38 protein-coding genes and 3 tRNA genes are annotated in these 44081 nt (G+C 41.3%); 17 read left to right on the top strand and 24 right to left on the bottom strand.

Annotated features, from left to right (window positions below; genetic code table 11):
* Positions 1 to 10: 10 nt before the first annotated feature.
* Both H5232_RS03400 and H5232_RS03405 read right to left on the bottom strand, forming a co-directional pair.
* Positions 11 to 643, bottom strand: a complete 633-nt coding sequence (locus H5232_RS03400) for an OmpA family protein (protein WP_149983073.1) — start codon at positions 641 to 643, stop codon at positions 11 to 13.
* 77 nt (positions 644 to 720) lie between these two features.
* On the bottom strand, positions 721 to 1515 hold the full coding sequence (locus H5232_RS03405) for an ABC transporter substrate-binding protein (protein WP_182830562.1): 795 nt from the start codon (positions 1513 to 1515) through the stop codon (positions 721 to 723).
* A 122-nt stretch (positions 1516 to 1637) separates the two neighbouring features.
* On the opposite strand from H5232_RS03405, the gene chrA reads away from it, so the two are divergent.
* The gene (chrA, locus tag H5232_RS03410; RefSeq protein WP_182719104.1) at positions 1638 to 2786 is read left to right on the top strand and encodes a chromate efflux transporter; all 1149 of its coding nucleotides are present in this window, start codon (positions 1638 to 1640) and stop codon (positions 2784 to 2786) included.
* On the opposite strand, the gene H5232_RS03415 is transcribed toward chrA, so the two are convergent.
* The 3 genes from H5232_RS03415 to speA all read right to left on the bottom strand — a co-directional run bounded on the left by H5232_RS03415 (position 2749) and on the right by speA (position 6972).
* Positions 2749 to 4008 carry a mechanosensitive ion channel family protein gene (locus H5232_RS03415; protein WP_145241985.1) on the bottom strand — a complete coding sequence of 420 codons (1260 nt, stop codon included), beginning with the start codon at positions 4006 to 4008 and terminating at the stop codon, positions 2749 to 2751. The two genes, chrA and H5232_RS03415, sit on opposite strands and share 38 nt — an antisense overlap.
* Before the next feature lie 140 nt (positions 4009 to 4148).
* Entirely contained in the window at positions 4149 to 5030 is an 882-nt protein-coding gene (locus tag H5232_RS03420; protein WP_182719103.1) for an acyltransferase, read from the bottom strand.
* Positions 5031 to 5094: 64 nt separating this feature from the next.
* Positions 5095 to 6972 (bottom strand): biosynthetic arginine decarboxylase, encoded by a 1878-nt coding sequence (gene speA / locus H5232_RS03425; protein WP_145241988.1) that lies wholly within the window; start codon positions 6970 to 6972, stop codon positions 5095 to 5097.
* 203 nt (positions 6973 to 7175) lie between these two features.
* Between speA and speE the strand changes: the two genes are divergently transcribed.
* A complete protein-coding gene (speE, locus tag H5232_RS03430) occupies positions 7176 to 8039 on the top strand; it encodes a polyamine aminopropyltransferase (protein WP_145241990.1) in 864 nt (287 codons plus the stop codon).
* Positions 8040 to 8315: 276 nt separating this feature from the next.
* Here the strand turns inward: speE and H5232_RS03435 are convergent, their stop codons facing one another.
* From H5232_RS03435 to H5232_RS03445, 3 genes are all read right to left on the bottom strand, one after another.
* Complete coding sequence (locus H5232_RS03435) at positions 8316 to 9917, bottom strand: methyl-accepting chemotaxis protein (RefSeq protein ID WP_182768060.1); 1602 nt, start codon at positions 9915 to 9917, stop codon at positions 8316 to 8318.
* Between the two features lie 67 nt (positions 9918 to 9984).
* Entirely contained in the window at positions 9985 to 11208 is a 1224-nt protein-coding gene (locus H5232_RS03440; RefSeq protein ID WP_182719107.1) for a hypothetical protein, read from the bottom strand.
* Positions 11201 to 11830 carry a methylamine utilization protein gene (locus H5232_RS03445; protein ID WP_182719100.1) on the bottom strand — a complete coding sequence of 210 codons (630 nt, stop codon included), beginning with the start codon at positions 11828 to 11830 and terminating at the stop codon, positions 11201 to 11203. Before H5232_RS03445 ends, H5232_RS03440 begins: the two co-directional genes overlap by 8 nt.
* Positions 11831 to 12040: 210 nt before the next feature.
* Here H5232_RS03445 and H5232_RS03450 point away from each other — a divergent pair, with 210 nt between their 5' ends.
* The 3 genes from H5232_RS03450 (at position 12041) to H5232_RS03460 (ending at position 18777) form a co-directional block, all read left to right on the top strand.
* Positions 12041 to 14083: a glycoside hydrolase family 97 protein gene (locus H5232_RS03450; protein ID WP_182830563.1), complete on the top strand. Its 2043-nt coding sequence runs from the start codon at positions 12041 to 12043 to the stop codon at positions 14081 to 14083.
* Positions 14084 to 14588: 505 nt separating this feature from the next.
* Positions 14589 to 17597, top strand: a complete 3009-nt coding sequence (locus H5232_RS03455) for a LodA/GoxA family CTQ-dependent oxidase (protein ID WP_182830564.1) — start codon at positions 14589 to 14591, stop codon at positions 17595 to 17597.
* A 4-nt stretch (positions 17598 to 17601) separates the two neighbouring features.
* Positions 17602 to 18777, top strand: coding sequence for a tryptophan 7-halogenase (locus tag H5232_RS03460; RefSeq protein WP_182768063.1), 1176 nt, complete (start codon positions 17602 to 17604; stop codon positions 18775 to 18777).
* On the opposite strand, the gene envZ is transcribed toward H5232_RS03460, so the two are convergent.
* A complete protein-coding gene (gene envZ / locus H5232_RS03465) occupies positions 18774 to 20078 on the bottom strand; it encodes a two-component system sensor histidine kinase EnvZ (protein WP_145242002.1) in 1305 nt (434 codons plus the stop codon). The two genes, H5232_RS03460 and envZ, sit on opposite strands and share 4 nt — an antisense overlap.
* Positions 20079 to 20083: 5 nt before the next feature.
* Positions 20084 to 20803 (bottom strand): two-component system response regulator OmpR, encoded by a 720-nt coding sequence (gene ompR / locus H5232_RS03470; protein WP_182819956.1) that lies wholly within the window; start codon positions 20801 to 20803, stop codon positions 20084 to 20086.
* 196 nt (positions 20804 to 20999) lie between these two features.
* Between ompR and greB the strand changes: the two genes are divergently transcribed.
* The 4 genes from greB to H5232_RS03490 all read left to right on the top strand — a co-directional run bounded on the left by greB (position 21000) and on the right by H5232_RS03490 (position 25061).
* Positions 21000 to 21479 (top strand): transcription elongation factor GreB, encoded by a 480-nt coding sequence (gene greB, locus H5232_RS03475; protein WP_149983060.1) that lies wholly within the window; start codon positions 21000 to 21002, stop codon positions 21477 to 21479.
* Between the two features lie 144 nt (positions 21480 to 21623).
* Positions 21624 to 21932, top strand: coding sequence for a hypothetical protein (locus H5232_RS03480; protein WP_145242531.1), 309 nt, complete (start codon positions 21624 to 21626; stop codon positions 21930 to 21932).
* 50 nt (positions 21933 to 21982) lie between these two features.
* Positions 21983 to 22564, top strand: coding sequence for a CBS domain-containing protein (locus tag H5232_RS03485; RefSeq protein ID WP_145242533.1), 582 nt, complete (start codon positions 21983 to 21985; stop codon positions 22562 to 22564).
* A gap of 163 nt (positions 22565 to 22727) precedes the next feature.
* Entirely contained in the window at positions 22728 to 25061 is a 2334-nt protein-coding gene (locus tag H5232_RS03490) for a Tex family protein (protein WP_145242535.1), read from the top strand.
* A 64-nt stretch (positions 25062 to 25125) separates the two neighbouring features.
* Here H5232_RS03490 and H5232_RS03495 read toward each other — a convergent pair whose 3' ends face one another.
* The 5 genes from H5232_RS03495 to bioH form a co-directional block, all read right to left on the bottom strand.
* Positions 25126 to 25911: an outer membrane beta-barrel protein gene (locus tag H5232_RS03495; RefSeq protein WP_182740428.1), complete on the bottom strand. Its 786-nt coding sequence runs from the start codon at positions 25909 to 25911 to the stop codon at positions 25126 to 25128.
* A 68-nt stretch (positions 25912 to 25979) separates the two neighbouring features.
* Positions 25980 to 26708, bottom strand: a complete 729-nt coding sequence (locus H5232_RS03500; protein ID WP_182830565.1) for a hypothetical protein — start codon at positions 26706 to 26708, stop codon at positions 25980 to 25982.
* 160 nt (positions 26709 to 26868) lie between these two features.
* The gene (locus H5232_RS03505; RefSeq protein ID WP_182762152.1) at positions 26869 to 27747 is read right to left on the bottom strand and encodes a putative metalloprotease CJM1_0395 family protein; all 879 of its coding nucleotides are present in this window, start codon (positions 27745 to 27747) and stop codon (positions 26869 to 26871) included.
* A gap of 6 nt (positions 27748 to 27753) precedes the next feature.
* Entirely contained in the window at positions 27754 to 28062 is a 309-nt protein-coding gene (locus H5232_RS03510; protein ID WP_145242541.1) for a hypothetical protein, read from the bottom strand.
* A 100-nt stretch (positions 28063 to 28162) separates the two neighbouring features.
* Entirely contained in the window at positions 28163 to 28900 is a 738-nt protein-coding gene (gene bioH, locus H5232_RS03515) for a pimeloyl-ACP methyl ester esterase BioH (RefSeq protein ID WP_182719091.1), read from the bottom strand.
* Positions 28901 to 28958: 58 nt separating this feature from the next.
* On the opposite strand from bioH, the gene H5232_RS03520 reads away from it, so the two are divergent.
* Positions 28959 to 29660 (top strand): ComF family protein, encoded by a 702-nt coding sequence (locus H5232_RS03520; protein WP_182719106.1) that lies wholly within the window; start codon positions 28959 to 28961, stop codon positions 29658 to 29660.
* A 16-nt stretch (positions 29661 to 29676) separates the two neighbouring features.
* Here H5232_RS03520 and H5232_RS03525 read toward each other — a convergent pair whose 3' ends face one another.
* Positions 29677 to 32229, bottom strand: coding sequence for a M14 metallopeptidase family protein (locus tag H5232_RS03525; RefSeq protein WP_182762154.1), 2553 nt, complete (start codon positions 32227 to 32229; stop codon positions 29677 to 29679).
* Between the two features lie 145 nt (positions 32230 to 32374).
* On the opposite strand from H5232_RS03525, the gene nfuA reads away from it, so the two are divergent.
* Positions 32375 to 32950, top strand: coding sequence for a Fe-S biogenesis protein NfuA (gene nfuA / locus H5232_RS03530; RefSeq protein WP_145242549.1), 576 nt, complete (start codon positions 32375 to 32377; stop codon positions 32948 to 32950).
* A 12-nt stretch (positions 32951 to 32962) separates the two neighbouring features.
* Positions 32963 to 33235 carry a hypothetical protein gene (locus tag H5232_RS03535; protein ID WP_145242551.1) on the top strand — a complete coding sequence of 91 codons (273 nt, stop codon included), beginning with the start codon at positions 32963 to 32965 and terminating at the stop codon, positions 33233 to 33235.
* A 374-nt stretch (positions 33236 to 33609) separates the two neighbouring features.
* On the opposite strand, the gene H5232_RS03540 is transcribed toward H5232_RS03535, so the two are convergent.
* The 5 genes from H5232_RS03540 to nudE form a co-directional block, all read right to left on the bottom strand.
* A tRNA-Met gene (locus tag H5232_RS03540) sits at positions 33610 to 33686 on the bottom strand.
* A gap of 66 nt (positions 33687 to 33752) precedes the next feature.
* A tRNA-Met gene (locus H5232_RS03545) sits at positions 33753 to 33829 on the bottom strand.
* A gap of 158 nt (positions 33830 to 33987) precedes the next feature.
* Positions 33988 to 34064: transfer RNA gene (locus tag H5232_RS03550), tRNA-Met, on the bottom strand.
* Positions 34065 to 34206: 142 nt separating this feature from the next.
* Positions 34207 to 35004 carry a 3'(2'),5'-bisphosphate nucleotidase CysQ gene (cysQ, locus tag H5232_RS03555; protein ID WP_145242561.1) on the bottom strand — a complete coding sequence of 266 codons (798 nt, stop codon included), beginning with the start codon at positions 35002 to 35004 and terminating at the stop codon, positions 34207 to 34209.
* Positions 34997 to 35569, bottom strand: coding sequence for an ADP compounds hydrolase NudE (gene nudE / locus H5232_RS03560; protein ID WP_179959231.1), 573 nt, complete (start codon positions 35567 to 35569; stop codon positions 34997 to 34999). Before nudE ends, cysQ begins: the two co-directional genes overlap by 8 nt.
* Before the next feature lie 61 nt (positions 35570 to 35630).
* Between nudE and yrfG the strand changes: the two genes are divergently transcribed.
* Positions 35631 to 36281, top strand: coding sequence for a GMP/IMP nucleotidase (gene yrfG, locus H5232_RS03565; RefSeq protein WP_145242565.1), 651 nt, complete (start codon positions 35631 to 35633; stop codon positions 36279 to 36281).
* Here yrfG and H5232_RS03570 read toward each other — a convergent pair.
* The 3 genes from H5232_RS03570 to H5232_RS03580 form a co-directional block, all read right to left on the bottom strand.
* On the bottom strand, positions 36278 to 36901 hold the full coding sequence (locus tag H5232_RS03570; protein WP_149983053.1) for a dUTP diphosphatase: 624 nt from the start codon (positions 36899 to 36901) through the stop codon (positions 36278 to 36280). The two genes, yrfG and H5232_RS03570, sit on opposite strands and share 4 nt — an antisense overlap.
* A gap of 182 nt (positions 36902 to 37083) precedes the next feature.
* Positions 37084 to 37452, bottom strand: a complete 369-nt coding sequence (locus H5232_RS03575; RefSeq protein WP_145242569.1) for a YacL family protein — start codon at positions 37450 to 37452, stop codon at positions 37084 to 37086.
* A gap of 111 nt (positions 37453 to 37563) precedes the next feature.
* Positions 37564 to 37788 carry a hypothetical protein gene (locus tag H5232_RS03580; RefSeq protein WP_145242571.1) on the bottom strand — a complete coding sequence of 75 codons (225 nt, stop codon included), beginning with the start codon at positions 37786 to 37788 and terminating at the stop codon, positions 37564 to 37566.
* A 327-nt stretch (positions 37789 to 38115) separates the two neighbouring features.
* Between H5232_RS03580 and uvrD the strand changes: the two genes are divergently transcribed.
* The 4 genes from uvrD to H5232_RS03600 form a co-directional block, all read left to right on the top strand.
* Positions 38116 to 40281 (top strand): DNA helicase II, encoded by a 2166-nt coding sequence (gene uvrD, locus H5232_RS03585; protein ID WP_145242582.1) that lies wholly within the window; start codon positions 38116 to 38118, stop codon positions 40279 to 40281.
* Positions 40259 to 42352: a GNAT family N-acetyltransferase gene (locus tag H5232_RS03590; RefSeq protein ID WP_182762156.1), complete on the top strand. Its 2094-nt coding sequence runs from the start codon at positions 40259 to 40261 to the stop codon at positions 42350 to 42352. Before uvrD ends, H5232_RS03590 begins: the two co-directional genes overlap by 23 nt.
* A 73-nt stretch (positions 42353 to 42425) precedes the next feature.
* Entirely contained in the window at positions 42426 to 43430 is a 1005-nt protein-coding gene (locus tag H5232_RS03595; protein ID WP_259399237.1) for an ABC transporter substrate-binding protein, read from the top strand.
* Positions 43431 to 43496: 66 nt separating this feature from the next.
* Positions 43497 to 44081: chemotaxis protein (locus H5232_RS03600; protein ID WP_182830566.1), on the top strand; the 585-nt coding region annotated here is incomplete at its 3' end.

Raw genomic sequence — 44081 nt, forward strand, 5'->3', positions numbered from 1 at the left:
AGATAAAACATTAACCTTTAGTATTTGGTACAATTTGAACTTCCACGCGGCGGTTTTGCGCGCGGCCGTTGGCGCTGTCATTGCTGGCAATTGGGCGAGTTTCGCCGTAACCACGTGTACTAATGCGCCCAGCTAGAATTTGCTGATTCACTAAGTAACCTTTCACACTCTGCGCACGCTGTTGCGATAACGTCATGTTGTAGCTATCTTTACCTGTGCTATCGGTATGGCCTTCAATACTTAAATAAGTTTTTTCGTACTTATTCATCACTTTAGCAATAGCATCAAGGGTGTTATGAAAGCCAGATGAAATATACGATTGATCGGTGGCAAAAGTTATATTAGCTGGCATCACTAAACGTAAGTTATCGCCTTCACGCACAACTTCAACACCGGAGCCGGCTAACTCATCACGAAAAGCCGCTTCTTGTTTATCCATATAGTCACCAACCGCAGCGCCGGCTAGCGCGCCAATAGCGGCACCAATGAAGATACGTTTATCATCATGATCTCCGGTTGCCTTACCAAGTACTGCGCCTGTAGCTGCACCAATACCAGCTCCCATTCCTGTGTTGGTGGTCTCACAACCCGTTAATAATAATCCAACAATAGTCGCTGTTAGTAATGGTTTGGTTAAAGTCATGGTATTTCCTTGGTTATTAATTCTTTCATTAACAGCTAGTATGCAAACATTGTAATGAACGAAATATGAAGAAGATGTTAAAAGCTCAGCGCTTGCTCGTTAAGAGGAGGAAGTTCATAGGGAGCAATTAATGTATTTAGCTGACCAGTGGCAGCCATTGTTTTCATTAGCGCATCAACCTGCTGCGCTAATGGGGTTACTGAAAACTGTTTACTTAAAGCGAGATAACCATAGATTGTATCATTAAAACGATACTGCATTTTAACCAGTTTATTGGCTGGCTGATTCAGCACACTCATAGCATGATCCGCGGTATCTTCAACGGCAATAACTAAATCTGCACGCCCTTTCAATAATAGGTTAATAGCTGTGCTTTCTGTTAAAACAGCTATTTTAGTCAGTTCATCGTCTTCATCAAAACGTTTAAAATGTACGGCACCTCGCATAATCGCAATTTTTTTACCATATAAATCGTCATAGTTGTTGATTTGTAATTGGCTATCTTCGCGTGCATAAAATACAAATGACGAGGTTAAAACCATATAAGGTGGGGTTACAAATTGCATTACTTGCTGACGCATAGGTGTGAGGATCAAACCTCCCATCGCATTAACTTCGCCTTGCTCTAACATTCTTACACAGCGTGAAAATGGGCAACCAACCAGCTCTAACTTAAAAGGAAGTTGCTTTTTCATCTCCCGAAAAATATCAACAATCGCGCCTGATACTTCACCATTTTGATTAATTTGGCTATACGGTGGTGCATGATCCACGGCTAACGATATTTTTTGCACAGCCGCATTAGGTTCATTTGCAGCATAGGCATAGTTTATAAAGGCAAAAATTATAAAAATATAAACAATAAATCGCATAACTACTTAACTTTAACAAAGCCTTTTTTACATTGTAGACAGGTACAAAGATTAAAAACCATAAAATTGTCACGAAATTTTGTCATACTAAGCTGTTACGGCAATAAGAAACGAGAGAATTCATGTTACTAGCTATTTTTAAGCAGTTTTTTTTACTTGGTTGCATGAGCTTTGGCGGGCCAGCTGCACATTTAGGTTATTTTAAACGTCATTTTGTTGATAACTTGCAATGGCTCAATGCTCAACGTTATGCACAACTAATCAGTCTTAGTCAGGCTCTGCCTGGACCTGGGTCTAGCCAAGTGGGTTTTGCCATTGGTGTGGAGCGAGCAGGCGTATTAGGCGGTATTGCTGCTTTTGTTGGCTTTACCTTACCTTCCTTTTTGATCATGGCTTTATTAGCGATTAGCGCCCACCAATTTGATGCTATTTACTTTGCAATAGTTGCCGGTTTAAAACTATTTGCCGTAGTAATTGTGGCCGATGCTACGCTGAGTATGGCAAAAAGCTTTTGTACTAGCTGGGTACTCAAAGCGCTTGCTATGTTAAGTACCTTAGTGCTGATCTTATTACCGAGCCTGAGCAGTCAAATATTGGTTCTATTAGCAGCCGCTGCTATTGGCGCAATATGGCCATTGCTTAATCTAGCTCAAAGTAATCAAACAGCAACTAAGCAGCGCACAGTTAACTGGCCTGCATTCATTCTATTTGCACTATTATTGCTAGTGAGCTTTGTCCCACTAGGTTCTCAATTTGCAGATTTTGCACCCTTTTATCAAGCTGGGGCTATGGTTTTTGGCGGCGGTCATGTGGTATTGCCGATACTTCAAGCTGGCTTACCAAGTTTAAACACTGAGCAATTTTTATCAGCTTACGCCAGCGCACAAGCGGTGCCTGGGCCAATGTTCACCATTGCTAGTTATTTAGGCGCAGAGCTTAATAGCGAGCAGCCGCTTGTTGGTGCGGTGATTGCAACCTTACTGATTTTTACTCCTGGTTTTTTATTAATGTTAGCATTTCAAAAAAGCTGGCTGCAATTATCCGAACGCCCCCGCTTTGCCAGCTGTATTGCCGCGCTTAATGCCGCTGTGGTGGGTTTTTTAGCGGCTGCATTGTATTCACCAATTTGGACATCCGCAGTTCACAACATTTGGCATATTGTGATTGTTGTTGCAGCTTTTGCATGGCTAAGGTTAGCAAAGCCACCTATTTGGTGGCTATTAATCGTATTTGTTAGCCTTGGCCTACTTCAGTATTATTTGCCACTTTAATGGTAGGTTTAATAGCGGTTGGGGTGATTGCTGCAGGACTAAATTGCCCCGAGACACTTTGATAAGCGCGTAGGTCAAAAATAGGTAATACCGCAAGTAGATGATCCATGATCTCTGCTTGCAGATGCTCGTACGATATCCAGCGCTTATCTTCACTAAAACAATAAAACTCTATCGGTAAGCCATGATTTAACGGTTGTAACTCCCGCACCATTAATGTCAGTGACGTGTTTATTTTACTGTGCTGCTTTAAATATCCTTCAGCATAACGACGAAATAACCCTAAATTTGATACCGGATCAGGTAAGGTATTCATCTTAATATATTCTTTTAACGCGATAGTTTGAGAAATCGTTTTAGTCAGCTCGTCATCAGCTAAACGAATGCTATTCATATCTATATTGAGTGAGCGCTTGATCCGACGACCTCCAGATTCTTGCATACCACGCCAGTTTTTAAATGAGCCGGCCACCAGCATATAAGTGGGGATAGTGGTGATAGTGTTATCCCAGTTTCGTACTTTTACGGTATTTAACCCAAGGTCAATTACTTCGCCGTCAGCACCATAGTTATCTACTTGGATCCAATCACCATAGGTTACTAAACGATTTGCTGCAATTTGAATGCTGGCTACAAAGCCTAATATAGTGTCTTTGAATACTAACAAGGTCACCGCTGCAATTGCCCCGAAGCCTGAAAGAATATAGGTTGGCGATTTTTCCAGTACGATACTGACAATCAAAATCACACAAATCATAAAGGTAATAAGTTTTACTACTTGGATCAGCCCTTGAATCGGCACTTCGCGAGCAAACTCTAGTTGGTTATAAATGCCACCTGCAATACTTACTATGCTGCTGATGATAAAGCCAACATGAATAATTAATAAAGTTTGACCAATCGTCTTCAGCACTTCAGCAGCAAATTCAGTAACTGGATAAACACTATCAAATGTTGCTAAGAATAATACACAGCACAACATCCCGGCAAAACGACGGTTAAGTTTTGTCAGCATAGGCGCCAACAGCCCAATTCGCTCAGGAGAAAGTTTAGTCACCACCTTTTGAATACCTGGTAGCATTAAACGGCGGGTAAATAAATACACCACTAACAGCGAGAACACACCAATTGCAGTGGCTGTAAGAGAACTGAATAATACTGTGTCAGGCATACCCTGAAACCAAGGCTGCACAAATTGCTGTAAATGAGTTGGAGTCGTCATGATAATTCTAATTCCTTGCTGCGGGAGGCTCAATAACAGTCATTTTAGCTATATTGATTGTTGCTTAACACTGTAACAAACCCAAAACCAATACAAGCTTAACAGTACTGATTTGGGCCGTTACCTATTAGCATTTGCGACTATGACTTAAGTTTTTGCTCAAACTCGCTAAGCTGTTGTTCTTTCTCTTGCCATAAGCGATTTAATTCTGATTGAAAACGTACTCTAAATTCAGAATCTCCCGTGTAATCACCTATCAACTCTTGGCTTACCGGCATCACTTCTACATGAATATTAATTTGTTTTACTCGTCCACTGGCAAAATCCATAAAGGTAGGAATGCCCTCAGGATACTGAATAGTGACATTTACCACTTTAGAGATTTGCTCACCCATAGCTTGCATCACAAACGCCACCCCACCCGCTTTAGGTTTGAGTAAATGAGGAAACGGGCTATTTTGACGCGAATGTTTTTGCGCTGTAAAGCGAGTACCTTCAACGAAGTTAACCACACTCACCGGCATTTCTTTGAACTTTTCACAGGCTTTACGGGTTGTTTCTAAATCTTTACCACGTAATTTAGGATTCTTTTTTAATTGGCTTTTGCTGGTACGAGTCATAAAAGGGAAGTCGAGCGCCCACCAACATAGCCCCAGAACAGGAACGTATATCAATTCTTTTTTCAAAAAGAAGTTTAAAAATGGAATTTTACGATTAAACACACGCTGTAAAACTAAAATGTCCACCCAGCTCTGATGATTGGCAATCACTAAGTACCAGTCTTTTAGTTTGAGCTCTTCAAGGCCGGTTACACTTAGTTTGGTTGGTGTTAATAACTTTTGATTTAACGTATTAAACGTAACCCAAATAGAGGCGCACTGCTTAGCTGTCCAACTCATTAACTTTTGTAACGGTTTGATAGGGATAAGTTTAATTAGGCCACAAATAAAAATGGGAACAAACCAAATTAGTGTATTTATGGTGTAAAAGAAAATACTAAAAACACAACGGATCCAAGACATTACTACTTAATTCCTTTCATTAAAACTGTTCGGCAATTTAGAATGCAATACAAGAGTATCGCAATTAATCTTCAAAATATGTATACCCTTCAAGGCCCGCATTTAGCTCAGCTAAATACTGCTGCTTAATAGAGTCACTAATGTCGAGTTGCTGTACTGTGGTAGCAAAGTTATCCGAGAAAATATCGCTATCATAATCAACAAACTTTAATACATCCTTAACGCTATCACCCTTGATCGCATTGGTTAGTTGATAACCTTGTTCGGTGAGCTCTACATGGACTGAATCAGTATCACCAAATAAGTTATGTAGATCACCTAAAATCTCCTGGTAAGCTCCCACCATAAACATCGCAATGTGGTATTGTTGCCCAGGTACATATTGTGGAATAGGTAAGCTTGTTTCGATCCCTGCTCCCTCAACATATTCACGAATTTGCCCATCTGAGTCACAGGTAATATCTTGAATGATAGCGCGTTGCGTTAACGGCTTATCAAGGTTTTCAATCGGCATTACCGGGAATAATTGCTGGATCCCCCAGACATCAGGCAATGACTGAAACAATGAAAAATTCACAAATAATTTGTCGGCTAATTTTTCGTTTAAATCATCCAGTACTTCACGGTGAGCACGCGCATTGCTTAATGACGCTCGCACGCGATGCAAAATAGTAAAATACAGCTGCTCTATTTTCGCCCACTCCAACATACTTACTAAACCATGTACGTATTGGTCGTGCGCTTCACTAAATAAGTGCATTGCATCATGGTAAATTTCTAATGCCATACGCGGGTTTAAACGCTGTAAACATTGCCACATTTCATCTAACACTAACGCACTATTTGGCTCAGGTGCACTAGGGTTGCTGTGATTTGGTGCTTGCTCAACATCAATCACATCGGTGATCAACACTGCGTGGTGAGCAGTTAACGCACGGCCTGATTCAGTAATAATAGCCGGATGCGCTAAGTCATGCTGTTCGCACACTTCAGCAAACGCATTCACCACATTACGAGCATATTCCTCTACTGTGTAGTTCATTGAACAGGCACTGCGCGAGCCAGAACCTTCGTAATCAACGCCTAAACCACCACCTACATCAACGGTATTTAATGGCACACCTAACTGGCTTAATTCTGCAAAGTGGCGTGAACATTCACGTAAAGCACGATGAATATCGCGAATATTGGCAATTTGTGAGCCTATATGAAAATGCACCATTTGCATTAAATGCAACTTATTGTGTTTTTTGAGTACTTCAACGGCCGTTAATACTTGCCCAGCTGTTAAGCCAAATTTACCTTTTTCGCCACCGGTATTTTGCCACTTCCCTTTACCCACTGAGTTTAAACGGATGCGAATACCAATGGCAGGCTCGATGCCTAGATCTTCAATCTCGGCTAATAACGTTGTTAACTCAGATAGCTTTTCAACTACGATTTTAACTTTATGGCCCATCGCTTGGCCAATACATGCTAAACGTAAAAACTCACTGTCTTTGTATCCATTACAAACAATAGTGATCGGTTGTTTTGCCACACCTAAAATCGCCATTAACTCAGGTTTTGAACCGGCTTCTAAACCGACTAAGCCGCTCGGGTGCGCCAATAACTTACTTACTACTGAACGCTGCTGATTTACTTTGATCGGATATACGCAAGTATATTGACCTTGGTAGGCACGGGCATTGCGCGCGCTACTAAATGCGCTGGTCATAGTATCTACACGATTTTGCAAGATATCGGTAAAGCGTACTAATACTGGTAACGTTAAACCCTGCTTTTTAAATTGTTCCGTTAACTCGGTTAATGAAATAGCGGCTTTCGTTTGATCGCCATCTGGGAAAGCAACCAGCTCACCTTGGCTATTAATATCAAAGTAACCATCGCTCCAATGAGCAACGTTATATGTAGAGCGTGCTGTATCTAAACCCCAAGTCATGGCAAATTCTTCTATAGTTAACAAGTTTCGCGGAATCACGCATTTTAGTACGTCATAACTCTCTACGCTAACAAAAAATGACCTTTAAGCCAAAGCTAAGATAAAATATATTCGCTATACTGATAAAATTTCATTGAGCAAAACGCCAAGCACTGGCAGAATTGCCCCTTTTTCATACTCAACTCAAAAGTGTAACTAGCGACATGGCAAATTTAGATCAAAGTAAATGGTTTACAGAAATCAGTGAACGTGACGGCAGTGCGTTTTCTATGCGCATCAACAAAAAGCTAGAAGAACAGCAATCGCCTTTTCAAAAAGTCGAAATGTACGAGACAACAGACTTCGGTAATCTAATGATTATTGACGGTTGTACTATGGTAACTAGCCGTGAAAACTTTTTTTACCATGAAATGATCAGCCACCCTGCACTACTTGCACACCCAAACCCAAAAAATGTAGTTATTATTGGTGGTGGTGACTGCGGCACTTTACGTGAGGTACTCAAGCACCCGGGCGTTGAGTCTGTTACACAAATCGATATCGATGAAGTAGTGACGCAAATGTCACTTAAATACTTCCCTGAGTTATGTGAAGCAAACCAAGATCCTCGCGCTACAGTAATGTTTGACGACGGTATTAAATACATGCGTGAAGCTGCAGCAGAATCAATCGATATCGTGATTGTTGATGGCACTGATCCAGTCGGTCCAGGTGAAGGTTTGTTTAACCATGCCTTTTACACGAGCTGTTTAAATGCACTACGCCCTGGCGGCATTATGGTACAACAAAGTGAATCACCGCTTATGCATATGCCATTACTGGTTGAAATGCGCGATGCGATGACTGATGTAGGCTTTAACGACTTACAAACACTGCCATTCCCACAACCTATTTACCCAAGTGGCTTATGGTCAGTAACACTTGCTCGTAAAGATGAAGCATTCGCTGGTTTTAGAGAAGACGCAGCAGCAGAGCTTGCGCAAACTACAGAGTATTACAATAATGGTATTCACCATGGCGCATTAGCAACACCAAACTTTATGAAGCGCGCTTTCGAAAAAAAGTAAACGTTATACCAATCGTTTTAAGTTACTGACCATTTATAGCGACAGAAAAATACAGTGGTAACAAGGCAGAGATTTTGACATGTAGTTGTTCTCGGCAATTGCTCCTGCATTGCTCTACCTCTTGCATCCATGCAGTCGTACATGAAAAATTACTAACGCAGTTAGCGCTTTATTTAGCGCGCTAGAATGGTTAAATATTTAAGTCGATTGGTATTAGATACTAACAACGCAAAAAAGGGTTCTATCGAACCCTTTTTTATTGCCTACAGCAAACAATTAAACTTTAAAGCGCTGCAATAGGCGGTTTAATTCATCGGTTAATTGATTCATTCTTACCGCGACTTCTTCGGTTGAACGTGCCAGCTCGCCACCTTGCATGGTTTGCTCGTTCAATGACGATAAATTATGACTTATTTCTTCCGCTACTGCGGTTTGCTCATCGGTAGCTTGGGCTGTTTGCATAGCCATATCATTCACTTTTACTGATGACTCTTGCATCGCATTAAGCACATCATTGGTTTGCGTAAACGAGGCTACGGCTTCATCTGCAAAGCGTTTGCCACCATTAATTGCCGTTAAAGACTGCTCGACACTATTGGCAAACTGCTCAACCATTTTTTGAATATCGTTGGTACTTTCTTGAGTGCGCGTTGCCAAGGTGCGTACTTCATCGGCGACCACCGCAAACCCCCGCCCTTGTTCGCCAGCACGCGCCGCTTCGATAGCAGCATTTAACGCAAGTAGATTAGTTTGCTCTGCAATCGCGCGGATCACTTCCAGCACTTTAGCTATATTATCAGAGCTTTGTTGCAGTTCGGTTGATTTGTTACTGGCATGTTCCATATTTTCAGATAGCGCGACTATTTTATCACTCGAATTAGCCACAGCCGTTAAACCTTGCTTAGCCAGGTGCTGTGAGTTATCGGCTTCTTTTGATGACTGCTGCGCCACATTAGCTACTTCGCGACTAGCAACACTCATTTGATGAACCGCACTGACAATTGATTCAGATGCTTGGCTGAGTTTTTGAGTGATCTGATTATTTTGATTTGCGAACTGGCTTAAATCAGTTCCTAAATGGTTAAGCTCATTAGATTGGCCTAAAATATCACGGATCAATTGCTGCAAATTATCTAAAAAGCGATTAAATGCCGTTGCCAGCTCGGCAAATTCATCTTGGCTTTTTACCACAATACGCTCTGTTAAATTACCATCACCAGAGGCAATATCATTAATTCTCGCAGTCACGTAATGCATTTGCTTCGTTAACTGACGTGGGATCATATAACTGAACCAAGCTGAAATGGCTAACAGCACCACCACCATAGTCAGTAAAAACAGTTTCGTTGTGGTTATCTTCTCTAGCAGCTTTTGTTTTTCTTGTTTAGACGTCAATTCAGCTTGTTCACCTGCTTTATCTAAAATATCGCGCAGCGCTGCAAACTCAGTATTAGCCTGCTGATTTTTTTGCTTGTTTTGTGGGTCATTGATATACGCGTTTGATGCTGATAACCATTTTTCAAAGGCACTATCAAAGCCAGTAAACTGCGCCGTTACTTGCGGGTAGGCTGATAAAAAATGTAAATATTGATTAAAACGATCGGTCACTTGCTGTGCGTTTTCTTGATGATCTTGCAGTTCTTCGGCATTACCTATCTTATTGGTTACTAGGTGTAGTTCAGCTACTTTGGCTTGGTAAAGATCACGGTCACCATTAACCACTACTGAAATAGCATTTAAAAATCGCTCAGATTGTGCTTCTAACGCATCTTTTTGTAAGTTAATTAAGTGAGTATAGCCTGCTATCAGTACTATTATCGCAATCCCAAGTAACACAATTGGCAGCGAGCTCTTGATTCGAATACTCTGTAAGTTCATTTTTCACCTTTGCATAAAATACAACATCAGCCACAACTTAATATAGTTCAAACTATCTGAATTACCATTAAAAGCGCCACTGAACATTTAAGCTAATTTGTTGCTGTGATAGGTTTTTGGGATTATTCATCGCCATGCGATTATCTGCTTGGCTATGTAATGCTGAGCCCTCAATCCCTAGTTGCCACTGCGGCGTTAATTGATAGCGCCAGGTCGCGGTTATACCTTCACCTTCACTGGCATTAGGATCAAATTGCCAGTCGTCATGATCGGTTACCTCAAAATAATCATAACGCATTGAAATACGATGCTTGGCCATTTTATGACTTACTAATATAAAGTGACTATAGAAGCTATTATTTACACCGCGTTTAGCACCCATAGCGGTAGTGCCCGACATCATTTGCGCAATTAAGCGCGTATTCGCAGTAAATTTATATAGCCACGCGACGCTGCTAAAACGAGTATCCCATGCATATTGCCCAGTACTTCTATTTAGTGCTGCAGGGTCGCCATTATTATCGTAATAATAAAAACGAAATTGTGATTTTTTTAAATAATCCCAGTGAATTCCTGCATAATAACCAAAGCGCCCATCAACCTCCTCAAAGGGCAAGACCTGATTTGCCTGATACTGAAGTTCGGTGCTATTAAATGAAGCGATTGGCGCAAACGCAATACTTTCATTAAAGGTCGTTTGGCGGTCATGCACTGCAAAGCCACGCCAAGCTAATAATGTGCCTGCAGGATCATTACCTTTAAATGTAGCGCCAACCAATGCAAAGCTATGGGTACTGTTAAAGCTGCGCCCTGGCCGCTTGATAGTGGCCTCAACCCCAACGGTACGTACCTCTTCACCTATCCATGAGTTTATTGCTGAGTTAGTGTAATTATATGGTGAAAGCCAGCCCATATCTGGATTTTCTAATGATAATAACGGGTAAAAACCACCTACCCGCAGATGCCATTTATAGTTACTCGCTGTTAGCGGCTTATATTGCAAATATGCTTGGCTAAAACCTAAAGTCGGCTGCGGATCTTGATAAGCATTAATAACCCCATGTGCTGACCAAGCGGTGGTTAAATCAGTCCTAAAATCAACGACTCCCTGAGAAAGCACAATGCCATCATTGTCACTATCGTATCGGTATAGCCCTACGCTACCTTGTTGCCAACTTACGTATTGATCACCCTGAACTGCACTTAGTTGCACTAAGCCCTTTACTTGTGCAAAAGCATTGCACGTTAATGTTAGCCCCACTACACCTAGGTAAAAGCAAGCTTTATTCATAGTCGTCAAATTCATCAACACCCACCGCAACACGAGAAATAATCGCCTGTTTTATTTGATAAACAACCGGCGCACTAGTTAGTGCAATGGCTTTGCTTTCAGTTTTGCTGATGTCACTAAATTCGGAGTGCCAAATATTGAGTGTAAAATCTCCGGCCTCAAGCGCCAGCTCAATTTGTCCTTTATCATTGGTCATTGCGTAATACGGACTATCAACCACCACAATATACCCCAACATCCAATCATGAATATTACAGCCTAATTCAACTACGCCCGTTTGCTCAAAACTGATCGGATCCTGTGGTTGCTCTCGGTATAGCTTTAGCTCAAACGATTTAGCTTTGGAAAACGAATACACGTGGTGCATGATTGAATCTGCATTTGGAAACTCAACTTGAGCATTTTGTGGTACCACCAACACATGGGGAATAAACTGCCGGTCTTTTTGAGTCATTATAAAGGGTGTAGTTGGCGCGGGGAATTCAACACTTTTATCCGCAGGCGTTAACCAGACGACGGCATTAGCGAGCGGTTTTTGCTGTTGATCATTAATGGTGATAATACCAGCGTAACTATTAAAAACCATTAAACACAATGAAAGAATGAAGGTCTGCTTTAACATTTTAATATCTTCTTATTTAACTTCATTCATTATAAACCAATTAGATTAATCTTTTGTTAATTATATTCTGTTAAAAATATCTCGTTAATTATTTTTCAATATTTAACCTAAGCTAACTAATGAGCTGAATACGTATGCAGTCATCTCGTAATCTAGGCCCTTGCGCTTTATGCTAAATGCTTCAATTAGGTTACACCTCAAGGAACAGCTATGCGATTACCTTTGCTACTTCTGCTTGGACTTTCAAGTGCTTGTTTTGCTAAAGACGCGACGATTCAATCCCCGAACGGAAATATAACAATAACCATTTCGGATCAGCAAGCTACACCAAGTTATAAAATCAGCTTTAACGGCAAAGATGTTATTGAAAATTCAGCTCTTGGCTTCGAATTTAAACAACAAGCCGCCTTTGCTGAAGGTTTTACAATCACCGACGTTAACAACTCCCAACATAACAGCCAATGGCAGCAACCTTGGGGTGAACGCCAAACTATTATAGATAAACATAATGAGCTCGCGGTTACGTTTAAAAAGCCAGCGCCACAAGGCGGCACTTACACGGTTCGTTTTCGAGCTTTTAATGATGGCGTCGGTTTTCGTTACGAATTACCTAAACAAGCTGGATTTGAAAATATTGAAATCACTAAGGAGCTAACCGAATTTGCAATTAGTGGTGCGGATAAAGCCACCGCATGGTGGATCCCAGCTCGTGGTTGGAACCGTTATGAATATGTTTATAACACCACTCCACTGCAACAAGCTGCTCTTGCGCATACTCCATTTACCTTTAAAAACGCTGATGGCGTCCATGTGAGCATTAACGAAGCTGCATTAGTTGATTATGCAGGGATGGTGCTCAATCAACGTCGCCCAGGGACTTTACAAGCCGACTTAACGCCTTGGTCTGATGGTGTTGCGGTTAAAAAACATGGCGCATTTAATACTCCGTGGCGCACCATTCAAATTGGTGACAAAGCCGTTGATTTGATCAACTCAGATATTATTTTAAACCTCAACGAACCAAATAAACTCGGTGATGTATCGTGGGTTAAACCAGGTAAATATGTCGGTATTTGGTGGGGCATGCATATCAATGAGAACACTTGGGGCAGCGGTGAAAAGCACGGTGCGACCACCAAAGAAACCAAGCGCTACATGGATTTTGCAGCTAAATACGGTTTTGATGGGGTACTTGTCGAGGGCTGGAATATTGGCTGGGATGGCGACTGGTTCTTCAATGGTGATGTTTTTAGTTTTACCAAACCTTACCCTGACTTTGATATTGCAGAGCTAACTCGCTATGGCAAAGAAAAAGGCGTACAGCTGATTGGCCACCACGAAACGTCTGGCAACGTAACCAACTACCGCAACCAGATGGAAGACGCCTACGCACTGTACGAAAAATCTAACGTTAGCCAAGTAAAAACAGGTTACGTAGCAGATGGCGGCAACATCAAACGCATTGATGAAAACGGCATTGCTCGCCATGAGTGGCACGATGGCCAATTTATGGTTAATGAATACCTACACAGCGTGCAACTGGCTGCAAAACATAAAATCAGTATTAACACCCATGAACCGATAAAAGACACAGGTCTGCGCCGTACTTATCCGAACTGGATAGCCCGCGAAGGTGCTCGCGGCCAAGAGTTTAATGCATGGGGCACACCGCCAAATCCACCAGAGCATATTCCAATGCTCGCCTTTACCCGTATGTTAGCTGGGCCAATGGACTTTACACCCGGCATTTTTGATATGAGTTTTAATGGATTAGGTGGTGATACAAATCGTCCACAAACCACACTTGCGAAACAACTCGCGTTATATGTCGTAATGTATAGTCCAATCCAAATGGCCGCTGATCTTCCGCGTAACTATTTAGCCAAACCGGACGCATTTAAATTTATTCAAGACGTACCAACAGATTGGCAACAAAGTATCGCACTAGCGGGTGAGGTTGGCGATTACGTGGTGTTTGCTCGCAAAGAGCGTAAGCGTGATAACTACTCTGGTAACGACTGGTTTTTAGGAGCAGTAACCGATGAGCAAGCTCGCAGCATAGAGATAAAACTCGACTTCTTAGAGCAAGGTAAAAAGTTTGAGGCACAAATTTATCGTGATGGTAATAATGCGCAGTGGAAAAACAACCCATACGATTTAAAAATCGAAAAGCGCATAGTCACAGCTGCTGATAAGTTAACGCTTAAACTTGCCACCAGCGGCGGCACAGCAATTAGATTTAAAGCTTTATAATAGCGCGAAGTCGATAGTGAAAATAGGAGGCGCGAGTTTCTCTCGCGTCTTCTTTTTGATAAACAATCGGCAAATAAAGAACCTCCAATTCATAATGTTAACGTATGAGTTAGCCCTTAAAATAATTGTTCAATGCTACAGTTCATGACCTCATTAAACTGTTGGCATCATCATTACTGCAACCAAAAGCAACTATGCTTATATTGATGGCGCTGTTGTATCACCCCCTGAAAATACCTAACACATCCTATAAATAGCACGTGAAATACCGTGTAATAGTTTTATTTCCATTATTGCTCTACTTTTACAGATTAAAAAGTTAGTTAATTAGTAACAGTAGGAATACCAAGCATGGCTGTGAGCCATATATTTAATAATTTTGAAAAATTACGCAGCACTAATAAACAACTAAATGTGCAGTCAGCTCAATAATAGTGAACTTGCTTAAAAGGACTTTTAGAGCTAATACCTCTAGAGCCGCTTCAATACTATAAGGAATATAATAATGGCTAAGAAACCCAAAAATCGCAGTATTAAAACGCTAGCAACTGCTAACAATGTGCCATGTTGGTCAAATGACAAAGATGTTGAACTAGCCTGCCAGCGGTTAACTGAAATGTTTGTTGGCCTTGGTCAAGTGCCGCGTATAGACAAAGGTCAACAGCCAGCACAACGAGCTGTATTTAGAAAGCAACATGGCATCGCTTACGGCCACTTTATTATCAATCCAGATATAGACCCACAATTTAAAATTGGCATTTTTGCAGGCAAAGAATACGAATGTGCAGTGCGCTTTTCAAGTGATACGTTACCATCATCACCAGATTTACACAGCACATTAGGATTGGCAGTGAAGCTCTTTGGAGTAGATGGGCCAAAGCTAATTGGCGAAGGTGATACCGCAGATTTTATTTTTCAAAATATGGATCGGTTTTTCACCAAAAATGCGCAACAGATGTGCCAATTCACCACTGCAGGCGTGATCGATAAAAACTATGATGCCTATTTAAATAATCCAAAACACATACAAACAGCCAATATTTTACAGGCTATGCAAAAAGTTGAAGCAAGCTGTTTAAGCGCTAATTATTGGGCAATATTACCGTTCAAATTAGGCGAACAACAGATTGTAAAATATCGCTTAGTGCCTGAAGGCAGTGAACTTGGCGCACCAAGTATCGATAATAATTACCTCGCTTTAGATTTGCAGCGACGTTTACGTCAAGGCAGTGCAACATTTCGCTTTGAAGTACAATTAAGAACAAACCCAAAAACAATGCCACTTGATGATGCACAAGCCGTATGGAGCTGTGAAGAAAGCCCATACGTATGTATTGCGCGGCTGCATTTAGCACAACAAAATATTACCGCGATTGGTCAAGCTGAGCTTGGTAATAACTTAGCGTTTAATATTTGGCGTACTTTAGCCGCCCATGAGCCTCTAGGTAGCATTGCATTGGCTCGAAAGTCAGCCTATGCGGCCAGTGCTCATGCCCGACATACAGCCAACGGTCAGCAGCTACAAGAGCCTAAACAGTTAAGTGAATTTAAGCCACAGCAAGATCAAGATACTGACTCTGAGTGTATTGTTTATGCCGGTATTTATCCGCCTATTGGTGTAATGCGCGTGGGTAATAGTAAAAAAGGCTACTTTATTGGCCCGCAACAACCGCAGCCCATAGCTCATACTGATGAATACAGTTACCGAGATAAAACAGGTGCATTAAAGCGCCAAGCAGCTGAGTTTAGAATTTACGGTTTTAATGCCGCTGGTAAAGCGATAAAAGAACTAACCCTCGATAATGCAGACATTACTTGGCATGCTGAATTAGCAAATCAAAAAGCCTGCTGGTACGAATTTCAAATTGCTTTAGATATTCCAGAAGCCGCAGATGCGCCGCCATCGTTACTGCGTAATAACAATGTAGCCGATCGTAGCAAGCTGTTAATCAAAGGGGGCAAACACAGTATAAGCGGCAAAAACGTAAAATCTAAGCATGAGTTTATTGGCCAATTTATGGATCAGGATGTGTATTTAGGAGAAATGCGCAGTGATCAATACGGTCGCTTACTCATGCTCGGTGGTCATGGCGTGTCACGCAACGTAAACGGCGATATAGCCATTACCTTTGCAAATAATGAAGGCTGGTATGATGACACCTCAGATGGCCCAATTACAGCAGAGGTTGTATATCAGGGGATATCGCTAAGAGTAGAACCCGCTTGGGTTATTTGCGCGCCACCGGATTATGCACCGATGCAAAAATCAGTACGCACCATGTGGGATTTAATGCGCGATGTTGCTGTAGATGCTGGTATGCTGGCAAGACCACAGCGACCTTCCTTTAGTAACGACATTCAACCCATATTTGACCGAATGACGGATTTACAATGGGTTAATGACGGATTTGCTGGCGCATTTGGCTGGGGGGGTCAGTTTAATTACACCACCAATGAATGGCTAGAAAAGCTTAGCGATCCCTCTCCTGCCTATCAGGAATTACGCCGTACACTGTCTAATAACTTTCGTCGTTTTGATGTTCCCGGTGCGCAAGCTCCACAACTATGGCCTTGGCTGTATGGCGACGCGATTAGCATTCCTCCCACGGGCTCAGTGCGCCAGCATGCAACGCTATCAAATTTGCAGTTGAGCTTTTTAGACCAATGGGTGAAAGGTGATTTTATTAATGATTACACCCCTCAATCAGCTTGTCCGGCACATGCAAATGTAACCGCGTTAGATGATTATCCAATTGCTGAGCAGCCAGAACTACTTACTCGCGGCGCGATGGAGTTTTGCCTTGCTGATGCGTTTCACCCGGGCTGTGAAATGACTTGGCCAATGCGAACTGCAGGCATGTATATGTCGGCATTTCGACTCAAACACGCCCAAGCGGACTTACAAAGCGACCGTTACTATTATGGTCCTGTGATGAATAGCGACGTTTATACCCTCGCGCAAGGACCTTTATTTGGTGGTCAAGTAGCAGGCGGGATAACACGCTGGATGGCTATTCCTTGGCAAACTGATACCGCGAGCTGTAGAGATGGCTACAGCTCTGAGTACGATCCATTTTTACCGACATTTTGGCCTGCTCGAGTGCCAAATCAAATAATGAATCAGTTCCGCTATCAACAAGTGCTTGATACCTCATTACCTGACAGTACTCGTCAACAGGCTTTTGCTTATCGTACTGATTGGCTTGATGATTTACCTCTGCACGGTAATCCTGCCACATATACAAACCAAATCAATAGTATGATAGACAACTTTGCTGAACTTGCGATTGTACAACCGCATATCGGCGTAATAGGCGATGCACAATTTCCTAGCGCAATGCAGGTTGGTATATTGCCCAACAATCCACAAGATGAGGCACAAGTTAACTTAGCGAGTAAAGCGATAAAGCATACAAAAGCGACTCTCTCGGCTGAGCATGCTTCACATCGTAGTCAAACCAACTTAGGTGTTACTGAAAAAGCGAGCCGCTTTCATCGCAACAAAGGACGCTAAAGCAATGCTGCAAGAGACCGAATTACAAACGGATGTTGTGATCATTGGTGCAGGTGTGGCAGGCTGTATCGCCGCACTTGCTTTATGTGATTCATATCAAGTTACTTTGATTGATAAGTCTGAGATGCCCGAAGAGCGAATTGGTGAATGCTTAGCACCTGCCGCACGGCGTATTTTACAACAGTTAGATTTGTTAACTGAATTTGAAAACCAACTGGTGGCCAACGTACTTACCCCACAGCATTTACACAATGCAGGATTGCAAATAAGTTGGGGCCAATCAACACCCTATGTTACTGATAATCTCAGTAACCCGGATGGTTTAGGTTGGCGCTTGGATCGTCAAGTATTTGAGAGCTTTTTACGCGAAAAAGCGCTGCAACGGGGTGTCCGCTGTATTTGGCCTGCCAAATTAGCACACAGCGAATACCAAGGGCAACGCTGGCAAATAACACTAACACAGTTACAACAAGAGCAAACAATCAACATTGCGAGTCAATTCGTAATTGATGCCACTGGCCGAGAGGCTCATTTTGCAAAAAAATACACCGCTCGCAAACAACATGACCGTCTAATATCTTGCTGGGCAACCGTGGCTAATACTATTGAAAATCAACTAGGCAGCATTTGTGCCACGCAAAACGGCTGGTGGTACAGTGCACCATTACCAAACCAACGTCGTGTTTTAGCATTTCAAACGGATCCGGATTTGCTGACCAAAGGCTTACAACGTGATACAAAGTTATTTACTCAACATGCGCAATGTTATGCCAATCAAGCGAAGATTCTCGATGTATGCCAACAGCCAATAACACTGCACGGTATCGTCAGCGCGAACTCCACTCGCTTAGAGTGTTTTGCAGGCCAACAATGGGCCGCTTTAGGTGATGCAGCACTGAGCTTTGATCCAATCTCATCGCAAGGAATTTTTAATGCTATGGCAAGTGCGATGCAACTTGCCGATCTGATGAAAAAACTCGAGATAGTCAATAAAATAGAACACGATAGCCAGCTACAATTTAAAAAACTATACCAGCAACAAATAGAACAGATTTGGCATCGTTATTTAGATCACAAACGCTATTTTTACGCTCAAGAGCAACGCTGGTCAAACAGTCCTTTTTGGCAGCGCAGACAGCAGCCGAGTAGTATAAAAGTATATAATAGTATATACGGCTAACTCACTTTGACTGGTAAATAAACCTCAGCATTTAAACCGCCTTCAGGGCGATTAACCAGTTTTACTTTACCACCATGCATATCAACTATGCGCTTAATGATCGCAAGCCCTAACCCACTACCTTCACTGCCTCGCGCAGCATCGCCTTGTTTAAAAGGTTCAAATACCGTTTCAAGTTCACTTTCAGGAATACCTGGGCCATGATCTTTTACAATCACCATAGCGTATTTTTTATCACGACTTAGCGCAGTTTCAACATCAATATCACCATCCGAATAACGGATCGCATTTTCAATCATGTTGGTAATAACTCGCTTGATTGCCACCATACTTAAAGGAATGTTACTAATACTAGGATTTTCGCTAAAAGTGATAGTGCGTTGATGTTTTTGTTCTGAATGCACCACTTCTGACACTATCGCGTTGAGATCTTCAAGCGCTAACTCCTCACGTTTGTGATGACGCAAATACTCAATAAACTGATCAATAATGGCATTCATGTCTTCAATATCGTAGATGATCCCTTCACGCAGATAATCTTCTTCATCCGACATCATCTCGGTAGCAAGGCGAATGCGCGTCAGCGGCGTACGTAAATCATGAGACACCCCAGCCATAAGTAGACGGCGGTCGTTCTCAAGCGCTGCTATACCACGTGACATTTGATTAAATGCGCGGGTTACTTCGATGACTTCAGTTGAGCCGTGTTCCTCTAATTTTGTAGAAAAATCTCCAACCCCTACTTTTACCGCCGCTTGTTGCAGCGCTTTTAAAGGTCGATTCAAATGACGTGCGAACAGCCAACCACCGAGTACACTTAAAAAGCCGATACTAGATAAATAAAAGGTTAGAAATTCGAGATTATTTTCTTTAAAACCAGTTAGCGGTACTTTAACCCAGTAACCCGGTGCTTGCGGCGCTTCTACCCAATAAACAAGCGGATCTGTTTGGCTAATACGCACTCGGGCTGAACCATGCAGTTGCTCAGACATACTACGCGACAACATCGAATATTCACGAGTTTGCGCCAAACCTTCGCTCATCGCTTGGCGCTGGGTCATAACTTCGATACCGGTTATTTCAAAAAACTTTTCAGACACCTCATCACTTATTTCAACGCCATCTTCCCAGTCTATAAACACAGTTTTGATTTGTTTTGCGAGAATAAGGTTAACTTGCTCAATAGTAGGCTTAACTACGTAAAGGCTAACCGTGATGTAAGACACTACTTGGTTGATCAACAAAAGTGCCGCAACTAAAAACACCGTTTGTCCAAATGCACTTTTGGGAAACATACTCATTATGGCTATTTTTCACCATCTGGAACAAATACGTAACCTAAGCCCCATACAGTTTGAATATAACGTGGATTAGCGGCATCGACTTCAATCATGCGACGCAAACGTGAGACTTGTACATCGATACTACGCTCTAATGCACTGTAATCTCGACCACGCGCTAAGTTCATTAACTTATCACGACTAAGCGGCTCTCGTGGATGTGTAACAAGCGCTTTCAATACCGCAAACTCACCACTGGTCAACGACATGGTTTTGTCGCCTTCGCTCATTTCACGGGTGGCTAAATTAAGCGAAAACTCACCAAACGAAATATGATTTTCTTCTGCTGACGGTGCACCTGGCACTTCTTTTGAACGACGACGCAAAATAGCTTTAATACGTGCTAATAATTCACGCGGGTTAAATGGTTTCGGGATGTAATCATCAGCACCAAGCTCTAAGCCGATAATACGATCAACCTCATCACCTTTAGCCGTTAACATGACAATTGGAATTTCATTTTCTTTTTGGCGTAACCGCTGACAGATAGATAAGCCATCTTCACCGGGTAACATTAAATCAAGTACCATCAAGTGAAAGTTTTCTCGTTCTAACAGCCGATCCATTTGTTCTGAATTAGCAGCTGTACGCACAATAAATCCTTGTTCTACCAAGTAGCGCTCTAACAAGCTGCGTAAACGCATATCATCATCAACGACTAATACTTTTGTGGTTTCATGTCCCATTACTTTCATTCTTATTTTTCTGTACTGTTATGATTAATATAAATGAAAAACATGATAATAAAAAACTAATTAGGTCACTAGATTGTTACTGAACATTTCAAGCCCACAAAAATGCTGGCGAGAACAAAAATCAGCTCGACAAGCCAACAAGATTTTTATACCTTGCCTAGGTGTTTCTCAAGGTAATAATTTAAACGTGAAAACTAATTTAATCACCCGCGAAGGGTATTTACAGCTGCAACAAGAACACGACCACTTATGGAATGTTAAACGCCCTGAAGTCACCAAAATAGTGAGCTGGGCTGCTAGCCTTGGTGACCGTTCAGAAAATGCTGATTACCAGTACAATAAACGTTTGTTAAGACAAATAGATCGTCGCGTGCGGTATTTACGCAAACGCATGCCAGATCTAAAAATAATTGATTACTCGCCGCAGCAAGCTGGTAAAGTGTTTTTTGGTGCATGGGTCGAAATAGAAAATGAACAAGGTGAAGTGCTGAAGTTTCGCATTGTTGGCCCTGATGAGATTTATGACCGCAAAGATTATATCTCGATTGATTCGCCGATGGCGCGCGCATTATTGAAAAAACAAGTGGATGATGAGTTTTATGTTACAACTCCGCAGGGCAAAAAAGAGTGGTACGTTAACAGTATCAGTTACCCTGGGGCTTCATAAATCCTCAGTAAAACGATAGATCCTCGCTTCTCATTATTCAGATAAGGTTAATTATTGATTGTCTAAAGTGAATTTGTAGACTATAAATAAAAGTACTCAAGTAAAGCATTTCGCGCTTGAGTTGAATATTAGAAGGTAGTAGTTATGTCAAACGTAATACATCGCATAGTAAGTAATGCCGTGTTATTTACACTTTTAATGAGTGTGAGTTTGACTGTAATTGCTCAAGGTTTTGACGACCACGACCATTTATCCCCAACCGCAAACTATGTTGCTTGTGACATTCCTGACCAAGCTAATCTTGACGTTGACTTAGACACACACGTTGACGGGATCTCTATCAGGGTGCTTCAACCACTCCCTGAAAACATTTTATCACTTTATGTGAGTACCACTTTCGTACAACCTTTTAGCTATGCGTATCAGCGTGGACCACCGGCTTATTTTATTTAATTTATCGCTTAAAAACTTGATTAAATTTAATAACATAATTGGTGATTACTATGGCTAACTTTAAAGAACTTCGTACTCAAGACATTTCTAAAGGCGTTTTATCTCACACTTACCGTGACACTCAGCCGTTAATTGATTTAACGTCTCCGGCTTTGAAAATGGTCAATAATTTTACTCAAAAAGACCCGCTACGTGCTCATTTTGAAACCAGCATTGTTGATGCATTAAAACAGATCACTAGCCAACATACAGACTTTATTTTAGTAGTAGATGACAAAGAAAAATTACTTGGTATAGCATCTAGTGCGGATCTACAAAGCTCAAAAATTATGATTTTAGCACAGCGCTTAAATGTACCTCGCAACGAAGTTAACTTACTTCATGTAATGACACCACTTAGCCACTTAACTGGCGTAAGTATGCAAAGCTTAAGCTATGCTTGTATTGGTGATGCACTACAAACAATGGAACAAAACGGTATTATGTTTTTACTGGTTACTACCGCACATAATGAAATTTGTGGTTTAATTTCAGCTCGAGAAATTGCTAAAACATTACAAATTCCGTTACATATCACACCTATCGCGCACAGTTTTAGTGAAGTAATGCAACATATTGAACACCCTCATTAAGCACTGATACATGTTTAATTGAACCACCTCTTTAAAAGGCCTTAAAGTATATAAATAGCATACTTTAAGGCCTTTTTATTAAGCCCTGCTGTGATATTATTCAAGCAATTAATTACGCCAAAACTATCGTTCTGGTCTTCAAATTGTTTAATAAGGTTTTTGCATGAGCAATATCTCTGCACGTTTAGCCACTGAGCTGAATGCTCAAGAGCAACAAGTTATAGCTGCTACAAAATTACTCGATGAAGGTTCAACAGTGCCTTTTATTGCCCGCTATCGTAAAGAAGTAACGGGTGGTTTAGACGATACCCAATTACGATTGTTAGAGCAGCGTTTATCGTATTTAAGAGAGCTGGAAGAACGTAGAGCCTTCATTCTTTCGACGATTAAAGCGCAAGATAAACTCACTACCAGCTTAGCTGCCGATATTAATAATGCGGATAGCAAGACTGAACTTGAAGATTTATATTTACCTTACAAAGCTAAGCGCCGCACTAAGGGGCAAATTGCTATTGAAGCTGGTCTTGAGCCGTTAGCGAATGCTTTATTTAATGATGCTTCTTTAGATCCTGAGCAACAAGCCGCTGGCTACCTAAATGCAGAAGCCGGCTTTGCTGATGAAAAAGCAGTTCTGGATGGCGCTAAATTTATTTTAATGGAACGCTTTGCTGAAGATGCCAAACTGCTCGCCAAATTTCGTAGTCACATCAGTCAGCACGGCCAAATCGAAGCAAGCTTAATCAAAGGCCAAGAACAAGCTGGCGCTAAATACCGAGATTATTTTGAGCATCAAGAAGCGCTTAAAAAAGTGCCTTCGCACCGCGCTTTAGCTATGTTGCGCGCGCGCAACGAGGGTATTCTACAGTTAACAATCAACCCTGAGCCAAGTTCAGAAAACCCGGCCCATATGTGTGCCGTGATGATTGCCGATCATTACCGCCTTGATATTAACAACCAAGTAGCCAGCCCTTGGTTACTCACTGTCGTGCAGTGGGCCTGGAAAATTAAGCTAGGCTTACATTTAGAAAACGAATTTTTAGCAGCCATGCGTGAAAAAGCCGAAACAGGCGCTATCGATGTGTTCGCTAAAAACTTAAAAGACTTACTTATGGCTGCCCCTGCTGGGCCTCGCATAACATTGGGCCTAGATCCTGGTCTGCGCACTGGCTGTAAAATTGCCGTTGTTGATAGCACTGGTAAGTTATTAGCCACACAAACTATCTTCCCACATGCACCACAAAACCATTGGGATAAATCAGTACGAACGCTAGAGCAGTTATGCCGCCAACATAAAGTCGAACTAATCGCTATTGGTAACGGCACCGCTTCACGCGAATCAGACAAACTGGTTGCTGAATTAATCAAAGCAAATAGCGAGCTAAAACTCAATAAAATTATGGTCAGTGAAGCTGGCGCATCGGTGTATTCAGCATCAGAATTTGCTGCTAATGAGTTTCCTGATTTAGATGTGTCGTTACGTGGTGCGGTTTCAATTGCGCGTCGCTTACAAGATCCACTGGCTGAACTTGTGAAAGTGGAGCCTAAGTCAATTGGTGTAGGTCAATATCAGCACGATGTATCACAAAGCCAACTAGGGCAAACTCTGACTTCTGTTGTTGAAGATTGTGTGAACTCGGTAGGTGTAGATTTAAATATGGCCTCAGTGCCATTGCTTGCGCGTGTTTCAGGGTTAAATAAAACCTTAGCGCAAAATATTGTTAATTATCGCGATGCTAACGGTTCATTCACTAAACGCTCAGAGCTAAAGAAAGTAGAGCGTTTAGGGCCAAAAGCATTTGAACAAGCCGCCGGTTTCTTAAAAATTAGTAATGGCAGCGACCCACTTGATAAATCATCAGTTCACCCGGAAGCTTACCCTATCGTTAAACGCATTTGTGAACAAAATAGTCTCGATGTAAATAACCTAATTGGTAACTCAGAGCTGCTGAATAAGTTAGTTGCCAATGACTACATTGATGATAAATTTGGCTTACCAACGGTTACCGACATCATCAGTGAACTTGATAAACCTGGACGCGACCCTCGTCCTGATTTTAAAACAGCAGAGTTTAAAGCAGGTGTTGAAAAAATCAGTGACTTAAAGCCAGGGATGATTTTAGAAGGCGTGGTTTCAAACGTAGCTAACTTTGGTGCTTTTGTTGATGTGGGTGTGCACCAAGATGGTTTAGTACATATTTCAGCGATCACTAATAAGTTTATCTCTGATCCGCGTGAAGTAGTTAAAGCAGGTGATATTGTAAAAGTAAAAGTAGTGGAAGTTGACGCTGCCCGTAAACGTATTAGTTTTACCATGCGTTTAGACGATGACATTGATACCAGCAATAAACCTGCTCCATCAGTCAGTCAAAAGCCGCAAGCCAATAATCGTAACAATGCTCAGCAACCTCGCGCTGCAAAACCAACACGCGATACCGGTAATGCAATGATGGGTAATGCATTTGCAGATGCCTTCGCAAATGCAAAAGTGAAAAAATAACGCTTAAGCAAAAACGCCACAAACTCAGTTTGTGGCGTTTGCAATTCTGCTATTTAAATCCGATTTAAAAATAATAACGAAATGCTGCTGCTGCGATGTCAGCGTATTCATCGGTGTAACTGTAGGAAGCAGCAAACGTTATTTTTTCAGTGACTGCGTAATTTATACCCGCTTTTAACAGGAGGTTATTTTCACTTTCAGCATCATGTAAACGTACATAACCAGCACCTACGCCATGTAAACGTTCATAACCAACGCCTGCATTTACTTCAAATTGTTCGCTCAATAAATGTCGAATTTGTGCAGTTACTTCAAAGGAGTCAGCTGTTTCTGAACCTTCATAGTATGTTTTTGAAACATCAAAAACATTACCATCAGATTCAAGTCTATGTACAAATGTTTCCTCAGTCTTAACCTTACTTTTCCCATACTTCAGGGCATAGTCAACAGAAGTTTCTCTTGAAAAATGTTGAATGTATCCAAAGCCAACATTATAACGAGTTAAACTCATATCCGTTGTTTCATAGTAAGAATCTGTCATATTAGATGTATAAGTGCCATCTGGTAGAGGAGCAAATGATGTAAATGTAGTAGTGCTAGAATAGTCAACACGACTTTGAGAATACGAGCCTGTCACGAACCAACTTTCAAAAATTTGTTTGCTAAGATTAATAACGTACCCATCGTAGCCAGAATACATTGGGCTGTCAGGGTCCGTTTTATCATTGCTTTTAATGTCAGTTTTTGTATAGCCAACTTCAACATAATCGTAGCTTAAAAGTGATGCTTGGTTTGCTGCGGCGGTGATTGAGAAAAGTGATAAAGCCCCAGCTAATACTGCATATTTCATTTAATTGTCTTCCATACTAAAATCGCCACAAAATCTATTTGCGGCGATTTTAATTTTTTATTTCAAGATTAAAAGTAAAAGCGTAACGTCACTGCAATGTCTGCGTACTCATCAACGTAACGGTATGAAGCACCTAAAATTGCTTTTTCAGTCAAGGTATAATTAAAACCCGCTTTTAAAACAACGTTATTGTCACTTTCTTCATCATGTAAACGCTCGTAGCCAAGTCCCGCGTTGACTTCAAATTTATCCGTGACTAAATGCCTAACTTGCACATTAGCAGAGAGGATATCAGCACTATCTGAGTCCGAGTAACCTGATTCTAACGATGAGAATACTTGGCCATTAAACCTTTCTTCGACGAGGTTTATGAAGTCAGTGCTGTACTTCAGTCTACCTAGATTGATACTGTAATCTAAATTGGTAACTGCAGATAAACGTTGAATATAACCCGCACTGAGCTCTAATCTAGTAAATTCAGCGTCTAGCTTTCCTTCAGTGTATAACTGTGACGTTCCGACATACTCACCGTTTTGAAAGATATCACGATAATCCTCAGAGACACTATTTGACAGATCATCTGATGTGCTTGCATATAAACCGGTTAGATACCAATTACTACTTACTTGCTTGCTAAGCTTAACTGCATAGCCATCAAAGCTAAGTTCATCCAAGCCATCTACGTCCATTTTTGCATAGCCAACTTCGACATAGTCATAACTTAAGCCAGCCGTTTCATTCGCCACCGCTGTTATTGAAAAAAGTGATAAAGCACCTGCGATTACTGCATATTTCATTTAATTGTCTTCCATACTAAAAATCGTAGGGAAAATAGCAGTTACAGTAATGTTTCACAATTAAGTGCATACATCTTTAGGTAAATAAATGTGAATAACCACACTTAAAAAATGATTTATTTGGATTTAAATTGAGGAAACACATATTACGAGGGAGCAACTATATGGTTGCAGAAAAGCCAGACTGTCCATAAGGCGAGGTGGCGGCTTGATAAAACTGCGCAATGCGACCTGCACGCTGCTCAACTTCAATATCGCGCTTAGCCGTTGCGGTTTCTGATTCAGCAGTAGCTGCAACTTTCTCATCCTTTGTTAATTCGTTATCTACTTTGAACGATACTGATTGCGTACTGCTTTCATCATCACTGTCTATATTACTAAGCTCTGCTTGCGCTGCAGCGAGCTTTTGAGTGGCATCAGCAGCAATCGAACGATCAGCACCAGAAGGCTCTGCCGGCGCTAAAGCTGCAGCACGTACCGTTTGCATTTTCTCTATTGTAGCTCGCGGGTCACCTGCTATTTCAGCAACGTCAATTTGTACTTCGCCGCCAACAGCGTAATTGGTACCATCAGGTCCGCGTTGGTACTCATAACTTGGCGAACCTGCGTGTTGACCACCAACTGATGAGTGAGCTTGCTCATGAATACGTACTTCAATATCACGCGCTTTTAACTCTTTAATTTGCTCAGCGTCTTGTTGCTCTTGCTGAGCTACTTGCTCTTTTTGCTTTGCTTCTTTCTCTGTATCTTGTTGTTGCTGTTCATTTTGCTCTGGGTTTTGCTCTGCACCTCCCTGCTGACGCTCTTGAATTACTTTTTCGTCGGCAAGTTTACCCTTGGCATCATAAGTGCCGGTATCAGTTGTACCGGGTTGTTTAGTTTTTTCATTATCACCGAGCGCTTTGTTTTCAGCATTAGTCGGTTTTGTAGCTGCAGGTGGCGGGATAACTTCCCGAAGTTGGTTGTCACGCCGAGCGGTTTCCGTATAAACATTTGCGGTGTTTATATTAATATTTGGAAATGGCGTGACAATGTTCATGGCAAATTAAACACGAATATCAATCAAAGTCCCCAGCACTTCGTCTGCGGTTTGAATTGATTGCGTATTGGCTTTGGCATTAAACTCTTCGACCTTTAAATTGACCAAGGCTTCATCAATACGTGGTGGTTGTGACACAGGAGCGGTTACCGCTTCTTCCGGACGAGCAGCTTGCAGCTGGCGCTGTTGGGCAAGCTGGGCGTCGTCTTGTTGCTCAATGCTGGCGCGATTTATTTCTGCGCTGGCTTTCTCTATACCCTGACTGGCACGATTAAAACCTTCAACACCGTTATTAAACACAGATCCGATTGGCATACAACACCTCCACCAATGATATATTGGTTAATTATCGCTCATAAAACAGTCAAAATAAAGCTTTACTGCAGAGTTTTTCAAACCACCGTAAAGTTACTTTTCAAAGCATTGATTTGACGGCAGATAAAAACTCTTTTTTATGGGATATAAAAGGTGCGTGTGACGCTTTATCGATCACTTCATACTCAAAATCGTGTTTTAAAACTTTCATTTTGGTTACTGCGCGATACGGTACCAATGCATCTAAACGGCCAAATACAGCACGGATCGGCACTGGACAACAGGCAAAAGCATCGCGTAAATCATCTTGCTGTAAAATATCCAAACCAGCAGTTAATGCACACTCTTGTGGAGCCGGAAATTCATTGAGTAACTGTTTAAGTTGTTTAATATCATCTCGGGCATTTTCACTGCCCATCGCCTGTATTGCCAAAAAGCGATCGATGGTTTTCTCACGATGAGTGACTAACTGCTCTTTAAATGCAGCTAATACATTTGCTTTAATTCCTGGCCAATCATCGCCTTCAGCAAACAATGGAGTTGCAGCAACTAATATCACTTTCGCGACTTTTTCAGGCCAGTGCTTTGCAATATAAAGAGCAAATAAACCACCTAAAGACCAGCCCATTAAGGTAGTGTTTGGCTGTAATTGATTGCTTAATTGTAATGCAGCGGCATGCAAAGTATACGGCTTTGGCGATGCTTGATTATTACCGTAACCGGGTAAATCAACACTGCGTACTGTATCGTTATGCATAAATTGAAGCTCCGGCAAGATCAACTGCCATACGCCTTGATTCATCCCCCAACCATGTAATAACACCAGCTCATTTTGCATTTTTTATAACCTTGCTCCAAACTTAGCGCTCATAATAGCGTTTGAGGGAATGAATGCAATGACTGCTTTTCATCAATGTTTTCAACAGCTGGGCGATTGGTTTTTTCCTTCTTTTTGTGTGCAATGCCAAAGTATTATCCGTACCAAACATAGTTTATGCGAACATTGTTTAGCTGATTTGCCGCTATTAGATATAACCACACATGCTAATTTACTGTATCGCCCAGATGTGGTTGAGTTATTTCCTGATTGCCAATTCGATTACCTGTTCGCTTGCGCGTGGTATCGTCCCCCTTTCGATGGTTGGCTCACGCAACTTAAATTTAGTAACCAAATTCATTATAAAAACGCATTGTCGTTAATTATTAGCCAGCAACTGACTGTTAGTAAAAAAAATAGCGAAATATGGCCAGATTTATTTATTATTTTACCTCTACATCAGCAGCGTTTTTTAAAGCGAGGCTTTAACCAAGTATCACAATGCTGGTTGCCATGTTTAGTAAATGAAAATATTGATTCTCAGAGTTTACAGCGTACAAAGAAAACCCAAGCACAGTCATCACTTAGCAAAGCTAAACGAGTAAAAAACTTACATGGCGCATTTATATGTAATACCGATATGAGCGGAAAAACAATTGCTATCATTGATGATGTGATGACCACAGGAGCAACTCTTAATGCTGCTACCGTCGCCCTTAAAAAGGCTGGTGCTAAGCAAGTTTGGGCATTTGTAACCTGCTTAACACCATTAGGTCATTAATACTTAAGCTAATTAATTAATCGGCATTCGCTCTAAATGTGTGACCAAAAAACAATGCATTGCTCAATAAACGACTGGTGCCGTACCAATAGCCCCTAAATACCGGATCATCTGTCATACCAATCACACTGCCACGACCATACGAATGTGCCACTAAACCAGCCGCTCCCGCTACTTGCTCAACATTCACATCATCGGTAAAGCCAGCTAGTAATGGCTTTTGCGTATACTGCAACACATTTACAAATGGTGCAGCTGACATTTCAAGTAACCAAGTACTATTTTTAAATACTGGTAAGGTGTCACGCTGTAATGAAAAAGTAAGTGGGTGCGTTAAATCGGCTTTAGTATTAAATATCGCTCCAGCAATACGTTGACGCCCAGCTAGATGATCTTTATCACCATAGTTTAAGCCATCCGTTTTGAAGGCGCTGGCAACATCTCGGCGTGATAAATAACTGGTTTTTAATAGTTGTTGATCGACTAAAAACTTAGCCCCACCTTTGTGGCCCCAAATAACTCCACCTTTACGTACCCAAGTTTTAATTGCTATTTTGTCAGCATCTGAAAGCTTATTGTAATTTCCATGAGCCAAAACAATGTGACTGTAATCACTAAGTTCAAGATCACCAAAACGTTCCATTTCCACAATGGTAGGTGCCACACCAACAAAGCGATCTAAGTAATACCACACTTCACCTACTTCATATTGACTAGTCCCTTGGCCACCAACGAGTAATACTTTCGGCGCTTTAACTACCGCTAACGTCCGCGAGCCTAAATCGACACCCTTTGCCGTTAAGCCAGAAGTAATAGGCGTAATCGCAATACCAAACTCATTTTGTGCACTATTTAATAACGACACCCATTGCGGATTTTTTTGAATCCCAGCAGGAATAATAATACTACCCGCAGCAAATTCCTGTGTACTTGCAAGCGATTTAGCTGATAACGAGCTGAGCGCCACACGAGCTTGCACACCTTGCTGTAATAATTTATTAAGCATTTTCGGAGCTAAATAGTTATCCCATTTAAAGCCAAACGCATACTGTGCATCTAACTCAGCAAATTGTGTTTTTTCAGGCTGTTGCCATGCATTTTTACTAACGTCTAAGCCCCAGCCACTTTTGATTGCTGCAAACTCCAAGTTAAAAGCGTGGGCTAACGTCCAACCGGATACATCATAAAAAGTGTTATCAACAAAACGCTTTTGCTCACTAAAAATGGCTTTAACTAAGCGATATTGCGGCTGGGCTAATGGCACAAAATAACTTTTCGCAGAAAAATTCTTACCATCCGCTTTTACTGCTTTATTAAGTGGATAAGCTTTGATCTGATGCTGTTTCAGTAAATCTAAAAAAAGTGCGCTACGTGTTGTATCTGCACCGCCTTGTACTACATAACCTTTATAATCTTCATCATTAGCAAGCTCTATAGCATTATTGTAAAAACTAGCTTGGTAATCGAGTAATGCTTGGCGATTATCTATCGCAGCCTGAAATGTAGATAGGCTCGTAAGCAGCTGGTTTTTAATCGTAAATGCAAAACTCAGCGGTCCATTTATGGTTTCTTGCAGATGACCACGAGAACTTGCTTGCTCAAATAAAATACCCACACCACCATTTACATCTGGATAAGTTGAACCTTTGCCATAGTAAAAATCATCAAAGCTTTCTTCGGTAAAATATAACGCGTTGTGTTCATCCAATGTTTTGGCATGATAGTTACCTATTGCCTTCGTGAGACTGACATTTTCATCAGGGGTGATCGGATGCTTACGTGATGGAATACCTGGCTGAAAGAAAAACGTGCTATTGGGACCCATTTCATGGAAATCAGTAAGAATATTGGGTTTCCAGTAATGAAACTTAGCAATACGAGCACGTGATTCAGGGTGTTGTAGCAGCAACCAATCACGATTTAAATCAAACCAGTAATGGTTAGTACGGCTACTTGGCCAGCTTTCAATATGCTCCCGAGTTTGTGGATCAGACGATAAGTTCATACCGCGATTACTATTCGCCCAATTCGCAAAGCGTGCTAAACCATCGGGGTTTAATGAAGGATCGAGTAAAATAACCGTGTTATTTAATAGCGTATCAATTTCTTTACCTTGCGCCGCAGCTAAATAATATGCCACCAGCAAGGCTGAATTACTACCAGAAGATTCATTGCCATGAACGCTATAACCCATCCAAACGACCGCTGGCTGATCGGTTTCTTTGGCTTTTTCTGGATCGGCTAAACGCGCCAAGTGCGCCTTACGTGTTTGCTCCACATTCGCCAACTTATCAGCTGCGGTGATAGTTAGCATAACGAGCGGGCGCTGCTCATGGGTACGACCAATGACTTCAAAATTAATACGGTCACTTTTTTGTGCCAATATTTCCATATAACGAACGAGTTGATCATGACGTACGTGCCACTGCCCGACTTCATAGCCTAAAACCTGCTCTGGAGTGGGAATCGTTGGATCAAATTTCACATCATCATTGAAATAATATGAAAGCGGTTGTGCTAAACAAGAAAAGCTTAGCAATAGTGTAAAGATTGTTATTATCAAACGCATAGAAAACACTCAGTAAATGATCAATGTTTGCACGCTACCATTGCTTAAAATAGATGCCAAATTTTTACGCTCAACACTGGCGACAACGCGATGAGCGGAGTATGATAACCAGTATCCGAGTAATTTAGTCAAGTATAGTTGTTTTATGATTTCTATTTCCGAAACCGCACAATCGCATTTTGCAAAATTATTAGCTGACCAAGCTGAAAAAACAAATATTCGCGTATTTGTTGTTAACCCTGGCACATCACAAGCGGAATGTGGTGTATCTTACTGCCCTGAAGATGCAGTAGAAGCCACCGATATTCGTCTTCCTTTTAACGGCTTTGATGCTGTAGTTGACACAGAAAGCGCGCCATTTTTAGAAGAAGCTGAAATCGATTTCGTTACCGATAAAATGGGCACCCAGTTAACACTTAAAGCCCCCAATGCTAAAGCCCGTAAAATCGGTGATGACGCAGGACTTAACGAACGTATTCAACACATGTTAGAAACAGAGGTTAACCCTCAGCTTGCTAACCATGGCGGCCAAGTAAGCCTTGTAGAAGTAACTGCTGAAGGTATTGCTGTTCTTCAATTTGGCGGTGGCTGTAATGGTTGTTCTATGATCGATGTCACACTAAAAGAAGGCATTGAAAAAGAAATGATTGCTAAGTTCGATGAAATCACCGGTGTTGCTGATATTACTGATCACAAAGCTGGCGATCATTCTTACTATTAATAGTAGGCAGTCATGCTAAAGCCGCTGATATATCGCTTAGGTTCAGAGCCTAAGCTCAGCTTAAAGCGCTTTTTACGCGGCCTAGCACTGTTTGTGCTAGCCGTGATATTAATCACCCTCGGCTATTATAGCCACTACAGCTTACAAATCATCGGCTTAGTAATTTTAGCCATAGCACTATTCTTCGCCGCTTGGGGCTACTTAGGTATCTTTGCTAATCGCTTTTCGCAGGTATTAGACAGAAAAGATTCCCGTCCAGAAGAAGATCCTGATCTTTGGAAATAGCCAAAGCTCTAGGTTCTATCAAAATACTGCCATGAAAAAGCACTCATCAACAATACCTATTTAATTTGTCGTACTTTATTTCAGTTGTTGCGGGAGCCTGAGTTTATGAAGAACGAACCGACGACCTTCGGGTTATGAGTAGCCCAATTTTCGCACTCACTGAATTTTAGACATAAAAAAACACTCATTTTAAGAGTGTCGATTCATTATTACTTGATTTCAGTGGTTGCGGGAGCCGGATTTAAATAGATGGCCTTTGCTGGCTAATGTAGAGCTGAGACCGACGAGCTATTTATTTCACTGAGTTTCAGGCATAAAAAAACACGCTTTAGGCGTGTCTGTTTAATATTCTAAATTGTAATTGTAATTTCAGTTGGTTGCGGGAGCCGGATTTGAACCGACGACCTTCGGGTTATGAGCCCGACGAGCTACCAGGCTGCTCCATCCCGCGCCTGAAATATTAAGTGTTATTTTACTTCTTACTTAATTAAAGAAGTCAGCCAACTCACTAAAGAATTGGTTGCGGGAGCCGGATTTGAACCGACGACCTTCGGGTTATGAGCCCGACGAGCTACCAGGCTGCTCCATCCCGCGCCTGTATATTTTAAGTCTATTGACTAGTGATTTTTAACTCTCACCAAGAGTTTACAGTAACCGCTTCTTTAAAAGAATTGGTTGCGGGAGCTGTGAAAGGTGAAGAGTGAACCGACGACCTTTTAAAACTTCCAATGCACCAAATCATTTAATAAAATTGGTTGCGGGAGCCGGATTTGAACCGACGACCTTCGGGTTATGAGCCCGACGAGCTACCAGGCTGCTCCATCCCGCGCCTGTAATTTCTTTTTCAACGGTTTCGCGTTATTTGCGAGCCTGTTTCGAAGAGAGCGCTATAGTATAGGAATCATATTATAATGCAACAGTTAAACTGCTTAAAGCTGTTCAACCGAACAAAAAGCAAACAAATAGAGTAATTAAAGCGCTCTTTGGTGTGGACTGATCATTTTTTGCCACTCCCAATCAGGGTGACCCATCACTATAAAGTCAGGGTTCTCTGTACTCTCACGCTGATTGTAGGTTAATGGATTAAATTCAGCATCAGTAATACAGCCACCTGCTTCTTCAACAATTATTTGCGATGCTCCCGTATCCCACTCACCTGTTGGCCCTATCCGTAAAAAACAGTCAGCTTTACCCTCAGCAACAATACATGCTTTTAAAGAGCATGAACCTACAGCAACTGTTGTAAACTGCGCGTTCAAGTATTGACTAACAGCTTCAATTTTTTGACGACGACTAACAGCCAAAGTTAAGTTATCTGGAGTGGCAACATTGATCTGCTGCTCTACGCCATCAACACGCTTAAATGCACCATTTTGATAACTGGCAAAATAAGTTGTCTCTTTCGCTGGCCAATAAATCACCCCAAGCACTGGGCGATTGTTTTCAATCAAAGCGATATTTACCGCAAAGTCGCCGCTTTCTAAAATAAACTCACCGGTACCGTCCATTGGATCGAGTAACCAATAGCGCTGCCAATCTTGCCTATCTGCTAAAGCAGGGATTGGTGTTTCTTCTGACATAATAGGAATATCTGGCGCTAGTGCTTTTAATCCAGCAACTAACACATCGTTAGCGGCTAAATCGGCTTTAGTGACAGGTGTGTGATCTGACTTTTCTTGCTGGCCAATATCATCTTTCTTGTAAATAGCCATAATCGCAGCACCAGCGCTTTGCGCAAGCTCAATACATGGCTCAAGTAATTCAATCATTCGCAGCTCCTGATTCTAAATGCTTAGTTAATAATAGCAAAGCTGCAACGCTTCGTGCTTCGGTGAAGTCTGATTGTTGTAATAATGACTGCCAATCGGTTAATGGCCACTTAACAACCACTAATGGTTCTGGCTCGTCCCCAACTAAAGTTTGCGGATAAAGTTGTTGGGCAAACAATATGTGCATAGTCGCATTAAAGTAACTGGGTGCCATTGAAACCACTTTAAGTGGCTGAAGTTGCTCAGCACCAAAGCCAACTTCTTCTTTTAATTCTCGGTTTGCTGCTTGTTCTGGTGTTTCGCCAGGATCAATTAAGCCTTTTGGGAAGCCCAGTTGATAATCATTAGTGCCAGCACAATATTCTCGTACTAACAGTAATTCATTATCAGCTGTTAATGGCACTATCATTACAGCCCCTCGGCCACCGCCGCGGATCCGTTCGTATTGACGCTGTTCGTCATTTGAAAATTTTAATTCAAGTGATTCCACCGTAAATAATCGGCTTTTAGCAACAACTTCGGTGCGAAGAATTTGTGGTGGTGTTGGGTGCTTTTTCTGTGTCATTGGCATTAATTTGCTATCATGGCAGTTAGTTCAATAATAAACCCTATAAGATGAATTTCCTATGTTAAATTGGTCAAAAATCGATACTGTGCTGCTAGATATGGATGGCACTTTGCTCGATCTCCATTTTGATAATCACTTTTGGCTGACAGTGATCCCTGAGCAACTCGCTATCGCAAAGAATATTAGTTTGGCACAAGCCCAAGCGGATATATTAAAACGCTATCAAGCCGTTAGCGGTCAAATCCAATGGTATTGCTTAGATTACTGGGAACAACAACTTAATTTACCTATTATGGAGCTAAAATATCAGCATCAGCACCTCATTAAAATGCGTGAGGATGTACCAGCATTTTTAACGTCGTTGCGAAAAGCAGGTAAAGAGTTGATTTTACTTACCAACGCACACCCGGAAAGTGTCATGCTCAAGTTTGAAAAAACCAATATTGATAACTATTTAGATGGTGTGGTGTCGACTCATCAATATGGTGTGAGTAAAGAGCAGCAAAGCTTATGGCAGCAAGTACAACTCGATTTAGGTTTTGATAAGCAGCGTACGCTGTTCGTTGACGACAGTTTAGCGGTACTAAACGCCGCAAAAGAATATGGTATTGGCCATTTATTGGCGGTTGCAAACCCAGATAGTAAACAACCGCACAATGAAATCAGTGACTATTTGAGCGTCACTGATTTTCGTGACATGCTGCCTTAATTTTTAGGGTAGCGAGCCTCTAAGCCTTGATATACAAGCTTTGCAAAATCAGCATGTTCCGTATTCAGGCTTTTAACGACCTCAACTAAATGCTCGTTATCTTCTTTGCCATGCCATTCTTTAATGTAGCTACCATCTTTATAACCATGATCTTGGCGGAAAAAATTAAGCGTATTTTTACCTACATAGCCTCGATATAAATCATCAATATCCATACCTATTTGCGCCATACATCCAGCGAAGGCTGCGGCATTAAAGGTTTTCTCAGCGACGGCTGACGCGGCGAGAATTTCTAACGTTTGTTTGAAATCATCAGCTTGTTGCGGTGCACTTAACTGTTGTTCCAACTGCTTAGCAAGCTCTAAATAACTGGTCTCACCATCAATTCGTAACGATAAACCGAAGTGAAAAATATCAACCAATTCTAAAATAACTTGCTCGGTATCTGGAGTTTGCTTTTTCCACCATTTCCAACCGTAATGATCAAGCATTTCAGCGCATTCAACCCAAATAGCGCGATACCATTCAAAGCCTTGGCTAAACCATTGATCATGAACTTTGGTGTTCATGGCATTTTGCATTTCTAGCATCACCACTAGTTTATTTAAATTGGCAGACATATCTCTTCCAGTTACTATTTTAATTGTAGTTAATAATACAGATAAATACTCTTCGATGAAATCGATTCTACGTGCTGATTGTGGTTAATACGCAGAGGTCGCTAACACAAATATTGCCAATATAGCTAAGGGCATTTCATTACGCGGCACCCGAGGATATTTTGCTAACTGAAAACTGACGGCTACCTACCTGTAGTAAATTCTTGCCATGAATTAATCAGATCAACAAAATCTTCAAAACCACAGCCACTACTTAAACCATTTTCCTCGAGCATAAGCTCATCATCTTGATAAGCAAATAAATCTTCAGAGTCTTGGTGCAAGGCATGGGCTTCAAAAATGGCTTCATCTTTATTTAAGATCAAATCAATTTCTTGGCCCTGTAGCGTTAACGGCTCAAAACTACTTGATACTGAGGCTATTAAAGCTTGTACCATAGCAATTTTGTCTTTGCCGATCTCTTCATTTAACCAACGGCCAATAACCGCATGTTCACTGCTAATTTTAATCCGCAGGCCACTTATTGGATCGCGTATAAATTGGTATTCCATAACTTTACCTAAATACAACTAATGATCGGGATTATACCCTAGTCAGTGCTGAATAAATAAAGCCAGTGACAAAAATAGCGCTAAAAAGCGCTATTCTTTGAAGTGATACAGCTACCGATAAGATCTAAACCGCGCGGCATCAATGATTGCCCAAATATAGACGATCGGCAGTAATATAAAACCAATCGCAACATAAATAAGCGCGCCACTAATAACCCACGCTAGGAAGAAACCAATTGCCGCCATGATCCGGCCTTGAACTAACTGCCCTAAACCTGGGAAAAATATATTACAAATCGCTGCGATAACATTACCGCCTGAACCTTGCTCTGCCATGTTAACCTCAATTATTAATTTAATTTTATTCTTATCTACTTACATTCTTCATGCCAATTATTTAGTTATTAAAAATCAATATGTTAAAATCAACGGTAATACGAAGAACTAGCTAAAATCGTGATTTTTACTAAATATAAGTCAAATTGGCGATATCACTTCACACCATTGATCTAGCTTAGCTAAAAAATGACTATAAATGAATCATTAAGTTTTTAAAGCCTTTAGACTATGTATTAAATTAACTGGTTATAAAAACAGTATTTTATTTAGCCTAACAAAAACACCTGTTATACTGCTTTTAATATTGATTGAAAAGGCGTGATGATGGACGTTTCAGAATTACTCGACGGTTTAAATGATAAACAACGGGATGCAGTTGCAGCCCCACTCCAAAATATGCTGGTGCTTGCTGGCGCAGGCTCTGGGAAAACTCGAGTACTCGTTCATCGTATCGCATGGTTAATGCAGGTTGAGCAAGCCTCCGCTTATAGTATTTTTGCAGTAACCTTTACCAATAAAGCAGCTAAAGAAATGCGCACGCGCGTTGAACAAGCCCTTCAAGCACCAGTAGGTGGTATGTGGATTGGTACTTTCCATGGCTTATCACACCGTATTTTGCGCGCCCACCATCGCGAAGCAAACTTACCAGAAGCGTTTCAAATTTTAGACTCTGATGATCAACTTAGAATGATCAAACGCTTATTAAAAGCCATGAATATTGATGACAAAAAATGGCCTGCAAAACAGTTTGGCTGGTATATCAGCGCCAAGAAAGATGAAGGTCTGCGCCCCAAAGATATCCAAGCTTACGACATCAACGAACAAATGATGCTTAAAGTTTACACCGCTTATCAAGAAGCATGTGATCGAGCAGGATTAGTTGATTTTGCCGAAATCTTATTACGTAGTTTTGAAGTACTAAAAAATAATCCAACCTTACTACGTCACTACCAGCAACGTTTTGCCCATATGCTAGTAGACGAGTTTCAAGATACCAACACCATTCAATATGCATGGCTTAAATTATTAGCCGGCGATACCAACAGCATCATGATCGTAGGTGATGATGACCAAAGTATTTACGGTTGGCGTGGTGCTAAAATTGAAAACATTAAGCGCTTTTTGACCGATTTTAAAGCCGAAACTATTCGCCTTGAACAAAACTATCGCTCTACTGCCACGATTCTAAAAGCGTCTAATGCACTTATTCAAAATAACTCAGACCGAATGGGTAAAAGCCTCTGGACTGATGGCAATGATGGTGAACCTATTTCTGTTTATGCCGCTTTTAACGAATTAGACGAAGCGCGCTTTGTAAGCAGCAAATTACGCAGCTGGTTAAACGCTGGTAATGCCCTACAAGATGCGGCGATTTTATATCGTAGTAACGCGCAATCGCGGGTACTTGAAGAAGCCATGTTACAAGAAGGCTTGAAGTACCGCATTTACGGCGGTATGCGCTTCTTTGAACGTCAGGAAATTAAAGATGCGCTGGCATATTTACGGCTCGTAGGTAATCGTCAGGATGATGCTGCATTTGAGCGAGTGATTAACACTCCTGCTCGTGGCATTGGCGATAAAACCTTAAGCCATATTCGCGATTGTGCGCGTAGCGAATCATTGCCATTATGGTACGCCGCCAAAGCCATCGTAGAACAACAACATTTATCAGGACGTGCGGCGACGGTTGTTACTAAGTTTGTTGAACTGGTAGAACATATTGAAGATAAAATTGGTGACCTCACTTTAGAAGAGCAAGCGAAATACGCTATTCAAACATCTGGTTTAATGGCGATGTATCAAGCAGAAAAAGGCGAAAAGGGCCGCGCCCGGGTAGAAAACTTAGAAGAGCTGATCAGCGCCTGTGGCCAATACGAACTCCCGGAAGATGAAGAGTTTAGCTCACCACTGCAAGGATTCTTGGCTTATACCTCACTGGAATCCGGTGATGGTCAAGCTGAAGAACATGAAGATGCAGTGCAAATGATGACGTTGCACTCAGCGAAAGGCTTAGAGTTTCCACTCGTATTTATGGTTGGTGTTGAAGAAGGCATGTTCCCATCTCAACAAAGTAATGAAGAATCAGGTCGGTTAGAAGAAGAGCGTCGTCTTTGTTATGTCGGCATGACTCGCGCCATGGAAAAACTCTATATTAGCCATGCCGAGAGCCGCCGTCTTTATGGTCAAGAAAAGTACCACAGTCCATCACGCTTTTTACGTGAAATGCCTGAAGATTGTATTGAAGAAATTCGTATTAAAACTCAAGTATCGCGACCACCCGCAGCAGGACGATTTAGCTCATCAGTTAGTCATGCCGTATTTGAAGAAAGTGGCTTTAGCTTAGGACAACACGTATTACATGCAAAATTTGGTATGGGAACGGTTATTAATTACGAAGGCAGTGGCGCTCAATCTCGCGTACAAGTGAATTTTGATGACTTTGGTAGTAAGTGGTTAGTAACTGTTTATGCACGACTACAAGCCATTTAACTCGTTAATAAGTAATATCCTACCGCAAATTGCCTATGCTAAACATAGGCAATTGCTACTCATTACTGGCGAACAAAACTGGTGTTATCAACAGGCTAATGAGTTACTCAAGCAACTTTGCCATCCGCTTGTTAAGGTATTATCAACTAGTGGCGAACTCACTGACAGTAGCTGGCCTGAACATACTCATCAAATTCTTGGCCAAGAATTTCAGCATGTTATTTATGACGGTTTTAGTGGCTTAGTGCCAGACAAATTTGCCGCTCTTAGTGGCACTGTTCAGGCTGGCGGTTTATTTATTGTATTGTTGCCAGAACTTGATGATTTACACTATTGGTGTGACCCAGCACTGACCGCCTTTCAATCATTTGCTCAACAACAACAGCAGAGTTATTTTAACCAACGCTTGGCACGCTTACTCCAGAGTAATTTGTATCTGCACCTGAGCCAACAATCAGGCTGGCAAACGTTACCAGAAACAAGCCAGCTAGCAGGTAAAATAAACCTAACTGAACAGCAATTTTGCATCGAGCAAATCATTAGAACTGCCAACGGTAGAGCCAATCGCCCTTTATTGATCAGCGCAGATCGTGGCCGTGGAAAATCGGCGGCTTTAGGGCTTGCTGCTGCAACACTTAACGATAAAAAAATACTCATTTGTGCACAGCAGTTTAACGCCCTACACAGCTGTTTTAAACACTTTGCCGCAGCACGAGGATTAAGCTATCAAACTCGGGATAAACAACTCGCCAACTTGCATTATATCGCACCCGATCAATTACTAAATGAACTACCTGACTGTGATGTATTGTTGGTTGATGAAGCTGCTGCGATCCCAGTACCATTATTAATTAAAATGCTCACGCATTATCCCCGCATTATATTTGCCAGCACTATGGTAGGTTATGAAGGGAATGGCCGCGGGTATACTTTAAAATTCAAACGTTACCTAGAGCAACATTATAAAAATATGCATAGTGTTACTCTAGAGCAACCAATTCGCTTCGCAGCGAATGATCCGCTAGAACAGCATATTTGTAATTTGTTAGCACTTGACGCCGATTATCAAGATATTACGCTAGACACCAGCGCTCTGCTCTATTCTGAACTGACTCCCCAACACCTTGCTGAAAATGAAGCACTACTGCGTCAAGTCATTGGGCTATTAGCATTAGCGCATTATCAAACTAGCGTAAATGACTTGCGCCACTTACTCGACGCGACAGAGCAACGCATCTTTGTATGTCAGCAACAAGGCGTTATTATTGCAGTATGCCTAATTGCGATTGAAGGCGGTTTAACCGCAGACTTGAGTCAACAGGTTGTTAGTGGTCAACGTCGCCCACAGGGGCATTTGATGGCGCAAACATTAGCACAGTTAAGTGCTAATGCTGACGTACTAACAAGGTTGTGTGCTCGTGTTGTGCGCATTGCTGTAGCTCCATCACAGCATAGTAAATGTATTGGCTCACAACTTATTGCTCATTGTGAACAGCAACTAGCATCGAGCTGTGACTGGTTTGGAGCCAGCTTTGGCGCTAATGCGAGCCTACTCAAGTTTTGGCAAATGGCGGGGTTTAGTTTAGTTAAACTAGGCTTTATCCAAGATAAAGCGACTGCAGAACATGCAGCTCTTGTGGCTAAAAGTTTAACTGATCGCAGCTCGCTAATTAAAAATCTGAAAACTGATTTTCAATCAGACTTTGCATTGCAACTACTTGATCATTTCAATCAGTTAGATCAACAATTAGTCGAACAAGTACTGCGTGACTGTGCTCAACATAACGCTGATAACATCCAAGATACACGTCTAGCTGCATTACTAACAACAGATTACCAAATTTTTACCATCAAACCTTTATTGTGGCGGACACTTTGGTGCACACCAAGCAGCTTATCTAATTGCGATGAAAATACCAAATGTCTTTTTATTAGACTAATATTACAAAACTGGTCATCACAAAAGGCACAAATAGTTTTACAGATCCGTGGTAAAAAATCACTCGATAAACTATTCAAACAGGCTGTTACTAATTGGTATGAACAATACTTACTTAAAAAATTACCTTAGCGTTCTTTTCTTCTTTTCATTTTCACATAGCAATTTCGCCTATGCCGAGAACAAGCCAGCGATAAAATTAGGCATGTCTACCGCGTTAACAGGACCTGCCAAACAAATTGGTGAACAACTTTACCTAGGTAGTAATATCTATTTTAACAAGCTAAATAAAAACGCAGGTATCAACGGAGCACACGTAGAATTAATAGTCGCCGACGATGGTTATGAACCAAAACGCGCAGTAAGTAATACTCGTCGCTTTATTTATCAAGACAAAGTAGATGCGCTATTCGGTGCAATGGGAACTCCAACAAGCTTTGCTGTTTTACCAATCCTTGAACAACTGCAAATTCCATATTTAATGCCTTACAGCGGCGCTAAATTTTTGCATTATCAGCCAACAATTAATGTATTCAACATAAGAGCTAGCTACGATGATGAAGCTGACGAGCAAATAAAATACCTAGTCGAAGAAAACAATCACACACGTATTGGGTTTTTAATTCAAGCAGATGAATTTGGTCTTGTAGTAGAATCTGGATTGCGAGAATCGCTCGCCAAACATAATCTAAAGCCAGTTAAAGTCGCGCGCTATCAACGAAACAGTAATGAGATAATGAGCGCCTTAGAAATACTAAAAGCCAGTGGTGCTACTGCCATTTGCTTAGTAGGCACATACAAACCATTATCTGAATTTATAAATAGTGCCCATGAACAACAGTTTATGCCTGACTACACCAGCATATCTTTTGCCTCAAGCAATGACTTATTTGCTCGCCTAAAATACTCCAGTAAACTTATGGCGACCGAAGTAGTCCCTAACCCTAATAAATGTAACGCCTATTGGTGCACTGAATTCTTAAAAGATATGGCTGCAGCGCAAATTAACACACCTAATCGTCTGCACTTTGAAGGCTATCTCAATGCAATGGTGTTTAGCGCCGCAGCACAACGCTGCCCGCAACCACTGCAACATAATTGTTTAATGCAGCGCCTAAATATTATTTTTAGTGAAGATAAACAAATAAACGCGTTATTCGTCAATAAAACTGATAAGAATAAGCATACTGTCTATCGCTCTGTGTTTTAACAAAATAGCTGCGCTTTCTAAATAATGTTCTATTATTAAGCTATATATTTAGGAGGTGAGGACACTATGGACTTAATTAATTTTAGAGTAGGCCAGAAAACAATTTCATTAAAAATTCTCGACATACTTTTAACTGAACGCTTTGAAGATAATTTAACCTCATTACCTAACGACAATAAAAGTTTTATTGGTGTTAAAGACTATATGGAAACCCCCACTCCAATATTTGATCTAGGTATTATTCTCAACAAACAATCAACACAAGAAACCAATCAATCATTAGTCGAATTATTTAGCGAGTGGCAACAAAAGCAACAAGAATGGTTTACTGCACTAGAGAATAGTATCAAACATAATCAGCCGTTTAATCATAATACCGACGTTCAGCAGTCAAATTTTGCAAAATGGTACAGTCATTTCAAAACTGAAAATGAAGATCTCAAAGCAATTATAGAACGCTTTAAAACCCCTCATAGTCGGCTATATACAAAAGCGAATAAATTAATCGAGTTGGTAAAACAAAACAACGAAAAACAAGCGCTAGTTGAACTGAGCATAGAGCGTAACAGCAACTACATGCAACTCATCAGATTGTTTGAATCTGCCAAAGAACAGATCTTGCTCGATCATAAACCCATTATCATCTTCACC

This window comes from Pseudoalteromonas sp. SG41-5 (assembly GCF_014164495.1).
GTDB classification, from domain to species: Bacteria; Pseudomonadota; Gammaproteobacteria; order Enterobacterales; family Alteromonadaceae; genus Pseudoalteromonas; species Pseudoalteromonas rhizosphaerae.

Coding starts and splice junctions, on each gene's coding strand:
- H5232_RS03400 (WP_149983073.1), bottom strand. CDS start 643: ATGACTTTAACCAAACCATTACTAACAGCGACTATTGTTGGATTATTA.
- H5232_RS03405 (WP_182830562.1), bottom strand. CDS start 1,515: ATGCGATTTATTGTTTATATTTTTATAATTTTTGCCTTTATAAACTAT.
- chrA (WP_182719104.1), top strand. CDS start 1,638: ATGTTACTAGCTATTTTTAAGCAGTTTTTTTTACTTGGTTGCATGAGC.
- H5232_RS03415 (WP_145241985.1), bottom strand. CDS start 4,008: ATGACGACTCCAACTCATTTACAGCAATTTGTGCAGCCTTGGTTTCAG.
- H5232_RS03420 (WP_182719103.1), bottom strand. CDS start 5,030: ATGTCTTGGATCCGTTGTGTTTTTAGTATTTTCTTTTACACCATAAAT.
- speA (WP_145241988.1), bottom strand. CDS start 6,972: ATGACTTGGGGTTTAGATACAGCACGCTCTACATATAACGTTGCTCAT.
- speE (WP_145241990.1), top strand. CDS start 7,176: ATGGCAAATTTAGATCAAAGTAAATGGTTTACAGAAATCAGTGAACGT.
- H5232_RS03435 (WP_182768060.1), bottom strand. CDS start 9,917: ATGAACTTACAGAGTATTCGAATCAAGAGCTCGCTGCCAATTGTGTTA.
- H5232_RS03440 (WP_182719107.1), bottom strand. CDS start 11,208: ATGAATAAAGCTTGCTTTTACCTAGGTGTAGTGGGGCTAACATTAACG.
- H5232_RS03445 (WP_182719100.1), bottom strand. CDS start 11,830: ATGTTAAAGCAGACCTTCATTCTTTCATTGTGTTTAATGGTTTTTAAT.
- H5232_RS03450 (WP_182830563.1), top strand. CDS start 12,041: ATGCGATTACCTTTGCTACTTCTGCTTGGACTTTCAAGTGCTTGTTTT.
- H5232_RS03455 (WP_182830564.1), top strand. CDS start 14,589: ATGGCTAAGAAACCCAAAAATCGCAGTATTAAAACGCTAGCAACTGCT.
- H5232_RS03460 (WP_182768063.1), top strand. CDS start 17,602: ATGCTGCAAGAGACCGAATTACAAACGGATGTTGTGATCATTGGTGCA.
- envZ (WP_145242002.1), bottom strand. CDS start 20,078: ATGAGTATGTTTCCCAAAAGTGCATTTGGACAAACGGTGTTTTTAGTT.
- ompR (WP_182819956.1), bottom strand. CDS start 20,803: ATGGGACATGAAACCACAAAAGTATTAGTCGTTGATGATGATATGCGT.
- H5232_RS03480 (WP_145242531.1), top strand. CDS start 21,624: ATGTCAAACGTAATACATCGCATAGTAAGTAATGCCGTGTTATTTACA.
- H5232_RS03485 (WP_145242533.1), top strand. CDS start 21,983: ATGGCTAACTTTAAAGAACTTCGTACTCAAGACATTTCTAAAGGCGTT.
- H5232_RS03490 (WP_145242535.1), top strand. CDS start 22,728: ATGAGCAATATCTCTGCACGTTTAGCCACTGAGCTGAATGCTCAAGAG.
- H5232_RS03495 (WP_182740428.1), bottom strand. CDS start 25,911: ATGAAATATGCAGTATTAGCTGGGGCTTTATCACTTTTCTCAATCACC.
- H5232_RS03500 (WP_182830565.1), bottom strand. CDS start 26,708: ATGAAATATGCAGTAATCGCAGGTGCTTTATCACTTTTTTCAATAACA.
- H5232_RS03505 (WP_182762152.1), bottom strand. CDS start 27,747: ATGAACATTGTCACGCCATTTCCAAATATTAATATAAACACCGCAAAT.
- H5232_RS03510 (WP_145242541.1), bottom strand. CDS start 28,062: ATGCCAATCGGATCTGTGTTTAATAACGGTGTTGAAGGTTTTAATCGT.
- bioH (WP_182719091.1), bottom strand. CDS start 28,900: ATGCAAAATGAGCTGGTGTTATTACATGGTTGGGGGATGAATCAAGGC.
- H5232_RS03520 (WP_182719106.1), top strand. CDS start 28,959: ATGACTGCTTTTCATCAATGTTTTCAACAGCTGGGCGATTGGTTTTTT.
- H5232_RS03525 (WP_182762154.1), bottom strand. CDS start 32,229: ATGCGTTTGATAATAACAATCTTTACACTATTGCTAAGCTTTTCTTGT.
- nfuA (WP_145242549.1), top strand. CDS start 32,375: ATGATTTCTATTTCCGAAACCGCACAATCGCATTTTGCAAAATTATTA.
- H5232_RS03535 (WP_145242551.1), top strand. CDS start 32,963: ATGCTAAAGCCGCTGATATATCGCTTAGGTTCAGAGCCTAAGCTCAGC.
- cysQ (WP_145242561.1), bottom strand. CDS start 35,004: ATGATTGAATTACTTGAGCCATGTATTGAGCTTGCGCAAAGCGCTGGT.
- nudE (WP_179959231.1), bottom strand. CDS start 35,569: ATGACACAGAAAAAGCACCCAACACCACCACAAATTCTTCGCACCGAA.
- yrfG (WP_145242565.1), top strand. CDS start 35,631: ATGTTAAATTGGTCAAAAATCGATACTGTGCTGCTAGATATGGATGGC.
- H5232_RS03570 (WP_149983053.1), bottom strand. CDS start 36,901: ATGTCTGCCAATTTAAATAAACTAGTGGTGATGCTAGAAATGCAAAAT.
- H5232_RS03575 (WP_145242569.1), bottom strand. CDS start 37,452: ATGGAATACCAATTTATACGCGATCCAATAAGTGGCCTGCGGATTAAA.
- H5232_RS03580 (WP_145242571.1), bottom strand. CDS start 37,788: ATGGCAGAGCAAGGTTCAGGCGGTAATGTTATCGCAGCGATTTGTAAT.
- uvrD (WP_145242582.1), top strand. CDS start 38,116: ATGGACGTTTCAGAATTACTCGACGGTTTAAATGATAAACAACGGGAT.
- H5232_RS03590 (WP_182762156.1), top strand. CDS start 40,259: ATGCACGACTACAAGCCATTTAACTCGTTAATAAGTAATATCCTACCG.
- H5232_RS03595 (WP_259399237.1), top strand. CDS start 42,426: ATGTCTACCGCGTTAACAGGACCTGCCAAACAAATTGGTGAACAACTT.